40 protein-coding genes and 2 pseudogenes (1 of these 42 only partly in view) are annotated in these 57,671 nt (G+C 71.6%); 13 read left to right on the top strand and 29 right to left on the bottom strand.

The window, feature by feature from the left end; all coding sequences use genetic code 11:
* Window positions 1-79, bottom strand: partial view of an endo-1,4-beta-glucanase gene (locus tag ABZ471_RS02865; protein ID WP_359061678.1) — the 5' end (the start) only. It extends 731 nt beyond the left edge of the window; the window shows 79 of its 810 coding nt (coding positions 1-79); its start codon is at window positions 77-79; the stop codon falls past the left edge of the window.
* Window positions 80-291: 212 nt separating this feature from the next.
* On the opposite strand from ABZ471_RS02865, the gene ABZ471_RS02860 reads away from it, so the two are divergent.
* Complete coding sequence (locus ABZ471_RS02860) at window positions 292-1,305, top strand: LacI family DNA-binding transcriptional regulator (RefSeq protein ID WP_359061676.1); 1,014 nt, start codon at window positions 292-294, stop codon at window positions 1,303-1,305.
* 86 nt (window positions 1,306-1,391) lie between these two features.
* Complete coding sequence (locus ABZ471_RS02855; RefSeq protein WP_359061674.1) at window positions 1,392-3,434, top strand: TIM-barrel domain-containing protein; 2,043 nt, start codon at window positions 1,392-1,394, stop codon at window positions 3,432-3,434.
* A gap of 55 nt (window positions 3,435-3,489) precedes the next feature.
* Here the strand turns inward: ABZ471_RS02855 and ABZ471_RS02850 are convergent, their stop codons facing one another.
* The 7 genes from ABZ471_RS02850 to ABZ471_RS02820 all read right to left on the bottom strand — a co-directional run bounded on the left by ABZ471_RS02850 (window position 3,490) and on the right by ABZ471_RS02820 (window position 14,371).
* Window positions 3,490-4,203: a hypothetical protein gene (locus ABZ471_RS02850; RefSeq protein WP_359061672.1), complete on the bottom strand. Its 714-nt coding sequence runs from the start codon at window positions 4,201-4,203 to the stop codon at window positions 3,490-3,492.
* 35 nt (window positions 4,204-4,238) lie between these two features.
* A complete protein-coding gene (locus ABZ471_RS02845) occupies window positions 4,239-6,431 on the bottom strand; it encodes a glycoside hydrolase N-terminal domain-containing protein (RefSeq protein WP_359061671.1) in 2,193 nt (730 codons plus the stop codon).
* The gene (locus ABZ471_RS02840) at window positions 6,428-8,398 is read right to left on the bottom strand and encodes a beta-galactosidase (protein WP_359061669.1); all 1,971 of its coding nucleotides are present in this window, start codon (window positions 8,396-8,398) and stop codon (window positions 6,428-6,430) included. Before ABZ471_RS02840 ends, ABZ471_RS02845 begins: the two co-directional genes overlap by 4 nt.
* Window positions 8,395-10,566, bottom strand: coding sequence for a 1,4-beta-glucanase (locus tag ABZ471_RS02835; RefSeq protein WP_359061667.1), 2,172 nt, complete (start codon window positions 10,564-10,566; stop codon window positions 8,395-8,397). Before ABZ471_RS02835 ends, ABZ471_RS02840 begins: the two co-directional genes overlap by 4 nt.
* 186 nt (window positions 10,567-10,752) lie before the next feature.
* Window positions 10,753-11,715: a carbohydrate ABC transporter permease gene (locus tag ABZ471_RS02830; protein ID WP_359061665.1), complete on the bottom strand. Its 963-nt coding sequence runs from the start codon at window positions 11,713-11,715 to the stop codon at window positions 10,753-10,755.
* Window positions 11,712-12,668: an ABC transporter permease subunit gene (locus ABZ471_RS02825; RefSeq protein WP_359061663.1), complete on the bottom strand. Its 957-nt coding sequence runs from the start codon at window positions 12,666-12,668 to the stop codon at window positions 11,712-11,714. The genes ABZ471_RS02830 and ABZ471_RS02825 overlap by 4 nt, the downstream gene beginning before the upstream one ends.
* Complete coding sequence (locus ABZ471_RS02820) at window positions 12,665-14,371, bottom strand: extracellular solute-binding protein (RefSeq protein ID WP_359061661.1); 1,707 nt, start codon at window positions 14,369-14,371, stop codon at window positions 12,665-12,667. The genes ABZ471_RS02825 and ABZ471_RS02820 overlap by 4 nt, the downstream gene beginning before the upstream one ends.
* A gap of 341 nt (window positions 14,372-14,712) precedes the next feature.
* Here ABZ471_RS02820 and ABZ471_RS02815 point away from each other — a divergent pair, with 341 nt between their 5' ends.
* Window positions 14,713-17,544, top strand: coding sequence for a glycoside hydrolase family 3 C-terminal domain-containing protein (locus ABZ471_RS02815; RefSeq protein ID WP_359061659.1), 2,832 nt, complete (start codon window positions 14,713-14,715; stop codon window positions 17,542-17,544).
* Window positions 17,545-17,687: 143 nt separating this feature from the next.
* Here the strand turns inward: ABZ471_RS02815 and ABZ471_RS02810 are convergent, their stop codons facing one another.
* The 7 genes from ABZ471_RS02810 to ABZ471_RS02780 all read right to left on the bottom strand — a co-directional run bounded on the left by ABZ471_RS02810 (window position 17,688) and on the right by ABZ471_RS02780 (window position 29,541).
* The gene (locus ABZ471_RS02810) at window positions 17,688-17,978 is read right to left on the bottom strand and encodes a hypothetical protein (protein ID WP_359061657.1); all 291 of its coding nucleotides are present in this window, start codon (window positions 17,976-17,978) and stop codon (window positions 17,688-17,690) included.
* Window positions 17,979-18,052: 74 nt separating this feature from the next.
* Window positions 18,053-20,026: a phosphocholine-specific phospholipase C gene (locus ABZ471_RS02805; protein WP_359061655.1), complete on the bottom strand. Its 1,974-nt coding sequence runs from the start codon at window positions 20,024-20,026 to the stop codon at window positions 18,053-18,055.
* Window positions 20,027-20,055: 29 nt separating this feature from the next.
* Window positions 20,056-21,822, bottom strand: a complete 1,767-nt coding sequence (locus tag ABZ471_RS02800; RefSeq protein WP_359061653.1) for an endonuclease/exonuclease/phosphatase family protein — start codon at window positions 21,820-21,822, stop codon at window positions 20,056-20,058.
* A gap of 705 nt (window positions 21,823-22,527) precedes the next feature.
* Entirely contained in the window at window positions 22,528-23,901 is a 1,374-nt protein-coding gene (locus ABZ471_RS02795; RefSeq protein WP_359061651.1) for a S53 family peptidase, read from the bottom strand.
* 190 nt (window positions 23,902-24,091) lie between these two features.
* Window positions 24,092-25,537 (bottom strand): aldehyde dehydrogenase family protein, encoded by a 1,446-nt coding sequence (locus tag ABZ471_RS02790; RefSeq protein WP_359061649.1) that lies wholly within the window; start codon window positions 25,535-25,537, stop codon window positions 24,092-24,094.
* Between the two features lie 177 nt (window positions 25,538-25,714).
* Window positions 25,715-27,316, bottom strand: coding sequence for a PucR family transcriptional regulator (locus ABZ471_RS02785; protein WP_359061647.1), 1,602 nt, complete (start codon window positions 27,314-27,316; stop codon window positions 25,715-25,717).
* Window positions 27,317-27,417: 101 nt separating this feature from the next.
* Window positions 27,418-29,541, bottom strand: coding sequence for an ATP-binding protein (locus ABZ471_RS02780; protein ID WP_359061645.1), 2,124 nt, complete (start codon window positions 29,539-29,541; stop codon window positions 27,418-27,420).
* Between the two features lie 289 nt (window positions 29,542-29,830).
* Between ABZ471_RS02780 and gabT the strand changes: the two genes are divergently transcribed.
* Both gabT and ABZ471_RS02770 read left to right on the top strand, forming a co-directional pair.
* Window positions 29,831-31,165: a 4-aminobutyrate--2-oxoglutarate transaminase gene (gene gabT, locus ABZ471_RS02775; protein WP_359061643.1), complete on the top strand. Its 1,335-nt coding sequence runs from the start codon at window positions 29,831-29,833 to the stop codon at window positions 31,163-31,165.
* A gap of 63 nt (window positions 31,166-31,228) precedes the next feature.
* Window positions 31,229-32,089 (top strand): annotated as a pseudogene (locus tag ABZ471_RS02770) (phosphatase PAP2 family protein); the annotation flags it as partial.
* A 61-nt stretch (window positions 32,090-32,150) separates the two neighbouring features.
* Here the strand turns inward: ABZ471_RS02770 and ABZ471_RS02765 are convergent.
* From ABZ471_RS02765 to ABZ471_RS02730, 8 genes are all read right to left on the bottom strand, one after another.
* Window positions 32,151-33,965 (bottom strand): glycoside hydrolase family 18 protein, encoded by a 1,815-nt coding sequence (locus tag ABZ471_RS02765; protein ID WP_359061641.1) that lies wholly within the window; start codon window positions 33,963-33,965, stop codon window positions 32,151-32,153.
* An 85-nt stretch (window positions 33,966-34,050) separates the two neighbouring features.
* A complete protein-coding gene (locus ABZ471_RS02760; protein ID WP_359061639.1) occupies window positions 34,051-34,503 on the bottom strand; it encodes a hypothetical protein in 453 nt (150 codons plus the stop codon).
* Window positions 34,504-34,624: 121 nt separating this feature from the next.
* Window positions 34,625-36,055: an FAD-dependent oxidoreductase gene (locus ABZ471_RS02755; protein ID WP_359061637.1), complete on the bottom strand. Its 1,431-nt coding sequence runs from the start codon at window positions 36,053-36,055 to the stop codon at window positions 34,625-34,627.
* A gap of 22 nt (window positions 36,056-36,077) precedes the next feature.
* Window positions 36,078-36,878 carry an ABC transporter permease gene (locus ABZ471_RS02750; protein ID WP_359061635.1) on the bottom strand — a complete coding sequence of 267 codons (801 nt, stop codon included), beginning with the start codon at window positions 36,876-36,878 and terminating at the stop codon, window positions 36,078-36,080.
* Window positions 36,879-37,808 (bottom strand): ABC transporter permease, encoded by a 930-nt coding sequence (locus ABZ471_RS02745; protein WP_359061633.1) that lies wholly within the window; start codon window positions 37,806-37,808, stop codon window positions 36,879-36,881. It abuts the gene before it with no gap.
* Window positions 37,809-37,810: 2 nt separating this feature from the next.
* Window positions 37,811-38,977, bottom strand: coding sequence for an ABC transporter ATP-binding protein (locus tag ABZ471_RS02740; protein WP_359061631.1), 1,167 nt, complete (start codon window positions 38,975-38,977; stop codon window positions 37,811-37,813).
* Window positions 38,974-40,221, bottom strand: a complete 1,248-nt coding sequence (locus ABZ471_RS02735; protein WP_359061629.1) for a spermidine/putrescine ABC transporter substrate-binding protein — start codon at window positions 40,219-40,221, stop codon at window positions 38,974-38,976. The genes ABZ471_RS02740 and ABZ471_RS02735 overlap by 4 nt, the downstream gene beginning before the upstream one ends.
* Before the next feature lie 51 nt (window positions 40,222-40,272).
* Complete coding sequence (locus tag ABZ471_RS02730; protein ID WP_359061627.1) at window positions 40,273-41,808, bottom strand: gamma-aminobutyraldehyde dehydrogenase; 1,536 nt, start codon at window positions 41,806-41,808, stop codon at window positions 40,273-40,275.
* A 209-nt stretch (window positions 41,809-42,017) separates the two neighbouring features.
* Here ABZ471_RS02730 and ABZ471_RS02725 point away from each other — a divergent pair, with 209 nt between their 5' ends.
* Window positions 42,018-42,575, top strand: a complete 558-nt coding sequence (locus tag ABZ471_RS02725; protein WP_359061625.1) for an NADAR family protein — start codon at window positions 42,018-42,020, stop codon at window positions 42,573-42,575.
* A gap of 72 nt (window positions 42,576-42,647) precedes the next feature.
* Here the strand turns inward: ABZ471_RS02725 and ABZ471_RS02720 are convergent, their stop codons facing one another.
* Entirely contained in the window at window positions 42,648-43,856 is a 1,209-nt protein-coding gene (locus tag ABZ471_RS02720; protein WP_359061623.1) for a DUF4190 domain-containing protein, read from the bottom strand.
* An 18-nt stretch (window positions 43,857-43,874) separates the two neighbouring features.
* On the opposite strand from ABZ471_RS02720, the pseudogene ABZ471_RS02715 reads away from it, so the two are divergent.
* Window positions 43,875-45,084 (top strand): annotated as a pseudogene (locus tag ABZ471_RS02715) (adenosine deaminase).
* Window positions 45,085-45,112: 28 nt separating this feature from the next.
* Complete coding sequence (locus ABZ471_RS02710; protein WP_359061621.1) at window positions 45,113-45,799, top strand: glycerophosphodiester phosphodiesterase; 687 nt, start codon at window positions 45,113-45,115, stop codon at window positions 45,797-45,799.
* On the opposite strand, the gene ABZ471_RS02705 is transcribed toward ABZ471_RS02710, so the two are convergent.
* Window positions 45,796-46,392, bottom strand: a complete 597-nt coding sequence (locus tag ABZ471_RS02705; RefSeq protein WP_359061619.1) for an NAD(P)-binding domain-containing protein — start codon at window positions 46,390-46,392, stop codon at window positions 45,796-45,798. The genes ABZ471_RS02710 and ABZ471_RS02705 overlap by 4 nt on opposite strands.
* 77 nt (window positions 46,393-46,469) lie before the next feature.
* On the opposite strand from ABZ471_RS02705, the gene ABZ471_RS02700 reads away from it, so the two are divergent.
* Complete coding sequence (locus ABZ471_RS02700) at window positions 46,470-46,829, top strand: helix-turn-helix domain-containing protein (RefSeq protein WP_359061617.1); 360 nt, start codon at window positions 46,470-46,472, stop codon at window positions 46,827-46,829.
* Here the strand turns inward: ABZ471_RS02700 and ABZ471_RS02695 are convergent.
* A complete protein-coding gene (locus tag ABZ471_RS02695; protein ID WP_359061615.1) occupies window positions 46,811-48,487 on the bottom strand; it encodes a sigma-70 family RNA polymerase sigma factor in 1,677 nt (558 codons plus the stop codon). The two genes, ABZ471_RS02700 and ABZ471_RS02695, sit on opposite strands and share 19 nt — an antisense overlap.
* 560 nt (window positions 48,488-49,047) lie before the next feature.
* On the opposite strand from ABZ471_RS02695, the gene ABZ471_RS02690 reads away from it, so the two are divergent.
* On the top strand, window positions 49,048-49,479 hold the full coding sequence (locus tag ABZ471_RS02690; protein WP_359061613.1) for a hypothetical protein: 432 nt from the start codon (window positions 49,048-49,050) through the stop codon (window positions 49,477-49,479).
* A gap of 68 nt (window positions 49,480-49,547) precedes the next feature.
* Here the strand turns inward: ABZ471_RS02690 and ABZ471_RS02685 are convergent, their stop codons facing one another.
* Entirely contained in the window at window positions 49,548-50,075 is a 528-nt protein-coding gene (locus ABZ471_RS02685) for a hypothetical protein (protein WP_359061611.1), read from the bottom strand.
* Window positions 50,076-50,126: 51 nt separating this feature from the next.
* On the bottom strand, window positions 50,127-52,898 hold the full coding sequence (locus ABZ471_RS02680; RefSeq protein WP_359061609.1) for a LuxR C-terminal-related transcriptional regulator: 2,772 nt from the start codon (window positions 52,896-52,898) through the stop codon (window positions 50,127-50,129).
* 269 nt (window positions 52,899-53,167) lie between these two features.
* Here ABZ471_RS02680 and ABZ471_RS02675 point away from each other — a divergent pair, with 269 nt between their 5' ends.
* The 3 genes from ABZ471_RS02675 to ABZ471_RS02665 all read left to right on the top strand — a co-directional run bounded on the left by ABZ471_RS02675 (window position 53,168) and on the right by ABZ471_RS02665 (window position 56,786).
* Window positions 53,168-53,830, top strand: coding sequence for a response regulator transcription factor (locus tag ABZ471_RS02675; RefSeq protein ID WP_359061606.1), 663 nt, complete (start codon window positions 53,168-53,170; stop codon window positions 53,828-53,830).
* A 149-nt stretch (window positions 53,831-53,979) separates the two neighbouring features.
* Entirely contained in the window at window positions 53,980-54,780 is an 801-nt protein-coding gene (locus ABZ471_RS02670) for a DUF4255 domain-containing protein (protein WP_359061604.1), read from the top strand.
* Entirely contained in the window at window positions 54,777-56,786 is a 2,010-nt protein-coding gene (locus tag ABZ471_RS02665) for an AAA family ATPase (RefSeq protein ID WP_359061602.1), read from the top strand. The genes ABZ471_RS02670 and ABZ471_RS02665 overlap by 4 nt, the downstream gene beginning before the upstream one ends.
* Window positions 56,787-56,800: 14 nt before the next feature.
* On the opposite strand, the gene ABZ471_RS02660 is transcribed toward ABZ471_RS02665, so the two are convergent.
* A partial coding sequence (locus ABZ471_RS02660; RefSeq protein ID WP_359061600.1) for an RICIN domain-containing protein occupies window positions 56,801-57,671 on the bottom strand: 871 nt, incomplete at its 5' end.

Here is a 57,671-nt window from a genome sequence, read left to right as displayed (position 1 = left end):
CCGCGGCGGCCGCCAGGGCGACCGAGGCCGACAGGATCGTCTTCGTCTTCTTCGACAGGCGCGGTCTGCGATGTTGCATCGGGGGTCCTTCCGGGGGACGGTTCGTCTACCGCCTCCCTGTCGTCACCGCCCTGCCGAAAGGTTGCCCGCGCACTGGCTCCGGAAAAGGTGTCGAAGCGCTTCGACAACCTATGGACACCCACCTCCGCTGGGGCTACTGTCAATACACCCTCACTCGCCCCCGTCAGCAATGCGCAGTGTCGAAGCGCTTCACAAAGCTTGGAGAGCTGGATGGTCACCCTCGCCGAGGTCGCCCAGCACGCCGGAGTCTCGGCGAGCACGGTGAGCTATGTCCTCAGCGGCAAGCGGTCCATCTCCACGACCACCCGGCAGCGCGTCGAGCAGAGCATCCGGGAGCTCGGCTACCACCCCAACGCGGGCGCACGCGCCCTGGCGAGCAACCGGTCGAACATCATCGCGCTGATGATCCCGCTGCGCACCGACATGTACGTGCCGGTGATGATGGAGATCGCCATCGCGGTGGCCACCACGGCCCGCACGCACGGGTACGACGTCCTGCTGCTCACCGGCGAGGAGGGCCCCGACGCGGTGCGCCGGGTCACCGGCAGCGGGCTGGCCGACGCGATGATCCTGATGGACGTCGAACTGGAGGACGAGCGGCTGCCGCTGCTGCGCAGCACCGACCAGCCGTCCGTGCTGATCGGCCTGCCCGCCGACACCACCGGCCTGACCTGCGTCGACCTGGACTGGACCGCGACCGGCGCGCTGTGCGTGGAACACCTCTCGGGACTCGGTCACCGTGACATCGCTGTCATCGGTGAGGCCCCGGCCGTCTACGAGCGGCACACCGGCTTCGCCGAGCGCACCCTGGACGGACTCCGCTCCCGCGCCCGCGAGGCGGGCGTGCGGGTGCTGCACCGCCCGTGCGGGGGCGGGTACGACGCGATGGCCGTGACCCTGGCCCGGATCCTCGACGAGCGCCCGGGGACCACCGGGTTCGTCGTGCAGAACGAGTCCGCGGTGGAGCCGCTGCTCGCGCTGCTGCGCCAGCAGGGCCGGGCCGTGCCCGAGGACGTGTCCGTGGTCGCGATCTGCCCGGACCAGGTCGCCGTCCAGACCTCGGTACGGCTGACCTCGGTGGCCGTCCCCGCACAGGAGATGGGCCGGCACGCCGTGGAGCACCTGGTGGCCAAGCTGGACGGGCAAGGCAGCGACGAGGTCGTGCTGATCACGCCCGAGCTGACGGTACGGGCGAGTTCGGGACCGGCGCCCGCCGCGTCCTGACGTACCCCCTTCTCACCGCCTCGCGCCTGCGGGGCACACCTCTGCCTGCTGTCCCTGTCTGCACTCCTTACCTCAGGAGCATGCCCGTGAACCAGCCTGCCGGAATCCAGCCCAAGGCCAGCCTCGCGCAGTCCTCCCCCACCGTCGGCACCTTCCGTGAGCGGGACGGCGCGCTGGAGTGGAGCGGCCGTCAGGAGACGGTGCGGATCGAGCCGTGGGGTCCGGACGCGGTCCGGGTGCGCGCCCGCCTCGGCGGCCCGGTGCTGGAGGATCTGCCGGGCGCGCTCCTGGACTCCCCGCCGGCCCCCGCGAGCACCGTCAAGATCGCTGAAGATCAAGGCCGGTTGACGGTCGGCGCACTCACCGTCGAGGTGACCGGAGAGGGCCTGATCCGCTTCCTGCGCACCGACGACGGCTCGGAACTGCTCGCCGAGGAGCGCGCCCACTTCTGGTGGCCGGGCTCGCGTCTGTACACGGCCGTCGGCAACGGCCACCACCGACTGGAGCAGCGGTTCTCCGCCTACGAGGGCGAGAGGCTGTACGGCCTGGGCCAGCACCAGCACGGCCGGCTGGACCAGAAGGGCCTGGTGCTGGACCTGGTGCAGCGCAACGCCGAGGTGAGCGTGCCGGTGCTGGTCTCCAGCCGGGGCTACACCCTGCTGTGGAACAACCCGGCGATCGGCCGGGTGGAGCTGGCCGCCAACGGCACCCGCTGGGTGGCCGACTCGGCCCGGCAGCTGGACTACTGGATCACCGCGGGCGCGCCGGCCGACGGCCAGCGCGCCTACACCGCCGTGACCGGGCGTTCGCCGATGCTCCCGGAGTGGGCCGCGGGCTTCTGGCAGTGCAAGCTGCGCTACCGCACCCAGGACGAACTCCTTGCCGTGGCACGGGAGTACAAGCGCCGGGGCCTGCCGATCTCCGCGATCGTGTGCGACTTCTTCCACTGGACCCACCTCGGCGAGTGGAGGTTCGATCCGAAGGAGTGGCCCGACCCCGCGGCGATGGTCCGTGAGCTGGACGAGCTGGGCATCAAGCTGGTCGTGTCCGTGTGGCCGTCGGTGTCGCCGCTGTCCGAGAACCACGCGCTCATGGAGCAGCGCGGCCACTTCATCGGCACCCAGTACGGCCCGATGGCGCACGCCGACTGGCCGGACAAGGGGGTCGACTCCACCGTCCAGGTGGCCTTCTACGACGCCACGAACCCCGAGGCACGGGAGTTCGTGTGGTCCCGCGTCCGGGACAACTACCTCGCGCCGTACGGCATCACGGCCTTCTGGCTGGACGCCTGCGAGCCGGAGCTGAAGCCGGGCTTCCCGGAGAACCTGCGCTACTGGGCGGGCCCGGGTCTGGAGGTCGGCAACCTCTACCCGCGCGAGAACGCCCGCACCTTCCACGAGGGTCTGCTGGCGGCGGGCGAGACGGACGTGGTCACGCTGAACCGCTCGGCGTGGGCGGGCAGCCAGCGGTACGGCGCGGCCCTGTGGTCCGGTGACATCGGCACCGACTTCGCGACGCTGCGCCGCCAGATCGCGGCCGGCCTCAACACCGCGCTGTCCGGGATCCCCTGGTGGAACACCGACATCGGCGGCTTCCACGGCGGCGACCCGAGCGACCCGGCGTACCGCGAGGTGATGATCCGCTGGTTCCAGTTCGGCGCGCTGTCCCCGCTGATGCGCCTGCACGGCTTCCGCGACCCGGGCCTGCCGCTCGGCCCCGACATGACCGGCGGCCCGAACGAGGTGTGGGCGTACGGCGAGGAGGCCGCCGGCGTCCTGGAGCGGTACCTGCGGCTGCGCGAGCGCCTCAGGCCGTACGTCCTGCGGGTCATGCGGGAGGCCCACGAGGAGGGCCTGCCGGTGATGCGCCCACTGTTCCTGGAGTTCCCCGACGACCAGGCGGCCTGGTCGGTCGACGATGCCTACCTCTTCGGCCCGGACCTGCTGGTCGCCCCGGTGCTGACCGCGGGCGCCACGGCCCGTACGACGTACCTGCCTGCGGGCGCGCGCTGGACGGACGCCTGGACGGGTGAGACGTACGAGGGCGGTACGGCCGTGACGGTGGACGCTCCGCTGGACCGCATCCCGCTGTTCCTGCGGGACGGCGTGGAACTTCCGGTCACCGGGTGAGCGCGGGAGAGGGGCCGGCCCGCACGGGACCGGCCCCTCTCCGCTGCTGCGCGGCTCAGCTGCTGCTGACGCCGTAGCTGTTGGTGGCGAAGTCGAGCCCGCCGGACGACGAGGTGATCTCGAAGCCGAACTGCAGGTCACCGATGGTCACGTCGCCGAACCAGCCCTTGGTGTCCTTGATCCACTTCAGGATGGGCAGGACGTTCACGGTGCCGGAGCTGGAGTTGGAGCTGCGCACGAAGGAGAACACGTCGTTGGAGCCGTTGTTGCCCTTGTAGACGGTCCAGGTGGAGCCGCCGAGGGTCAGGGAGCCCTGCGAGGTGCCGAGCGGCCCGACGGCCCCGGTCTTGTTGACCCAGAGCATGACCTCGTACTTGTGGGCGGTGTCCCAGATGTCGTACGACGTGTTGTACGCGCCGGACGACGGCACGGTGACGTTGTAGCTGCTGGTGAGCGAGGACAGGGAGGTGATCGACTTGTTGATCACCTTCTTGGCGTTGGGGTACGACTTGATACCGCCGGTGCCGGGGTGGTTCGCCCAGACGCCCCAGCTGGTGCCGGAGTTGGCCCAGATGCACTGGCTGCCGGCGCCGGAGCCCCAGATGTTGTTGTAGAGCGTGTAGCCGTTCAGCGTGGTGTTGCCCCACTGGTCGCAGGAGCTCCAGACCGCGGCGGACGCGGGCGCCGAGGCGAGGCCGACGGTGGCGCCGAGGGCGAGTGCGGGGGCGATCAGGGCCTTCGCGACCCTGCTCGGCGTGCTTGTTGCCATGGTGTCCCTTCCATGGGTGGGGGGAGTTCCCCGGGTCACCGCGGCCCCAGGGTGAGGACGCGGTCTTCTCCGGCGACGAGGTCCAGGGGTTCGGCGCCGGCGGAAGTACGCAGTTCGATGCGGTGGGTGCGGCCGGGCCTGACGACGGCTCGGGCACCGTCCGGGGACCAGCTGAGGTCGATCTCCGCCCCGAACCGGGTGCGTACGCCCCTGAGTTCGCCCTGTCGGCAGGCGTCCGGAACGGCCGGCAGCAGGACGAGCCGGTCCGGCGTGGACTGCACGAGCATCTCGATCAGCACGGCCGGGAGGGTGTGCGCGGCGTCCGCGTTGTAGACGTCCCGGTGCGGGTAGTGGGCGCTCATCAGGGAGGCGTGGAAGAAGTCGCCCGCCAGGACCTCGCGCAGGGCATGCCCGACCCGGTCGGCGTCCCCGAGCCGGGCGGCGATCAGGGCGTGGTGCAGATGGCCGTGGGCCGAGTGGTTCTCCGCGCCGCGCAGTTCGAGGGCGCGGTGGGCGGCTGCGGCCAGCTCCGGGGTGTCGTAGGGGTTGATCTGGTCGAGGGGCCAGACGCCGTAGAGATGGCTGAGGTGGCGGTGGTCGTAGGTGTCGTCCAGGCCGGGCCAGGCCCATTCGGCGAGGGCGCCGTCGGCATTGGTCCGGTGCGGGGGCAGGCGGTCGGCCAACGCCCGCCATGCCGGGGCCCGTTCGGGGTGGTAGCGGGCGGCGGTGTGCAGGGCGTGCCGCGCGGCGGAGAGGTCCATGGCCGCGTTGAGTGCGCCCCGGCTCGCGTTCGCGGGACGGTTCTCGGGCGAGTAGGACGGGACGACGACGAGGTGGCCGTCGGCGTCGGTGCGGGTGAGGAAGTCCTCGTAGAACGTGGCGATCTCGGCGAGGACGGCGGCCGTGCGCGGATCCTGTGCGCCACGGGTCTCGTCGTGGTCGGCCAGCGGCTTGAGCAGCCAGTCGGCGCCGGCCGTCCACAGGTGCAGCGGGTATTCGCGGCTGAAGTGGTACGACAGTCCGGACTCGCCGTCGGTGTGGGCGGGCGCGACGACGCCCCTCGCACCGAAGACCGAACGGGCGTTGTCCTGCCAGTCCGGGAGCTGACGGTGGATCAACGAGGCGTGTGCTTCGGTCACTTCGGGCAGGGCGGCGGTCACCGCCGAGGCGGTCTGGAGGTTGAGGTTGGCGTCCGTGGTGAACGCCCCGGACCAGGCGGTGTTCCAGTCGCCGGTCCACAGGCCGGTCAGGCGGGGCGGGAACAGGCCGCTGCTGGAGAGCAGGTGGTAGCGGCCGGCGGCGAAGAGCCGTTCCGGCAGGGCCGTGCTGTGCGGACGGTCGAGGAGTGCCGAGCCGGGCAGGGCACGGTCGGCGGGGTCGGCGCCGAGGTCGAGGGTGACCCGCTGGTAGGCGGTGCGGTGGCGGGCCAGATGGCGGCCGAGGAGCCCGCCGTACGGCCGCTCGCCGCTCCCGAGGAGATCGCGCAGCTCCCGGCCCTCGGCATCGACGTCCAGCTCGCCGGTGTGGCGGCGTACCCGGGTCAGCAGCAGCACCGGGCCGGCGCCGGTGACGCGGACACCGGGCGGGACAAGTTCGGCGTTGCCGCCGAAGGCCGCGACCAGGGTCACGCCGGTGTAGGCGTGGTCGCTGTCCGGGTAGCGGGCGCGCAGGCTCAGCAGGGCGCCCTCGGGGGTCAGGAGCGCGCCGTGGCCGACGCCCAGGCCGGGCGGGGCGCCCGGGAGCCGGTGGTCCAGGGTGACGACCAGATCCGCCGCCGCGACCTCCTGCACGATCACGTCGTCCGCGCGGGAGACGAAGACGCGGCTGCTCCAGTCGGCGCAGGCGGCGGTGGCCTCGCCGGTGGCGAAGTCGACGGCCCGGCGGTAGCCGCGCACGGGGGCGGCCGGCCTGCGCAGCCGTATCTGGAAGGCAGGATGGAAGGGCTGTACCCACTGGAGGGGGCGGTCGTCGGTGAAGCCCTCGGCCGCGGTGAGGTCTCCGGCGAGCATCCGGTCCTGGAGGGCGCGGAGTTCGGCGGCGAGCCGGGGCGGCCGAGCGTGTTCGCTGCCGTTGGGGCGGACCAGGGTGTGCTGGGTGACGATGACACGGTCGTCGTTCGGATCACCGAACACAAGGGCGCCGTGGTGGCCGTTGCCGCTCAGGAAGGCGTCCTCCCAGCGGGCGGCGGGGACCGGCTCCCAGGTGCCGTGGACGGGGAGGTGGCTCATGACCGCAGCACCGCCACGCCGTAACGGCCGAGGGTGACCGGGCCGGCGGCGGTCGTGTCCCCGAGCAACTCGTGGTGCGTGCCCGGGACGTCGACGGCGACCGGCTCGCGCCCGTGGTTGAGGAGGAACAGCAGCTCGCCCCGGCGTACGGCCTCGACGCCCGCCGGAAGCCCGTCGAGCACCGGGCGGGCGCCCGCCTCGGTGGTGATCCGGGCGAGCAGGGTGCGCAGCGCCTCCGGTTCGGGGAGCGTGGAGACGTACCAGGCGCGCCCCCTGCGCAGCACGGCGGGCAGCCCGTCCAGCTCTCCGCCTTTGTACGGCACGGTCTCGGCGGCGCCGGGTCCCGGTTCGATCTCCTCCGACCACAGGGTGCCGCGGAAGCCGTCGCAGGCCACGGTCTCCCCCGCCTCCAGCGGCCACCATTCGTGCAGGGTGCGGATGCCGAACAGCTCGCGCAGCCGGGCGTCCATGCCGCCGGGCCTGACCCGGTCGTCCTGGTCGGCGATGCCCGTGAGGAAGCCGCAGACCAGGGTCCCGCCGTCGCGGACGTAGGCGAGGAGGTTGTCGACCGCGGTGTCCGTGAGGAGGTAGAGCTGCGGTACGAGCACGCACGTGTAGCCGGACAGGTCGTGCTCCGGGTGGGCGAAGTCGGTGGCCAGGTGGGACTCCCACAGGGCCCGGTGCCAGGCGTTCAGGACGTCCGGCAGATCGACCTCGGTGGACAGCCGGCCCTCGTGGGCGCCGGCCCACCAGGAGTGCCAGTCGTGCAGGATCGCGATCTCGGCGCGGCTGTGCTGCCCGGCCACCTGGGGTCCGATCCGGGCGAGTTCGTTGCCGAGCTGCCTGACCTCCTGGTACGTACGGCCCTGCTCCCCCGCGTGGCCCACCATCCCGGAGTGGAACTTCTCGGCGCCCTGCCGGGACTGGCGCCACTGGAAGTAGCAGACGGCGTCGGCGCCCCGGGCGACGGCCTGGAAGGACCAGAGCCGGTTGAGACCGCGCGGCTTGGGATGGTTCACCCCGCGCCAGTTGACGGGTCCGGCGGCTTGTTCCATGAGCATCCAGGGGCCGCGCGCCTGCGAACGGGTGAGGTCCTGCACCAGGGCCCCGCGCTGGGCGCCGAGCGGATCGCGCGGATCGGGATAGAGGTCGACGGAGACGACATCCTCCTCCTCCGCCCAGCGCCAGGCGTCCTGTCCGAACCACAGCGGCATGAAGTTGGTGGTCACCGGGAGACGGGGGGTGTGCCGGCGGACGATGTCCCGCTCGGCGGTGCAGCACTCCAGGAGCATGTCGGAGGTGAAGCGGCGGAAGTCCAGCACCTGGCCCGGGTTGTTCAGGTAGTGCGCGTGGCGCGGGGGCAGGATCCCGTCCCAGGTGTCGTAGCCCTGGCTCCAGAAGGCGGTGCCCCAGGCGGAGTTGAGGGCGTCCAGGGTGCCGTGCCGCTCCCGCAGCCACCGCCGGAAGGCCGCGGCCGCCTCGTCGCCGTAGTCGAAGGTGCAGTACTCGTTGTTGATGTGCCACATCGTGAGGGCCGGGTGGGCGGCGTACCGGGCGGCCAGGTCCTCGGTGATGGCGGCGGCGTGACGGCGGTAGGTGGCACTGGAGTGCGAGAAGTGCTGCCGGCCGCCCCACCACTCGATCCGACCGTCCGCGTCCCTGGGCAGGGTGTCGGGGTGCAGCCGGCCCAGCCAGGGCGGCGGGGAGGAGGTCGGGGTGGCGAGGACGACGCCGATGCCGTTCTCGTGCAGCAGATCCATCAGCCGGTCCAGCCAGCCGAACTCCCTTCTCCCCGGCTCGGGTTCGAGCCGCGACCAGGAGAAGACCCCGAGGGTCACGGAGTTGACCCCGGCGTCCCGCATCAGCCGGACGTCCTCGTGCCAGGTCTCCTCGGGCCACTGCTCGGGGTTGTAGTCACCCCCGAAGAGGATGCGGCCGCGGGTGGCGTCGGCGAGGGTCGGTTTCATATGGGCTCCCCGTACTGGATGCCGCGCCCGTTGGTGGCGAGGTAGACGCGGCCGTACACGCGCGGATCACCGGTGACGGCGTCGCCGATGTAGCCCCACTGGTGGGAGTCGTCGTTGATCCGCACCCAGCTCTTGGCCTCGTCGTCGGAGCGGAGGACGGCGGTGATGTTCTCCGCGGACCCGACCTGGTAGATCGCCGGGTAGTCGGAGCCGTCGGCAGCCTTGCCGAAGCCGAGGGTGTACGAGGCCCGGCAGCCGGCGACCTTCGAGAAGCTCGCCCCGGCGTCGGTGGACCGGTACAGCCCGTTCCACTTGGCACTCAGCCACAGGTCACCCGAGCGTCCGGGCGCGGCGACCAGCTTGAACTGGTTGTCTCCGGCGGGCAGACCACCGGCCCGCTCGCCGAACGTGAGCCCACTGTCAGTGCTGGCGTATACGTTTCCCGTGTCGGTGTCGTACGCGTAGAAGAGTCTCGGGTCGGCCGGGTCGGCGACCGGTGTGGCGCCCTTCGGGAAGGAGGGGACCTCGGACCAGGTGGCCCCGTTGTCCGCCGACCGGTGGGCCGGGTACTTGGTGCCGTCCCAGTGCACGAAGGACCACAGCAACACGCTTCCGTCGGCGTTGGCGGCGACGGGTCCCGGCGCGTCCTTGGCGAGGCCCGGCTGGGCCGCGAAGGGCGCCCAGGTGCGCCCGCCGTCCTGCGAGCAGGCGCCGTTCCCGTGGTCTCCCCAGCCGGTCCGGACGACGTACGACGGTCTCGCCGCGGCCTGCGCGAGCCCCGTGGCCGTGCCGAACACGGGGTTCGTGGCCATCCCGCGCGACGGGGACGCGGTGAGCCGCTCGTGGTACATCACGCCGATGTCCCCGCTCCCGCTGATCAGGTGCGCCTCCCCGGCCGGGGGCGAGATCAGCCGGCGCACGGACGTCTCCTCCAGGCCCCTGATCTGGGGTGCCCAGTGGGTCAGGTCACGGGTGCCGTAGAGGGTGGCACCGGTGCCGTAGAGGACGTGCCGGGAGTCGTACGGGTCGACGGCGACGGCCTGGATCCACCAGCCGAACTTGGGCTCGTCACCGCCCCACTCGAGGAAGGGGGTCTCGGACACGTCGAACACGGCCGTGTCCTTCAGCGAGGCCCAGCTGCGGCCGCCGTCGGTGGTGCGGTACAGGGTGTCCACGGCCGACCAGCGGTTGTTGGTGGAGACGACGGCGGTGCCGGGGCGGCGGGCGTCGACGGCGACACCGCCGTAGCCGAAGGTGTCGGTGCCGCCCGGTGTGGCCGGGGTGACGTCGGTCCAGGTGCCGGTCGTGGTGGCCAGCTTGTGCACACTGCCGTCGGACTGGCCGTTGGGCCCCGGGGCGTCGGCGTACGTGACGTACAGCTCGCGGGTGTGCCGGTCGTGGGCGGCGCGGATCGGGACCTTGGCGGCGGTGCCGGTGGGCTGTCCGGGAACGGGCTCCCATGTGGTGCCGTCGGTGGTACGGAACAGGTTGGCGGAGCTGCCGTCGGCGTCGCCCCAGCCGGCGTAGAGGGCGCGTCCGGCGGCGACGAGGAGGGTGACGCCCTGGCCGGAGGCGGTGGGTGCGGGTGGAAAGCCGCCGGCCGGGGCCCACGTCGCGCCCCTGTCCGTCGACTTGAGAAGGCCGTCGTGGCGGGTGCCGAGCCACAGGGTGTCGCTGTCGCACGGATCGACGAGCAGCCGCTCGCCCGCGCCCCGGCCGTCCTCGTTGGCGCCGAGCTTCACGGTGAGGTCGGTGCGCTGCCAGGTGGTGCCGCGGTCCTCGGAGCGCAGGATCGCGCCGTTGCCGGCCCAGGACTGGGAGTAGGTGCCGAGGGCGAGGTAGAGGCGGTGCGGGTGGACGGGGTCCACGGCCATGGCCTCCACACCGAGGAGGTTCCAGTCGTCCCAGCCGAGGTGGTCGGTGAGGGGGGTCCAGCGGGCGGCTGGGGAGTCCCACCTGTACGCGCCGCCGATGTCCGTGCGGGCGTAGGCGAGGCCGGGGGTGGTGGGGTGGAAGAGGATGCCGGTGAGGAAACCGGTGCCGCCGATCACTGCGTTGCGCCAGCGGTACGCGGGCTGCTCGGCTTGGGCGGCTTGGGCGGGCAACGCCGCGAGGGCCGCTGCGGCTGCCGTTCCGGCGAGGACGGTTCTGCGGCTCAGGGTGGACATGGGGTACCTCGCTGGACGTGGGTTGGTTGGTGGACCGGTACTGCTGCCGGCCTGCCCGCAGCCAGGGCGGGTGCCCTTGCTGCGGGCAGCGCCGCGAGTACCTGAGGGGCGCGGGGAACTGCGCGACCAGCCCCCACTCACCTGCAGCCGTCGACGGACCGCACCGCCCCCTTCAGAAGGCGCCCGTCAGCCCTTGATCGCCCCCGTCAGCATTCCCTTCCTGAAATGCTTCTGGACGAACGGCGACAGGACGGCCACCGGAAGCAGGGCCATCACCATCACCGCCATCTGGATGGCCAGGGGTGACAGCTGACCGGTGTTGATCTGTGTGGCCAGCCCCACCGGCCGTTCCTGTTTCTGCACGAGCTGGATCATCACGTTCTGCAGCGGCATCATCTTCTGGTCGGTCAGGTAGATCGACGCGTTGAACCACGCACTCCAGTAACCCACCGCGTAGAACAGCGTGATCACGGCCAGCACCGCCCGCGACAGCGGCAGCACGATCTGCCACAGGATCCGCCAGTCCCCCGCCCCGTCGATCCGCGCGCTGTCGATGAGTTCGGATGAAATGCCCATGAAGAAGCCGCGCAGCACGAGGATGTTGAAGACACTCACGGCACTGGGCAGGATCAGCGCCAAGTAGGTGTCGGTCAACCCCAGCGCCTGCACCAGCAGGTACGTCGGGATCAGACCCGCGCCGAAGAACATGGTCGCCAGCAGGGTCATCAGGATCCAGCGGTGCCCCAGTGAGCCCCGGCGCGAGAGGCCGTAGGCGCACAGCACCGACACCGCCATGCTGAACAGCGTGCCCACCAGGGTCACCCCGAGGCTGACCAGGGCGGCCCGCTGCACCTGGCCGCCGCCGAGCAGCTCGCGGTAGGCGACGAGGGTGATGCCCTTCGGGACCACCACCAGGCCGCCCGTCTCGTCGATGACCTTCTTCGGGGACAGACTGGTGACGATCACGATCCACAGCGGGAAGAGGATCGCGAAGCAGGCGACGCCGAGGACCAGCCCCTTCGCGGCGGGCCCGGCCTTCGCCGGTTCCTCCTCCCATGGGGGCCGGGGCGGTGCGGCCCATCTGCCCGGCTTCTTCTCCGCAGGCGGAGGTTTCTCCGCGAGGGGCGGCCGGTCGACCACGGCGGTCACTTCTCGTACACCCCCTGCTCGCCCATGAGGTGGGCCACCTTGTTCGCCACGAGGACGAGGCTCAGTCCGACGACGCCCTTGATCAGGCCGGCCGCCGCCGCATAGCTGAAGTCCTGGTTGCGGATGCCGTTCCACCACACGTAGGTGTCCAGCACTTCGGAGGCGTCCGGCCCCACCGCCTGCCGCTGGAGCAGGAGTTGCTCGAAGCCGACGGTGAGGGCGTCACCGACGCGCAGCACCAGCAGCAGCGCGATCACGGGGCGCAGGGCGGGCAGGGTGATGTGCCACATGCGGCGCCAGCGTCCGGCGCCGTCCATGGCTGCGGCCTCGTACAGGTCGGTGGAGACGGCGGCGAGGGCCGCGAGGAAGACGATGATGCCCCAGCCGGCGTCCTTCCAGACCATCTGCGCCGTCACCAGGTACTTGAAGACCGACGGGTCGGTCATGACGTCGAACCCGGAGTGCCCGTGCTGCCGCAGGGTCTGCGCGATGACGCCGGCGCCGCCGAAGATCTGCTGGAAGACGGTGACGACCAGCACCCACGAGAAGAAGTGCGGCAGATACATGACCGCCTGGGCGACCGCGCGGACCCGGGGCCGGACCACGCTGTTGATGAGCAGCGCCAGCGCGATCGGGATCGGGAAGTACAGCACCAGCTGGAGGAAGAAGAGGACGAACGTGTTCTGCACCGCGTGCCAGAACTCCGAGTCCGCGAACACCCGCTGGAACTGGTCGAAGCCCACCCAGGGGCTCTGGAACATGGCGACGAAGCCGTTGTCGCTCAGGTAGGGGTCGTAGTCCTGGAAGGCGACCACATTGCCGAGGATCGGGATGTAGTTGAAGACCAGGAGCAGGGCGAGTACGGGCAGCGTCATCAGGATCAGGGTGCGGTCGCGTCCGATCCGGATGCGCAGGCTCACTTTGCCGTCCAGGCTCTTCTTGCCCCGGGTCACTTCGCCGAGCCGGTGTCGTCGAGCAGCTTCTGGTACCAGCCGCGCAGGTCGTCGCCGCCCTTCTTCTTCCAGTCGGACACGGCCTGCTGCATGTCGCTGACCTTCTTGCGGCCGCGCACGATGTCGTCCTCCAGCTGCTCGAAGTCGTCGGCCAGGTTGGACCAGCGGCTGGGCTCGGTGATCGTGAGGCCGTAGAAGGAGGACTTCTTGGTGAAGGCGCCCATGCGCTGCTGCCACTCGACCATGCCCCGGGTGACCTCGGGGAAGTCAGGGTGGGCGACGTACGCGGCGGGCTTGCCGGTGTAGTCGAAGGCGCCGAGGACCTCGTTGACGCCCTTGGTGGTCTTGGTGGGCACGCCCTTGTCCAGGGTGAAGTCGGTGCCCTCGACACCGTACTCGGCGAGCAGGCGCTCCTTGGTGCCGAAGGGCGACGCGCAGAACTCGGCGATCGCGAGGAAGTCCTTGATCTGCTGCTCGGAGGCCTTCTTGCTGACGAAGGTGAAGATGTTCGAGGGCTGGACCGCCCACAGCAGCGGGTCGCCGCCGTCGTGGGTGAAGACGTCCATCGCGGCGATCTCGAAATCCGGGTTCTGGGTGCGCTGTTCGGAGGTCTTGCCGAACCAGTCGGACAGGTCCTGGTTGTAGACGAGGAGCTTGCCGGCGGTGAACCGGACACCGGCCGGGGTGGCGGTCTTGCCGGCCTTGTCGTCGGGGTGGACGACGCCCGCTGCGAACAGCTTGCGCGCCCACTCCAGGGCGTCCAGGTACTCCTCGGTCTCGACCCGGTTGATCAGCTTGCCGTCCTTCAGGTTCCACCACAGTGCCTTGTCGCTGCCGTTGAGGACACCGAAGGCGTTGAAGGCCGTCCACTTCATGTCGGCGCAGGCCCACACCCCGCCCTTGGCGTCGGTGGCCTCCTTCGCCCAGGCGAGGAACTCGTCGGTGCTCTTGGGGAGTTGCCAGCCCTTCTTGTCGAAGACGTCCTTGCGGTAGAAGGGCGCGATATTGGTGACGTAGGAGCCCGGCAGCGGGATCGCCCGCAGCCGGCCGCCGAAGATGGAGCGCTGCCAGGCGTCCGTGGGGACGGCCGCGAGGTTCGGGTAGGCCTTGACCTTGTCGCCGGACAGGTAGGGGCCGAGGTCGGCGAACTTGGCGTTGACGGCGCTGGGTATCTTGCCCATCAGGTTCCAGCCGGGGACGACCACCACGTCCGGGATGTCGCTGGAGGCGAGGACGGCGCCCAGCTTCTCGTCGTAGGTGTTGCCGTCCTGGTTCTGCCAGGTGACGTCGACGCCGATGGCCTCGTTCATGGCCCGGTAGTACGGGTTGCCGTTGTCCGGCGGGGTGCCCCACAGCGGGGCCATGATCTTCAGCTTGCCGCCGCTGCCGAGCTTCTTCGGGACCGAGGTCTTCAGCCGGTCCATGGCGACGGCCCTGGTGAAGCCGGCCGCCGAGCCGTTCTTCGCCGGGATGTCCGGGGCCACGACGCCGGAGGCCACGTACGCCGGGAGGATCTTCTGTGCCGCCTTGCCCGAGGTGGTGCCTTCCTTGCGGCCCTCCTGCCCGCCGCCGCAGGCGGCGAGCAGCGGCATCCCGCCGGCCACCGCCGCGGCGGCGACCGCGGTGGAGGTGAGGAAGCTTCGCCGGCTGGGGGAGCTTCTCCGGCTGGGCGCGGAGGATGCGGAGGCGGCGTTCGGCGTCATTGCGTCAACCCTTCATGGCGCACCAGGACACCCGGCGGTGGCCGTCGGCTGCGGTGTCTCGAGTGGATCTGGCCGAGCTGAAGCGTTCTCGGCACCAGGAGCCGGATAGTCGAAGCGCTTCGATGTTGCTGCGAGGTTAAGTGAACACCTGGGGGCGCACAAGGGTCGCTCCCAAGATTCCTCCGATGTGCCACAGGACCCGCAGAGCGTCTCTCCTCCTTGCCCTGTCGGTGAGAAGTCCGGCCCGTTTCGGCACAGCGCCTTGACACTTCGCGGGTACTCGAATGAGCATCGAAGCGCTTCGAAAGCGTCTCGCCGCTCCACCGCAAGGGGAACCGCCCGTGACCGATCACCCGCCGCCCACGCCGCCATTCCGCGACCCGCACCTGCCGTTCGCGAAGCGCGTCGACGACCTGCTGGCGCGGCTCACCCTGGACGAGAAGATCTCCTTCCTGCACCAGTACGCGCCCGCCGTGGAGCGCCTGGGCGTCGCCGCCTTCCGTACCGGCCAGGAGGCCCTGCACGGCGTGGCCTGGATGGGCCCGGCGACGGTGTTCCCGCAGGCCTTGGGGATCGGCGCGACCTGGAACCCGGATCTCGTGCGGCGGATCGGCGAGGCGGTGTCCAGGGAGGCCCGGGCGATGCGCGCCCGCGACGAGCGGGTCGGCCTCAACGTCTGGTCCCCGACGGTCAATCTGCTGCGCCACCCCCTGTGGGGCCGCAACGAGGAGGGTTACTCGGAGGACCCGAAGCTGACCTCGGCGATCGCCACGGCGTACACGCACGGCCTGCGCGGCGACCATCCGACCTACTGGCGCACCGCCCCCGTCCTCAAGCACTGGCTGGCGCACAACAACGAGACGGACCGCGCGACGTCGTCCGCCTCCGTGCGCCCGCGCGTGCTGCACGAATACGACCTGCGCGCTTTCAAGGAGACGGTCGAGGCGGGCGCGGTGGCGGGCGTGATGCCCGCCTACAACCTGGTCAACGGGCGCCCCAACCACGTCTCCCCGTACCTGCGCGCCCACCTGCGCACCTGGACCGGCGAGGACCTGCTGGTCTGCTCGGACGCGGGCGCGCCGACCAACCTGGTGGACTCCGAGCACTACTTCGGCACGCACGAGGAGGCGACCGCGGCCGCTCTCCTGGCCGGCGTCGACAGCTTCACCGACCACGGCACGGACGGCACGCAGATCACCGCGCGGGTCCGAGGGGCCCTCGACCAGGGCCTGTTGACGGAGGCGGACATCGACACCGCGGTCCGCCGCCAGCTGTCGGTGCGCTTCCGCCTCGGCGAGTTCGACCCGCACTACGACCCCCACGTGAGCACCGGCGAGTTCGACACCCCGGCGCACCGCGCCCTCGCCCAGGAGGCCGCCGAACAGGCGATCGTCCTGCTGAAGAACGACGATCTGCTGCCCCTCGCGCCCGACACCCGCATCGCCGTGGTCGGCCTGCTCGCCGACGAGTGCAAGCTCGACTGGTACAGCGGCAGCCTCCTGCACCGGTCCACGCCTCTGGAGGGCCTGTACGAGCGGTTCGGGGCGGAACGGGTGGAGTTCGCGGAGGGCGTGGACCGGATCCGCCTGCGGACCGCCGCCGGCGCCTTCCTCCACGTACCGCCCACGGACGCCCCCGACGAGGCGCGCGGCACGCAGGGCGCCCTCGACCCGGCCCTGCTGTCCGGCCGCACCGACCTGCCCCCGCTCACCACGGACGCCACCGGCACCGAGTTCGCACTGGTCGACTGGGGCGAGGGCGTCCTGACCCTGCGCGCTCCCGACGGCCGCTACCTCTCCGTGGCCGAGGACGGCCTCCTCCGCGCCTCCGCGGACCAGCCGGGCGGCTGGGTCGTCCAGGAGACGTTCCGCCTGGAACCCCGCCACAACGGTCACCTCCTGAAGCACCTCGGCACGGATCGCCACGTCCGTGTCGCCGCCGACGGCGTGAAGGTTGCCGACACCGGTGACGTCTTCGAGGTGATCACGGTCGAACGCGGCGAGGAGGCCGTGGCCCGCGCGGCCGGGGAGGCGGACGTCGTCCTGGTGGTGGCGGGCAACGACCCGCACATCAACGGCCGCGAGACCGAGGACCGTACGACCCTGGAACTCCCCGCCCACCAGCAGCGTCTCCTGCGCGCCGCCCGCGCGGCCAACCCGCACACCGCACTGGTCCTGGTGTCGGCGTACCCCTACGCGGTCGACGTGTCCCGCCTGCAGGCCGCGCTGTGGACCGCACACGGCGGCCAGGCGGCGGGCACGGCCCTGGCCCGGGTGCTGGCCGGCGACGTCTCCCCCGCGGGCCGCCTCCCGCAGACCTGGTACGCGTCCGACGCCGACCTGCCCGACCTGCTCGACTACGACGTGATCGGCGGGCGCCAGACCTATCTCTACTTCGAGGGCATCCCGCTCTTCCCCTTCGGTCACGGCCTGTCGTACGCGTCGTTCGCCTACGCGGACCTCTCGACCCGGGTGGCGGACGGCATGGTGCAGGTGTCCTGCACCCTCACCAACACGGGCGACCGCACGGCCGACGAGGTGGCCCAGCTCTACACCCGGGCGGTGGACCCGTCGGCGCCCCGGCCGCGCCGCGAGCTGCTCACCCACCGCCGGGTGGCGCTCGGGCCCGGCGAGCGGACGGAACTCCGCTTCGAAGTCCCACTGTCCGCCTTCGAGTTCTGGGATGTGGCGCAGGGCGGCCGGCGCCTGGAACAGGGCCCGTACGACCTGCTGCTCGGCGCGTCCAGCGAGGACATCCGTCTCCGCACGACCCTCACCCTCGACGGCGAGCCCCCCGCGCCTCGCGCGGCGGCCCGGCGGGGCCTCGATGCAGCGGACTTCGACGAGCAGTCGGGCATCGCGATCGTCGACCGTACGAAGACGGCGGGTGACGCGGTGACCCCTGCGGAGGGCGTCTCGGGCGAACTGGTCTACCGCTCCTGCGACTTCGGCGACGGCGTGACCGAGGTGAGCGCTCAACTGGCGGGCGAGGGCGTACTCGAACTGTCCCTGGACGGCGGTCCGGTACTGGCCGCCCTGACCCTCGCCGCACCCACCACGGACCCGTACACCTACACCACCCTGGGCGCCGGAATCGTCGCCGAGGGCGTGCACGACGTCCGCCTCAGGCTGCGCGGCCCCCTGCGGCTCGCGCACGTCGGCTTCTCCGGTTGAGGGTCCGGAGAAGCCCGGCACCGGTAAGGGGCCCGGCACCGGAAGGCAGCGGTGCCGGGCCTCTTCGGTGCGGCGGGGGTGCGTCACGACCAAGCTATATGAAAATGGTTCCCATTAGTCAGTGGTGGTGTCTCCGCATGCCGCTAGCCGACGATGATCACGACGACTCCGTTGTTGAACCGGTGGTCGAAGCGGTGGTCGAAGCGGTGATCGAAGCGGAACCCGCCGTGGTCGAAGCGGTGATCGAAACGGAACCCGCCGTGGTCGAAGCAGCGCCAGCCGTGGTGACCGAAGCACGGGTCGGTGGTCACCTGGGGGTGTACGGCAGGGGCTGCCGCTGCTGCTGTGCCTGCTGCGCCGATCGTGGCGCCGCCGGCCATCAGCATGCCGACCGCGGCGGCCGCGGCGAGGCGCCTCGCGCGTGGTGCTCGCATGATGGCCCTCCTCTTTCCCTCGCAGGGATCGCCCCTACTCCCTTGGTACGTCCACGGTGCCCTTTTGGATTGCCTCACACGGTGTGGACGGTTCCGGCGTACCGCTGGGCGAACCGGGTGCCGGTGCCCGCGGTGACCGTCATGTCGTACCGCCCCTCGTCGGTGCGCCACGTCAGGCGGGTGCGGTCGCCCGCCCCGACCCACACGGTCCGCTCCTCGCCGGCGAAGTCGTTCGGCGTGATGGTGAACGCCACCTCGGTGCCGCCGGCGTTGCGCAGCTCCAGCTCCACCGAGGCGTGCTCCGGCCGCCCGGCGTCCCGCAGGGCCGCCGTCACCGACGGCACCGCCACATCGTCCTGGCCCGCACGGACGACGGTGCCGGAAAAGCGGCGGACGAACCCGTCGGCCCCGTGGACGGAGAAGTCGTAGCGGCCGTCGGTGTCGGCGGCGTCCCACACATAGGTGCGGGACGAGCGCGGCGGGACGGTGAACGGCGTGCCGGTGAAGGGCAGAGCGACGTTCGGCAGGACGGTGAAGTGGTAGCCGACGCTGCCGTCGTTGGTGAGGGTGCAGGTGACCTTGCCGGTGGTGCGGTCGACCGTCACATCGGCCCATGGCAGGTACGGCAGCGCGCGGTGCGGTCGCCGGCCCTCCTCCTGCGCGGGCATGGACTGCTGGTCCGGCACCTTGACCGCGGGCAGCGAGTCACCGGCGTCCGCCTTGGCCATCAGGGCGACCGTGTCGGGCAGTGCGGGGATGCTGTAGTCGGGCTTGGTGAAGTCGAAGCAGCTGGTGAGGTCGCCGCAGACGGTGCGCCGCCAGTCGGAGATGTTGGGCTCCTGCACGCCGGTGACGCGCTCCAGGAAGCGCAGCACCGAGGTGTGGTCGAAGACCTGGGAGTTGACCCAGCCGCCGCGCGACCACGGCGAGAGGACCCACAGCGGCACCCGGCTGCCCAGGCCGATGGGCTTGCCGTTCGCGAACTCGTCCTTGGTGCCCGGCTCCGGGGACGGCGGGATGACGTGGTCGAAGTACCCGTCGTTCTCGTCGTACATGAGCAGGAAGACGGTGTGCTTCCACACGTCCGGATTGGAGAACAGCGACTGCAGTGCGGTGTCGACCCAGTGGGCGCCGTAGTCGGGGCTGGCGTTCGGGTGCTCGCAGAACAGGTAGGGGGCCACCAGCCAGGAGACGGTGGGCAGGGTGCCGTCCTTGCAGTGCTGGTCGAACGCCGTGAGGTCGAACTTCGTCATGGCGTTGACGTAGCGCGGGTCGTCCTTGGGGAAGGCGTGGAACTGCTTGAAGTACGACAGCGCGTTGTCGTCGTAGTCGCCGTAACGGTCGTCGGAGCCGTCGGGGTTGTGGTAGACGCGCCAGCTGATTCCGGCCTGCTCCAGACGCTCGGCGTAGGTCGTCCAGTCGGCCACCGGGTTGCCGGTGACCGGTGTGTTGTCGGTCCACGGGCCGGTGGTGCCGTCGACTCCGGGGCCGGCGGTGCCGGTCCACAGGTAGAGGCGGTTGGGGTCGGTGGGGCCGTTCAGCGAGCAGAAGTAGCCGTCGCAGAGGGTGAAGGCGTCGGCCAGCGCGTACTGGTAGGGGATGTCCTGCCGGGTGAAGTAGCCCATGGTCCGCTCGCCCTTGGCGGAGACCCACTTGTTCATGGCGCCGCCGTTGACGGCGCTGTGGCCGGTGTCCCAGTCGTGCGGGAGGCCGCCCGCGTTCTGCGCGTTGTACTTCGTGGTGTCCATGCGGAAGGGCAGGAGGTAGCCCTCCTTGCGGCCTCTGGCGGGCTGGCGGAACACCGATTCGCCGCCCGGGAGGACGGCGGCCTGGCGGTCGCTGAAGCCGCGTACCCCGCTCAGGGTGCCGAAGTAGTGGTCGAAGCTGCGGTTCTCCTGCATCAGGATGACGACGTGCTTGACGTCGGCGATGCTGCCGTGCCGGGCGCCTGCGGCCTCCGCGGTGCCGGGTATTCCGGCGGCGAGGGCGGCTCCGGCCGCGGCGGTGCCGATGAAGGAGCGGCGGCTGATCTCGGCCATAGGGGTCATGGGAGGAAGGTCCTTCGGATCGTTCGCGGTCAGCCGCGGGCGGACAGGGAGAAGGTGACGACGGCGGCGGCGTGGTCGGAGGGCCAGCCGTTGTCGGCTGTGTCCGGCACCGGTCGGGGCCAGCCGGTGAACAGGGTGTGCGCCTCAAGGACCTTGAGTCGCCCGGCGAACTGGATCTGGTCGATCCGGTCCTGCGGTTCGGCGCCACCGCCCTCGTGCTGCGGTCTGACGGGGGACCAGGTGATGCCGGGCTCCTTCACCGGGCTCGGGTGGGCCTCGCGGAACGCGTCGACGAGACCCGCCTTCTCCAGCGCCTCGGTGACGGGCCAGCGGACCCGGCCCGCTCCCCCGTGCGCGGACGCGGTCCGGCTCGTCCAGTCGTGGTGGGACGGCGAGGCGAGTCCGGCCGCCAGCACGACAGGGGTGCGGGAGTCGAGTTCCGGCCGCAGCGCGGCCACCAGAGCCTGCACCTGCCGGTAGCGGACCGTCCCCTTCTCCGCCGCCTCGACCTGCGCGGGCGTCCCGCCCGCCGACAGCACGTACGGCCCGTAGTCGGCTTCGTCCAGCTGGGCGGTCCACAGGCGTACCGTGCGGTCGCCGGGCAGGTGCAACGTCGCCGCTGCGGCAGGCAGCGCCGCGGTCGGGGCGACGGCATCGGTGAGCGGGTAGCGGCTCACGATGCCGAGGCCGGCGGCCTGGTGCGCATGCCAGCCGAGCGCCCCGGCGAGGTTCTCGGCCCCCTTGTCACCGCATTCCTGGAGCGCTACGACGTCCAGGCCCTGGGTGAGGACCACCCGCAGCTGCTTCTCCAGGAACCCGTCGACGTGGGTGCCGGCGTCCCAGAGGTTCAGCGTGGCCACCTTCAGCCGGAGCCGCTCCCGGGAAGTGCGCACCGGCACCTGGACGGTGACGGTGTCACTTCCGACGGCGCTGTCGGTGACGGCGGCCACCACCCGGCCGGGCTTCCGGGGCGCGAAGAGCGGGGCCGTGCCGCTGACCGTGCCGTCCGCGGCCACCGACAGCCAGGGGTCGCCCCCGACCCGCTGGAACGTCGCGCTGCCCGCGGCGTTGCCCTCGGGCCTGATCCACAGCCCGCCCAGCTTCACCGAGAAGTCCGTGCCCGCGGTCTGCGGTCCGGTGGTGACGGCGTCCACGATCGCGTGCGGGCGCGGGATCACGGGGCGCACCACGAAGCCGAACGGTTCCGTTCTGGCGAGGATGCCGTAGCCGTCCTTGGCCAACAGGTAGGCGGTGTACGGCCCGCCGCTGAGTCCGGAGGTGTCGAGGGTGATGTCGCCGGAGGCAGCGGGGGTGTACTCCCAGGCGAGGGAGGAGCCGTGCCCAGGCTGCCGGTCGCCGTCGTACACACCGATCCAGTTCTTCGCGTCGGGTGTGTCCGTCGTCCAGTGGAAGGAGACCTTGTCGCCCTCGTGCGGGGCGGGTGTCGTCAGCTTCACCGAGTCGCCGACGGGGGCGTCGCTCGCGAAGGTGAACGGCTCGGTCCTGGCGAGGACGTCGTAACCGTTCTTGGCCAGCAGATACACGACGTACGGCCCGCCGCTCAGGCCGGAGGTGTCGAGGGTGGTCTGCCCGGAGGCGCCGGGCACGTACGCCCACACCAGGGAGTTGCTGCCGCTGCCGGGCAGCCGGTCGGCGGGGTAGACGCCGATCCAGTTCTTGGGGTCGGGCGCGTCCGTCGCCCAGGTGAAGGCCAGTTCGTCGCCGCGCTGCGGAGGCGTCGTGGAGCCGATCGCGATGCTGCTCCCGGACACGGCGGCCTGTGAGAGGGATGTCACGGTGTTGGGTCCTCTCCGCCCCGGGTACCGCCGTGGCGCCACCCGGGTGAGCAAAGTTGTCTAGATAACTTCGCTCCCCAGCAAGCCGTCCCCCGGCGACGAGGCCGTGAACGAGAGGTTGCCGCCGCCCGGGAAGAAGACGGAAATCTGAAGACTCCCCCACGGGCGGAATGACCGACGCCGGGCCAGAGGATGCCCCCCTACCTGCAGATTTCCAACTCCGTCAGCCTCTGCTGTGACCCACAGAGACCCTCAGGACCGCATACCGCCTCGTCACCGCCCGGACGGATACCGCACCTTGCATCCTTCACGGACTCACACCTGCGCTGTGCACAGAGATTGCTGCCGGTAGCCTGTTGCCCTGTGCCGGCAGATCAGGCGTCGGCGGGCGCTCTTCAGCTGAAGTGGGAGCTGGTGGGGCATGGTTGGGTGAAGTGCCAGCTGATCAGCTACTGCACCGACGCGTTGGCGGATCTCGTGGCAGCCACAGGCAAGTTGCACTCAGCGACAGACCCTGCATGAACGCAGGTGACCTCCTCCGCACGCAGTCCACGACCTCACCAACAGACTTGGAAAGCGTGCGCCTCGGTCCTGTCAGTGCTGGGGGCACAACGGGCGAACCAGACGCGGACGGCCCGGGCGTAGAACCCGGGCCGTCACCAGGGTGGCTGTCAGGGAGGAAACCCCCGTCGCAGCAGCGCCCCGTCAGCCCCGGTGGCTCGCCTTCACGAGGGCCGGCACGAAGCGGAGGGCGTCCACCGTGCCCACGCCGGTCGCCATGTCGTAGCCCTTGACGGCCTTGTAGCCGGTGACGTGTTCGTAGCTGTTGTCGGTGCCGTCGTTGACGTCGACGATGCCGGTGTTCCGGTGCTTGGACAGGCTGTACAGCGCCTCGTTGATGTTGCCCAGACGGTGGCCCGCCGCCTGGTCGGCGAGAGCGACGATGCCCGAGAAGAGCGGGCTCGCCTCGCTGGTGCCGCCGGTGACGTCCCAGCCGGTGGCGGTCGGGTCGTAGCTGGAGTAGATCCAGGCGCCGCCGTTGACCGCGGCGGCCATCGACACGTCCGGGGTGCCACGGCGGGCGCCGACGACGTTCTTCACACCGTTCTGGAAGGCCGGGCGGGAGAAGACGTGGGACTGGCCGCCGCCACCCGCGCCGTAGTCGTTGTAGACGCTGTCCGGCTTGACGCGGTCACCCTTGTCGTTCAGGTGGAGCTGGGTGCCGCCGATGGAGGTGACCAGCGGGTCCGAGGAGGGCCAGGAGTTGACGCGCTTGTCGTAGTAGTGCTTGCCGTCCGACTTGAGGTCGGTGGCGCCGCCGTCACCGGAGGAGGCGAGGACGGTGACGTGCTTACGGTTCGCGGCCTGGAAGGCGTACCGCAGCTTCTTGATGCTGGAGAAGTCGCCCCGGCCGAAACCCGGGAACGTGTTCTCGGTGGCGCCGAAGCTCTGGGTGATGACGTCGCCGACACCCTGGTCGATCAGGTGCTTCTCGGCGGACATCATCTCCGGCAGACCGGTGGTGCCCTCGGTCTCGGAGACGGCCGTCTCCACCAGGACGATCTTGGCGCCGGGCGCCACGGCGTGAGCCATCTCGACGTCCAGGGTGGTCTCGCCGGCCCACCCGGTCATGTCGGAGTTCTTGGGGTCGAAGGCGGGGACGTGGCCCCACTTGACCACCTTGACCTTGGTACTCGGCAGGCCGAACTGCTTGCTGTAGACGTCCAGGTCGTGCTGGACGGTCGGGGATCCGAACGAATCGACGATGACGATCGTGCGCCCCTTGCCCGTGATGCCCTTGCGGTACAGCGGGTTGAGGTTGTACGCGGTGCGGTACTGGAGCGGGTTGTAGCAGTTGATGTGCCACTTGGCCTGGCACTGCTCGCTGGAGAGCGGGCCGGCCACGCCATGGACCAGGGTGTGCCCCGCGACGGCCGGAACAGCCTTGGTGTGCGGTACGGCGGCGGGCGCGGCGAGGGTGGCGCCGGCCTGCGAGGTGGTCGCCAGCGCGGCGGCGACGAGAGCGGCGGTGGCGGCCGCGGACGCCGCGACGCCGCGCCCGGTACGGGCTATGTGCATGGATTCCCCTGAGTGATGCAGAGACGACGTCCCGAGTGGGACGAAGTGGTCTACGCGCATCCCATCGGGGAGTCATGCACAGGACAAGGCTATTGAACGGTCGATGCCGAATCCTTTACCCGGCAATAGGAACGGCCGCAGCCCCCGCACAGTGGGCTGCGGCCGTTCCGGCTGACCTGTCCGTGGCAGGTCAGAGCGCGAGTCCGGTCAGGACCAGCACGCGCTCGTATGTGTAGTCGTCCATCGCGAACCTGACGCCCTCGCGGCCCACACCGGACTGCTTGGCGCCGCCGTACGGCATCTGGTCGGCGCGGTAGGAGGGGACGTCGCCGATGACGACGCCGCCGACCTCAAGGGCGCGGTGGGCGCGGAAGGCGACCTGGAGGTCGTGGGTGAACACGCCCGCCTGGAGGCCGTACTTGGAGGAGTTGACGGCGGCGAAGGCCTCCGCCTCCCCGTCCACCTTCGCCACGGTGAGGACCGGTCCGAAGACCTCCTCGCAGGCGATCGTCGTGTCGGCCGGTACGTCCGTGAGGACGGTCGGCGCGTACGAGGCGCCGTCGCGGTCGCCGCCCGTGAGCAGCGTGGCGCCGGCCTCCACCGCCTCCTTCACCCACGACTCGACGCGCCGGGCGGCGTCCTCGCTGACCAGCGGGCCGACATCGGTCTTGTCGTCCGAGGGGTCGCCGGTGACCTGGGCCTCCACGGCGGCGACGATGCGCGGCAGCAGGCGGTCGTAGACGGAGGCATCCGCGATCACACGCTGCACGGAGATGCAGGACTGGCCGCCCTGGTAGTTGGAGAAGGTCGCGATGCGGGTCGCGGCCCAGTCCAGGTCGGCGTCGCTCGCGAAGTCGCCGAGGACGACGGCCGCGCCGTTGCCGCCCAGCTCCAGGGTGCAGTGCTTGCGCGGCACCGAGTCCATGATCGCGTAGCCGACCGTCTCGGAACCGGTGAAGGAGATGACCGGCAGGCGCTCGTCCTGGACGAGGGCGGGCATGCGGTCGTTGGCGACCGGGAGGATGGACCAGGAGCCGGCCGGCAGGTCGGTCTCGGCCAGCAGGTCGCCGATGATCAGGCCGGAGAGCGGGGTGGCGGGCGCCGGCTTCAGGATGATCGGGGCGCCGGCCGCGATCGCCGGGGCGACCTTGTGGGCGCACAGGTTCAGCGGGAAGTTGAACGGCGCGATACCGAGGACGACGCCCTTCGGGAAGCGGCGGGTCAGCGCCAGTCGGCCCTGGCCGCCGGCGTCGGTGTCGAGGCGCTGGGCCTCGCCGCCGTTGAAGCGGCGGGCCTCCTCGGCCGCGAACCGGAAGACGGAGACGGCACGGCCGACCTCGCCACGGGCCCACTTGATCGGCTTGCCGTTCTCGGCGGAGATCAGCTGGGCGATCTCCTCGGTGCGCTCGACCAGACGCTTGCTGACGTGGTCGAGGGCCGCGGCGCGCACGTGCGCCGGGGTGGCGGCGAACTCGTCCCGCACGGCGTACGCGGCGGCCACGGCCTCCTCGACCTGGGCGTCCGTCGGCACGCTGACCTTGCCGACCGGTCGCCCGTCCCACGGGGAGGTGACGTCGAAGGTGTCCTCGCCGGTGACCTGGCGGCCGGCGAGCCAGAAGGCGTGGGTGGAAGTCATGTGAGTCCCGGCCCTTCCGCGTTGTGGGTGTGCGTGTTCTTTCGTGGTCCACGGTAGGGCGGGGGCAAGCAGGGGTCGCTTGTCCGAGTCGTACGGGTGGGGGTGGGCGATGCTCCGGTTTGGCGGGGTGAGGCACCGGCGGGCCCACTGTCCAGGGGGCAGAGCCCCCTGGTACGGCTACTCCGGTGACGTCGCCTTCAAGGCCAGCCACAGCTCCATCCGGACATCGGGGTCGTCCAGAGAGCGCCCCAGAATCTCCTCGACCCTCCGCATCCGGTACCGCAGCGTGTGCCGATGCACCCCGAGGTCCGCCGCGGCCGCGTCCCACTGTCCGTGCCGGGAGAGCCAGGCCCGCAGGGAGGCGACCAGGTCACCCCGGCCCGTCGCGTCGTGCTCGTGCAGCGCCCGCAGCAACCCGTCGGCGAACGCCTTCACCGCATCGTCGGCCAGCAACGGCAGCACGGACCCCGCAGCCAACTGCTCGTGCTCCACCAGCACCCGCCCCCGCCGCCGCGCCACCGACAGCGCCTGCTCGGCCTGCTTGTAGGCCGCCGCGGCGGCGATCGGTCCGACCGGGGCCGACAGCCCGACGACCAGGTCGTCCTCGTCCCCGGCCGTCTGCTCGGACACGGCGCGCCCCGCCTCCCGCTCCGCCGCGTACTGGTCGCACGCGGCCACCGCCGCGCCCCCGTCCGCGGCCAGCACCACCAGCCGCTCCCCCTCGGGCACGACCAGCACGGCCTCCCCGGCACGGGCGGCCGCCGACTCCACGGCCTCCGCGATCCCGCCCAGCGGGTCGCCGTCCGCCTGTGTGAGCGCCCGCGCGGCCGGACCCGACGCCGACTCGGCGACGATCATCCGGAAGGGCGCGTCGAGCAGCCCGCCGTACAGGTCCCCGGCGACGGCCCGGGCGTGGTCCGGCTCCCCGGCCAGCAGCATGCGCAGCACGGCCGCGCCGACCCGCTGCTCGGCCGCGTGCAGCGAACGGGAGCGTTCGGTGGTGAGGGTGAGCAGAGCGATCGCGGAGTGGACGGCGTACCGCTCGGCGGTGCCCAGGGCGGCGGCCGTACCGACGGCGAGGGCGGCGCGCGGACGCCGGCCCGTGCCCAGGGAGTGCAGCTCCACCCGGTCCTCGTTGTCCGGTCCGCCGACGACCGAGGAGGCGGGTGCGGGCCGCTCCCGCAGCCGTTCGACGTCCGCGGTGAGCCGGGCGGCCCGGCGGCCGGCCCATTCGGGTGCGGTGGCGACGACGGCGCCCGAGGCGTCGTACAGCGCCGCCCACCCGTCGACCTGCGCGGCGAGCGCGCCGAGCAGCCCCTCGGGGCCGGCGCTCAGGGTCTGCTTGGTCAGCTCGCGCTGGGCGGCAAAGCCCGCCGTGACGGCCCGGTACTGGTCGGCGGCGATCGCGGCGGAGACGGCCTTGCTGATGGCCAGGAACGGGGTGCGGCGGGGCACCTCCAGCAGCGGCAGCCTCTCCTCCTCCGCGGCGTCGAGAAGGGCCTTGGGGATCTCCTCGTAGTTGACCCCGACGGCGAAGCCGAGCCCGACGACGCCCGCCCCGACCAGCCGCTTCACATACCGCCGCATGGCCTCCGGATCCTCCGCGTCCAGCTTGAGCGCGGTGATCAGCAGCAGCTCGCCGCCCTCCATGTAGGGCACGGGGTCGGCCAGCTCGCTCACGTGCGCCCAGCGGACGGGCACGTCGAGGCGGTCCTCGCCCGCGCGCACGGTCAGCTTGAGCGCCGAATGGTGGACGAGCGAGGCGAGTGTCGGGGGCATGAGGCCTTCAGATCGAGGAGAACCAGGTGACCAATTGGCCGCTACGTATGAACAGCCTATGCCGATTCTGCCTCACCGTACGGTCCCCGGATGCCTCTTGCTCAGCCCCGCAGATCCACCAGCAACGGCGGAGCGTGCTCACCCTGCACGGTGGTCAGCGACAGCACCGCATGCCCCGGCGGCACCCCGTGCGCCAGCTCGGAGGCCGACCAGCGCTCGCGCTCCACCTGGCGGACGGTGACGGCCCGGGCGGTGGGCGCCTGACCGGTGATGACCCGGCGCAGCATGTGCACGGCCTTGCCCGCCGGGGTCTCGGCGATGATCTGCCGGTCGGTGACGTCCCGGGTCTCGGTCCACTCCTTGCCCCACACCTCGGCGAAGTCCTGCCCGTCCCAGGGGGTGAGCCCGGACAGCGCCATCCGGCAGCCGGTGGCGCCGAGCAGCGGCCCGCGCAGCGGCCGGGGCACGTCGTCCAGGGTGCGCAGGGTCAGCACGGTGCCCGCATGGGCGGACCGCAGCCGCTGGATGCCGCGCACGGACTCCGGGGTGACCACTCCGGAGGCGTCGTCCAGCAGCAGGCAGGCGAACAGCGACCGGTCCTCCCGTACCGTCACGCTGGCCGTGAACTGGGCGAGCACCAGCCGGGCGAGGATCCGGGAGGCGTCGGCGTGCCCGCGCTGGGGCAGGTCGATACGGACCCGGACCGGGTGGTCGAGGGCCTTGAGCGAGAACGGCCGGGACTGTCCGGAGGTGTCGAAGAAGGCGGCGAAGGCGGGCCGGTCGAGCAGCGCGATCCGGTCGGCGAGCACCGCGCCGACATCGCCCGGGTGCGCCATCTGACGCTCCCGCGCGTCCAGTTCCCTCAGCAGCGGCTCCTGGCCGGTGTCCGTCAGCGCCTTGCGGAGAGCGGCCAGCGGGCCGGGCGTGCCGTCGAGCAGCTGGCGCAGCTCGGGCACGGAGGGGAAGCGGTCGTGGACGGCACGGAAGGGGCCGAGCAACTGGGCGAGGACGGTGGTGGAGCGGCGGCTGTCCCCGCCGGGGTGCGGGTCGGCGAGGTCGCCGACGAGGGCCTCGGCGAGTATGGCGGCCGCCTCGTCCGGGTCGGTCGTGCCGCCGTACAGGTCGAGGTCGTAGACGGAGTCGGGGTGCCCGATCCGTACGACGACGTCGTACGACTCGGCCGGGCCGAGCCCCGCGCCCGCCGCGCCGACCACCACGACGGCGGCGCGTCCGGCGAGGGCGTGCAGGCACAGCGACTCGGCGAGCGGCCGGATGACCGCTCCGGTCTTGCCGGAGCCGGCGGGGCCGACGGCGAGCAGCGAGGTGCCGAGCAGTTCGGGGCCGAGGGCGAGTCCGGAGCCGCGGTAGTGGTACGGGTTGCGCGGGTCGTCGGCGGTGGTGCCGAGCCTGACCTGCCCGGTGAGCAGGTCGTGCCGGGCCTGCCGGGCGGGCACGTCGCGCTCGCCGGAGGGGTGCAGGCAGGCGGCCGAGCCGTCCTTCAGCACGGCGCCCGTGAAGGAGGCGAGCGTGTGCGTGCCGGACCGTACGCCCTGCCAGGCCCGGTCGAGCCGGGCGTGGTCGACGTCCCGCATGAGCCCGGCCCTCGCCTCGGCGGCCAGCCGCTCGGCGGCCTCATGGGCGCCGGCCCGCCGCAGCTGGGGCCACTCGGCGGGATCCTGCTCGGGAGCGGGCGCCGGCTCGGCGGCGGGTACGGCGGAACGCCAGGCGGGGGGACCGTAGCGGCGCCAGACCTCGCCCCAGCGGCCGAGACGGCCGACGACGAGCATGATGGCTACAGCGATGAGCGTGTAGTACGAGTACCAGAGGACGGCGTTGCCGACATGGTCGTTCTGGCGCCAGGAATCGGGCGTGAACAGCTCCAGGGGCAGCACCCACCAGCCGCCCAGGTAGCCGTTCCACAGCAGGGACCAGACCAGCCAGCCCACGAGGAACGCGATCACGGCGCCGCTCAGCAACTGCCGGGCGGGGATCCGCTCGGGCTCCTGCTCGGGCCGGGGCCGGTGCCCGAAGCGCCACACGCCCGGGGCCGTCTCCGGCCGGGACGTCCGCAGCCAGGTGAGGAAGGCCGAGCCGTCCGGCCTCGGCGGAGCCCCGGGCGGCACCGGGGGCATGGGCGGCACGGCGGAAGCCTCCCGGGGCTCCGCCGGGCGTGGCACAGGATTCGCATGCGTACCGCGCGCGTCCCGCGTCCCGTCGCTGTCCATCGCCCTTGCCCCCTGACCAGCCGTTCCGTCCACCATCAGCGAGCCAATCTAACGCCCCGACAAAGGGAGTTCACCGTTTACGCGGCGGTGAGTGCGCCCCGGCCGGGCACACCTCTCCCCTACTGCTATGTCCACGACGGACAACCAATCTTCTCGACAACGCCCACATGGAGCATGCCCACCCTCCGTTTGCGGCCCTAGCCTGCGAAGAAAGAGACAAGCGTCCGAAAAACGCACCGTCCGGAACCGCCCGGGAACACCCGGTACGCAAGATCATCAGGGAGCACCCATGACCGCACTTCCGCAGGAGCGCAGCGTCGTCACCGCCATCCCCGGCCCGAAGTCGCAGGAGCTGCAGGCCCGCCGCCTCGCCGCGGTCGCGCAGGGCGTGGGCTCGGTGCTGCCCGTTTTCACCGCGCGCGCGGGCGGCGGCATCATCGAGGACGTCGACGGCAACCGGCTCATCGACTTCGGCTCCGGCATCGCCGTGACCTCCGTCGGTGCCTCCGCCGAGGCCGTCGTACGCCGCGCGAGCGCCCAGCTGGCCGACTTCACCCACACCTGTTTCATGGTCACCCCGTACGAGGGCTATGTGGAGGTCGCGGAGGCCCTCGCGGAGCTGACCCCGGGTGACCACGCCAAGAAGTCCGCGCTGTTCAACTCCGGCGCCGAGGCCGTCGAGAACGCCGTGAAGATCGCGCGTGCGTACACCAAGCGCCAGGCGGTCGTCGTGTTCGACCACGGCTACCACGGCCGGACCAACCTGACGATGGCGCTGACCGCCAAGAACATGCCGTACAAGAACGGCTTCGGGCCGTTCGCGCCCGAGGTGTACCGCGTGCCGGTGGCGTACGGCTACCGCTGGCTGACCGGCCCGGAGAACGCCGGTGCCGAGGCGTCCGCGCAGGCCATCGACATGATCAACAAGCAGATCGGTGCCGACAACGTGGCCGCGATCATCATCGAGCCGGTGCTCGGTGAAGGTGGCTTCATCGAGCCGGCCAAGGGCTTCCTGCCCGCGATCAGCCAGTTCGCCAAGGACAACGGCATCGTCTTCGTCGCCGACGAGATCCAGTCCGGCTTCTGCCGCACCGGTCAGTGGTTCGCCTGCGAGGACGAGGGCATCGTCCCCGACCTGATCACCACCGCCAAGGGCATCGCGGGCGGTCTCCCGCTCGCCGCCGTGACCGGCCGCGCCGAGATCATGGACGCCGCGCACGCGGGCGGCCTGGGCGGCACCTACGGCGGCAACCCGGTCGCCTGCGCCGGTGCGCTCGGCGCCATCGAGACGATGAAGGAGCTGGACCTCAACGCCAAGGCGAAGAACATCGAGGCGGTCATGAAGGCGCGCCTCACCGCCATGGCCGAGAAGTTCGACATCATCGGCGACGTCCGCGGCCGCGGCGCCATGATCGCCATCGAGCTGGTCAAGGACCGCGCCACCAAGGAGCCGAACCCGGAGGCCACCGCCGCCCTCGCCAAGGCCTGCCACCAGGAGGGCCTGCTGGTCCTGACCTGCGGCACCTACGGCAACGTGCTGCGCTTCCTGCCTCCGCTGGTCATCGGCGAGGACCTCCTGAACGAGGGCCTGGACATCATCGAGCAGGCTTTCTCGCGCATCTGAGCGAGTGGACTGCACCTCTGAAGGGTGCCTGCGGCAGCCGTGTGAAGAAGGTGTGCGAGGTGGATGGCGGGACGCGATTCCGTCTGCCCAAGCGCCTCGGGCTGCCGTAGGTTCTACCCAGATGAGAGATACACCCCGCCCACAGGGGACTGTGGGCGATCTCGGGCCGAGGCCTCCCCAGCTTCGACCTGGTCGTGCCCTCGCGCACACAACCGGGGCCTGACGGCTCCGGGATCTCCTCACCGATCGGACGGTCGCCGCCCCAAACCCCCCGGGGCGCGCGACGTCCCGATCCGGACGGCCGCCTCGGAACCACCCCCCCTGTTCCGGGGCGGCCGACCTCCTTCCTCCCCCGCCGGGTCTGAGAAGCTGGGCCGCGTGTCGACGTCACCGGATCCGCGCCCGAAGTACGCGCTCCTGGCCCTGCCCACGCTCCTGCTCACCCTGATCACCTGGCAGGTCGTCACCCACGGCCCGCTCCTGCGCCTCGACGCGCGGTTGAGCCGGCAACTCGTCCGCCCGGACCGGTTCTCCGAACTCCTCTCCGACCTCGGCAACATCCAGGTCGCCGTCCCGGTGCTCGTCCTGGCCCTCACGTACTCCGCCTGGCGCGGCCGCACGACGGGGACGGACCACTGGTGGCTGCCGCCCGCCGCCGCGGCCGTACTGATGGCGCTGGTCCCGGCGTTCGTCGTCCCGCTGAAGGACTGGACCGCCCGGCCGGGGACCCCGCTGATGCCCCCGGGGGTCGGCTACTTCCCCTCCGGTCATACGGCGACCGCGGCGATCGCGTACGGTTCCGCGACCCTGCTCCTGCTCCCCTGGCTGCGCTCGCCCGCCGCCCGCCGGGCTCTCGTCGGCATCTGCTCGGCCCTCGTGCTCGGCGTCTCCTACGGCCTGGTCCGCCGGGGCTGGCACTGGCCGCTGGACGTGGTGGCCGGCTGGTGCCTGGGCACGGTGCTGCTGACCGCCCTGTCCTTCGTGCTCAGCCGAAGTACGCGTCGAAGTTCTTCTGGAACTCCCAGTCGGAGTAGCGGTCCCAGTTCACCGACCACGTCATCAGACCCCGAAGAGCGGGCCAGGTCCCGTGGGTCGGGTACGAGCCGCAGTTCGTCTTCTTCGTCAGGCAGTCCAGGGTCTTGGTGACCTCGGACGGGGCCACGTACCCGTTGCCCGCGTTCGTCGACGCCGGCATGCCGATGGCGACCTGGTCGGGGCGCAGCGGCGGGAAGACGTTGTTCGCGTCGCCCGCGACCGGGAAACCGGTGAGCAGCATGTCGGTCATGGCGATGTGGAAGTCGGCGCCGCCCATGGAGTGGTACTGGTTGTCCAGGCCCATGATCGGGCCCGAGTTGTAGTCCTGGACGTGGAGCAGGGTCAGGTCGTCGCGCAGGGCGTGGATGACCGGCAGGTACGCGCCGCAGCGCGGGTCCTGGCCGCCCCACTTGCCGGTGCCGTAGAACTGGTAGCCGTTCTGCACGAAGAAGGTCTCCGGCGCCATCGTCAGCACGAACTTCGAGCCGTACTTGGCCTTGAGGGTCTTCAGGGCCGAGATGAGGTTCACGATCACGGGCGTGGTGGGGTTCTTGAAGTCCGTGTCGTTCGCGTTCAGGGACAGCGAGTGGCCCTCGAAGTCGATGTCCAGGCCGTCGAGGCCGTAGGTGTCGATGATGTTCGAGACCGAGGAGACGAAGGCGTCGCGGGCCGCCGTGGTCGTCAGCTGGACCTGGCCGTTCTGGCCTCCGATCGAGATCAGGACCTTCTTCCCGGCGGCCTGCTTGGCCTTGATCGCCGCCTTGAAGTCGGCGTCGCTCTCGACGTTCGGGCACTCGGTGACCGGGCAGCGGTTGAAGCGGATGTCGCCGGAGGTGGCCGAGGTGGGCTCGCCGAAGGCGAGGTCGATGACGTCCCAGCTGTCGGGTACGTCGGCCAGGCGGGTGTAGCCGGAGCCGTTGGCGAAGGTGGCGTGGAGGTAGCCGACCAGGGCGTGGGCGGGCAGGCCGGGCGTTCCGCCGCCGGTGCCGGCCGCGGTCGTCGCGGTCACCGCGGCCGACCTGGCGGACTCGCCGGCGTCGTTGCTCGCGGTGACCTGGAAGCTGTACGCCGTCGACGGCGCGAGTCCGGTGACGGTGGCCGACGTGCCGCTCGCCGTCTGGACCCTGACCCCGTCGCGGTAGACCGCGTAACTGGTGGCGCCGGTCGCCGCCGACCAGGACAGGGCGACGGAGGAGGACGTGACCGTGCCGGTCCTGAGGCCGGTGGGCGGGGCGGGCGGCTGCCCGGTGCTCGCGCCCGGGCCGACCAGGGAGACGTCGTCGGCGTAGTAGGCGCCGGTGCCGTACCAGCCGTGCGTGTAGAGGGTCACCTTCGTCGTGGCGGCGCCGGTGGTGAAGGTGGTGGTCAGCTTCTGCCAGTCGGGGGCGGACTGGGTCCAGGTGGAGACGTCGGGGGTGCCGGTGCCGTTCGCGCCGAGGTAGACGTAGGAGCCGCGGACGTAACCGGACAGCGTGTAGTGCGCGTTCGGCTGGACGGTCACCGTCTGCGCGCACTGGGCGTTGTCGCTGCCGGCCGGGGTGGCCTGCAGTGCGGAACTTCCGCTGTGCACAGGCGAGTTGACCGTCGTACCGGCCGTGCAGGTCCAGCCGTCGAGGCCGGACTCGAAGCCGCCGTTGCGGGTGAGGTCCGCGTCGGCCGCACGGGCGGCCGACGACAGCGCGGTGATGCCGGGCACGGCCAGCAGGGCGGCCGTGAGCAGGGCGAGGACGGATCTGGGGCGTCCGGCGCGTCGGGTGCGGTCCACAAGGGCCTCCGGCGATGGGGGAGTTGGAGGGGCGGAGTGCACTCAACTTGGTCCAGACCAATCCTGTTGTCAAGGTGTGCGGTCGCTACCCGCCCCCGTCCCCGGTCGGCCCCGCCGCCGCCTCGTGCATCGCCAGTTCCAGCAGCGCCGGATCGGTCAGCGTGCCGGAGCCGTCCGGCGCCACCAGCCAGCGGACGCCCTGCGTGGCCCGGCCCGGGTACGGCACGACGATCCAGGTGCCGGGCCCGGCGGTACGGATGCCGGTGCCGAGCCAGCGGGCCGCGGTGCCCGGCGGCACGAAGAAGCCGACCCGGTTGTCACCGAAGTCGGCCAGTACCGGGCCGGGGTGATCGAGCACCCGGGTGAGCACGTCGAGCGTGGGATAGCCCAGGTCGCCCGGCAGGATCAGCACGTCCCAGGCCTTGCCCGCCGGGAGCAGCGCGACCCCGAGGGGGTTGCGCTCCCATTCCCAGCGGCAGGCCCCGGGATCCGGTGCGACGGATGCCAGCCATTCGACCGCCGTCTTCGCCCCAGTCATGAGAAGGCCTCCCTTTCCCTCGTGGACGCACTCGCGTCACCAGGGAGAGGGAGGCCCTGCGGTCCGCATTACGCGGCTTCCGGATCCTCTTTGGAGTGAGCTGGATCACACCCCTCGGGGTTCAGCTGTCGAAGCCAAGACCCAGCCGGTCCATCGCCCGCAGCCACAGATTGCGCCGGCCGCCGTGGGCGTCCGCGCGGGCCAGCGACCACTTGGTCAGGGCGATACCGGTCCAGGCGAAGGGCTCCGGCGGGAACGGCAGCGGTTTCTTGCGCACCATCTCCAGCTCGGTCCGCTCGGTGCGCTCCCCGTCCAGCAGGTCCAGCATCACGTCGGCGCCGAACCGCGTGGCGCCGACGCCGAGCCCGGTGTAGCCGGCCGCGTACGCCACCTTCCCTTGGTGGGCCGTGCCGAAGAACGCCGAGAAGCGGGAGCAGGTGTCGATCGCGCCGCCCCAGGCGTGGGTGAAGCGGACGCCCTCCAGCTGCGGGAAGCAGGTGAAGAAGTGCCCCGCGAGCTTGGCGTACGTCTCCGGCCGGTCGTCGTACTCGGCGCGCACCCGGCCGCCGTAGTGGTGGATCGCGTCGTAGCCGCCCCACAGGATCCGGTTGTCGGCGGACAGCCGGAAGTAGTGGAACTGGTTCGCCGAGTCGCCGAGGCCCTGGCGGTTCTTCCAGCCGATCTCGGCCAGTTGGTCGGCGCTCAGCGGCTCGGTCATCAGCGCGTAGTCGTAGACCGGGACGGTGTACGAGCGCACGCGCCGCAGCAGGCTCGGGAAGATGTTCGTGCCGAGCGCGACCCTGCGGGCGCGGACGGAACCGTACGGGGTGCGGACGGCCAGTCCGGCACCGTACTGCTGCAGGGTGAGGGCGGGCGTGTGCTCGTACACGCGCACGCCCAGCCGGATGCACGCCTGCTTCAGACCCCAGACCAGCTTGGCCGGGTTCAGCATGGCCACGCCCCGGCGGTCCCACAGGCCCGCCTCGAAGGTGGGCGAGGCGACCTGCTCGCGCACGGCGTCGGCGTCGAGGAACTCGATGCCGTCCGCGAGGCCCCTCTGATCCAGCTCCCGGTGCCAGTCGCGCAGCTCCCAGGCCTGGTAGGTCTCGGTGGCGACGTCGATCTCGCCGGTGCGCTCGAAGTCGCAGTCGATGCCGTGCCGGGCGACGGCGGCCTCGATCTCGTCGAGGTTGCGCCGGCCCATCTCCTCCAGCTTGTGGATCTCGTCCGGCCAGCGGGCCAGCCCGTTGGGCAGGCCGTGCGTGAGGGAGGCAGCACAGAAGCCGCCGTTGCGTCCGGAGGCGGCCCAGCCCACCTCGCGGCCTTCCAGCAGCACCACATCGCGCTGCGGGTCGCGCTCCTTGGCATTGAGTGCGGTCCACAGTCCGCTGTAGCCGCCGCCGACGACCAGCAGGTCGCAGGTCTCGGCGGTGGTGAGGGCGGGCTCGGCGTGCGGCTTGCCGGGGTCTTCCAGCCAGTACGAGACCGGCTGGGCTTCGGAAAGAGAGGCCATCCAGTTGTCTTTGCCACGACTCATGGCGCTTGGGGCCATGATTTCAACTCCCTACAGAGCTTTACGCCTTTTGACTGTTACGGCGGTTGGTGATGAGCATCGAGACCAGGACGAACAGCACGGCGACGAGGAACATGGCCGTACCGATGACATTGATCTGAACGGGCGTTCCGCGCTGCGCCGAACCCCACACGAACATGGGGAAGGTGACGGTCGAGCCCGCGTTGAAATTGGTGATGATGAAATCGTCGAAGGAGAGCGCGAAGGAGAGCAGCGCGCCCGCGGCGATTCCGGGTGCCGCGATGGGCAGGGTGACCCTCAGGAAGGTCTGCACCGGGCCGGCGTACAGGTCCCGGGCGGCCTCCTCCAGACGCGGGTCCATCGACATCACACGTGCCTTGACCGCGGTGACGACGAAGCTCATGCAGAACATGATGTGCGCGATCAGGATCGTGTAGAAGCCCAGCTGGGCACCCATGTTGAGGAACAGGGTGAGCAGCGAGGCCGCCATGACGACCTCGGGCATCGCCATCGGCAGGAAGATCAGCGAGTTGACGGCGCCGCGGGCGCGGAAGCGGTAGCGGACCAGCGCGAAGGCGATCATCGTGCCGAGGATCGAGGCGCCGATCGTCGCCCATACGGCGATCTGGAGGCTGATGGACAGCGAGCCGCACATGTCGGCGACGCCGCACGGGTCCTTCCAGGCGTCCGTGGAGAACTGCTGCCACTCGTAGTTGAAGCGCCCCTTCGGTTTGTTGAAGGAGAACACCGTCACGATGATGTTCGGCAGTAGCAGATAGGAGAGCGTCAGCAGTCCCGCGATGACGACGAGATGGCGCTTGAGCCAGGTGACGAAGGGCATTTAGACCAGATCCTCCGTCCCGGACCGGCGGATGTAGACCGTGACCATCAACAGGATCGCGGCCATGAGGATGAAGGAAAGGGCGGCTGCCGTCGGATAGTCCAGAATCCGCAGGAACTGCGTCTGGATGACGTTGCCGATCATGCGGGTGTCGGTCGAGCCGAGGAGTTCGGCGTTGACGTAGTCACCGGCCGCAGGGATGAAGGTGAGCAGCGTGCCGGAGACCACGCCCGGCATCGACAGCGGGAAGGTCACCTTGCGGAAGGTGGTCCACGGCTTGGCGTACAGGTCGCCGGCCGCCTCGTGGAGCCGTCCGTCGATCCGCTCCAGCGAGGTGTACAGCGGAAGGATCATGAACGGCAGGAAGTTGTAGGTCAGACCGCACACCACCGCGAGTGGCGTGGCGAGGACGCGGTCGCCCGATGTCCAGCCGAGCCAGCTGGTGACGTCCAGGATGTGCAGCGTGTTGAGGGTGCCGACGACCGGACCGCCGTCCGCGAGGATCGTCTTCCAGGCCAGGGTGCGGATCAGGAAGCTGGTGAAGAACGGCGCGATCACCAGGATCATGATCAGGTTGCGCCAGCGGCCCGCGCGGAAGGCGATCAGATAGGCCAGCGGGTAGCCCAGCACCAGGCACAGCACGGTCGCGGCGGCGGCGTAGAAGACCGAGCGCAGGAACTGCGGCCAGTACTCGGCCAGGGCGTCCCAGTAGGTCGCGAAGTGCCAGGTGACCTTGTAGCCCTCCTCCAGGGAGCCCGTCTGCACGGACGTGGAGGCCTGGTAGATCATCGGCAGTGCGAAGAAGACGACCAGCCACAGGAGGCCGGGCAGCAGCAGCCAGTACGGCGTGAACCGGCCGCGCCTCCGCGCGGGCTGCTTCGCCGGCTCGGTGGGGGCGAGAGGCGGGGGCGCCTCGGTGAGGGTCGACATGTCTATGCGGCCTCTTCCTCGACGGTCTCCACACCGGCGTCGATGTCCTGGGCCGCGTCCAGACCGAAGGTGTGGGCCGGGCTCCAGTGCAGGACCACGTCGGCGCCGGGCACCAGACGGGAGTCCCGGTCGATGTTCTGGGCGTAGACCTCGAACTCGGGGCAGACGGAACTGTCGATCACGTACTGCGTGGAGACGCCGATGAAGCTGGAGTCCGCGATCTTCCCGGTGATGCGGTTGCGACCCTCGGGGATCTCGCCCGCGTCGTCGGCGTGCGTGAGCGCGATCTTCTCGGGCCGGATGCCGACCAGCACCTTGCCGCCGGTCGTCGTCGGGGCGGAACAACGCGACTCGGGCAGCACCAGCTTGCCGCCGCCCGCCTTCAGCACGATGTCGTCGCCGCTCTTGGCGTCGACCTCGGCCTCGATCAGGTTGGACGTGCCGAGGAAGTTCGCGACGAAGGTGGTCTGCGGGTTCTCGTACAGGTCGGTGGGCGAGCCGAGCTGCTCGACGCGGCCCGCGTTCATCACGGCGACCGTGTCGGCCATGGTCATGGCCTCCTCCTGGTCGTGCGTGACGTGGACGAAGGTGATGCCGACCTCGGTCTGGATGCGCTTGAGCTCCAGCTGCATCTGGCGGCGCAGCTTCAGGTCGAGGGCGCCGAGCGGCTCGTCCAGCAGGAGCACCTTCGGGTGGTTGATCAGCGCCCGCGCCACCGCGACCCGCTGCTGCTGGCCACCGGAGAGCTGGTGCGGTTTCTTGCGCGCCTGCTCGCCGAGCTGGACAAGATCCAGCATCTCCTCGACCTGCTTCTTCACGCTCTTGATGCCGCGCCGGCGCAGGCCGAAGGCGACGTTCTCGAAGATGTCGAGGTGCGGGAAGAGGGCGTAGGACTGGAAGACCGTGTTGACCGGCCGTTTGTACGGCGGCAGGTGGGTGACCTCCTGGTCGCCGAGGTGCACGGTGCCGCTGGTCGGCTCCTCCAGGCCCGCGATCATGCGCAGGGTGGTCGTCTTGCCGCAGCCCGAGGCGCCGAGCAGGGCGAAGAAGGAGCCCTGTGGCACGGTCAGGTCCAGCGGATGTACGGCGGTGAAGGAGCCGTAGGTCTTGCCGATCCCGGTGAGGCGGACGTCGCCGCTGCTGTCTGTCGTCGTCTTCATCGTCGTCACGCCCCTGTGAGCTTCGCGAACTTCTCTTCGTAGGCCGTCTCTTCCTTCTGGCTCAGGGAGCGGAAGGCATGGGACTTCGCCTGCATGGCCTTGTCGGGAACGATCAGTGGGTTGTTCGCCGCATCCTTGTCGATCTTCGCAAGGTAGGGCTTCACCCCGTCGACCGGACTCACGTAGTTGATGTAGGCGGCGAGCGCGGCGGCCTGTTCCGGCTCGTAGTAGAAGTCGATCAACCGCTCGGCGTTCGTCTTGTGGCGCGCCTTGTTCGGGATCAGCATGTTGTCCGACGAGGTCATGTAGCCGCTGTCGGGGATGACGAAGTCCACGTCCGGGCTGTCCGCCTTGAGCTGGACCACATCTCCGGCCCAGGCGATGCAGGCCGCGAAGTCGCCCTTGGTGAGGTCGGACGTGTAGTCGTTGCCGGTGAAGCGGCGGATCTGGCCCTTGTCGACGGCCTTCTGGAGCCGGGCGATCACCGCGTCGTAGTCGTCGTCGGTGAAGTTCGCCGGGTCCTTGCCCATGTCGAGCAGGGTCATGCCGATGCTGTCGCGCATCTCCGACAGGAAGCCGACGCGGCCCTTGAGCTTGGGGTTGTCGAGCAGGTCGGAGACCGACTTCACCTCGATGCCGTCGAGCGCCTTCTTGTTGTAGGCGATGACCGTCGAGATGCCCTGCCAGGGGTACGAGTACGCCCGTCCCGGGTCCCAGTCCGGGTCGCGGAACTGAGCCGACAGGTTGGTGTAGGCATGCGGCAGGTTGGACGGGTCCAGTTTCTGGACCCAGCCGAGGCGGATCAGCCGGGCCGCCAGCCAGTCGGTGAGGACGATGATGTCCCGGCCGGTGTCCTGGCCCGCGGAGAGCTGCGGCTTGATCTTGCCGAAGAACTCGTTGTTGTCGTTGATGTCCTCGGTGTACTTGACCGAGATGCCGGTCCGCCTGTGAAAGGTGTCGAGCGTCGGGTGGTGCTTCCCGCTGTCGTCGACGTCGATGTACTCGGTCCAGTTGGAGAAGTTCACCGTCTTCTCCGCGGCCGAGTGGTCCTCGGCGGAGGTGCCGCCCTGCGTCTTGCCCGCCGCGGGAATGCCGCAGGCGCTCAGCGCCCCGAGGCCGCCGACGGTGAGCGCGCCGCCCGCGGAGGCACGCAGCAGTGACCTGCGGGTCATCGCCGCCCGGCCGTTGCGCAGGCTGCGCCGCATGGCGGCCGCTTGGGCCGGGGTCAGGCGGTCGGGCTCGTACTGCTCCATGCGCTTGGTGCCCTTTCGGGAGGGTTCGGCCTTGTCACGGCCTGGTCGTCGCTAGCGGTCCCCGAAGATGGTGCGGTGCCAGTCCTTCCTGGCCACCGCGGTGTTGTCGAACATTACGTGCTTGACCTGCGTGTACTCCTCGAACGAGTACGCAGACATGTCCTTGCCGAAGCCGGACGCCTTGTAGCCGCCGTGCGGCATCTCACTGATGATCGGGATGTGGTCGTTGATCCACACGCAGCCCGCCTTGATCTCGCGGGTGGCGCGGTTGGCCCGGTAGACATTGCTGCTCCAGGCGGAGGCGGCGAGGCCGTACGGGGTGTCGTTGGCCAGCCGGATGCCCTCATCCTCACTGTCGAACGGCAATACGACCAGTACCGGACCGAAGATCTCGGACTGGACTATCTCGCTGTCCTGCGCGGCGTCGGCGACCAGGGTCGGCCGGTAGTAGGCGCCGTCCTCGAGGTCGCCCCGGGGAGCCTCGCCGCCGGTCACCACGCGCGCGTAGGCACGCGCCCGGTCCACGAAGCCGGCGACCCGGTCGCGCTGGACGTGCGAGATGAGCGGCCCGAGGTCGGTGCCCGCGGCGAACGGGTCCCCGAGCCGTACGGTCTCCATCAGCGCCGCCGTCCGCTCCAGGAAGGCCTCGTAGAGCGGTCGCTGCACGTACGCGCGCGTGGCGGCCGTGCAGTCCTGCCCGGTGTTGATGAGCGCACCCGCGACCGCGCCGTTCGCGGCGGCCTCCAGGTCGGCGTCGTCGAAGACGACGAAGGGCGCCTTGCCGCCCAGCTCCAGGTGGAGGCGCTTGACGGTGGCGGTGGCGATCTCGGCGACCCGCCTGCCGACGGCGGTGGACCCGGTGAAGGAGGTCATGGCCACGTCGGGGTGACCGACCAGATGCTCACCGACGTCCTTCCCGGCCCCGGTGACGATGTTGATGACACCGTCCGGGATGCCCGCGTCCGTGGCGGCCTGGGCGAACAGCAGGGAGGTCAGCGGGGTCAGCTCGGCGGGCTTGAGCACGATGGTGTTGCCCGCGGCGATGGCCGGGAGGATCTTCCAGGCAGCCATCTGGAGGGGGTAGTTCCAGGGGGCGATGGATCCGACGACCCCGATGGGCTCGCGCCGGACGTACGACGTGTGGTCGCCCGAGTACTCACCGGCCGACTGCCCCTGCAGATGCCGGGCCGCGCCCGCGAAGAAGGCGGTGTTGTCGATCGTCCCCGGCACGTCGAACTCGCGGGTCAGCTTGAGCGGCTTGCCGCACTGGAGGGACTCGGCGCGTGCGAGGTCCTCGGCACGGTCGGCGAGCACGGCGGCGAAGCGGTGCAGGGCGTCGGAGCGCTCGCCCGGGGTGGTGGTGGACCAGCCCGGGAAGGCCTCGCGCGCGGCGGCCACGGCCGCGTCGACGTCGTCGGTGCCGGCCAGTTCGTAGGTGTACACCTCCTCGCCGGTGGCCGGGTCGACCACGGCGTGCGTACGACCGGAGGTGCCCTTCGTCAGGCGGCCCGCGATGAACTGCGCGCCATCCGCGAAGCGCTCCTGCGCGGGGAATCGTTCCGGGGTGGCGGTGCCCGGCTTGTGCATGTCGCTCTCCTCCGCCGTTCGCCCCGTCCCGGGGGGTGGGTGGCGTAGCTCCAGCTCGATTTGAGTGCCGATCCTGACAGAGCAATAGGACTCCAACAAGTGATTCCGTTGTTGCCTTTTGGTTACGCGACGGAATCTGTCGACCAGGTGTCGAGTCGGCACGGAAAAGGGCGGACGGAGTGTCAGTGGTGCGTGCCAGACTCGCGTGCATGGGGAAGATCGACGGGCTGGAAGCCCTGATCAGGGAAGTCCGGGCCGGGTCCCGTATCAAGTATCTGCACTTCTGGGGGCACCGACCGCGGCCGGACGGCAGGATCGGCGCGAGCTGTCTGAGTCAGTGGTGGCCGTCACCCTTCGTGGTGGAGGGTGTCGCATACGCGACGGCCGAGCACTGGATGATGGCCGGAAAGGCGCGCCTGTTCGAAGACGCGGAGGCGGAGCGCCGGGTGCTGGCGGCGGAGCATCCCGCCGAGGCGAAGAAGGCGGGGCGGCTGGTCCGCGACTTCGACGAGGCGGCCTGGGAGCGGGAGCGCTTCCGGATCGTGGTCGAGGGCAGCGTGCACAAGTTCGCGGCCGACGACGGCCTCCGGGAGTTCCTGCTGGGTACCGGCGACCGCGTTCTGGTGGAGGCGAGCCCCGTGGACCGCGTCTGGGGCATAGGCCTCGCCGCAACCGACGAGGCGGCCTCGGACCCCGAGCGGTGGAAAGGCCCCAACCTGCTGGGCTTCGCGCTGATGGAGGCACGGGAGAGGCTCGCGGGGGCATGACCCGTCAGCCCGGCCGGCACCGGCGTCGGCCCCGCTCCTGAGCGAGGGGCGGGGCCGGTCGTGAAGCGTGGGTCAGCCCTTGTAGGCCGCGATGGCGAAGGCGAACAGTCCCAGCACCAGCACGATGCCCGCGGCGCCGCAGATGATCCCCGCGAGGGCCACACCCGGGTTGGTGGCCTCGCCCCGGCGGGCCTTGCCGCGGCCCAGGGCACCGAGGACCACGGCCACGACGCCCATCACCAGAGCGAGCGGCCACAAGCAGAAACCGACCGTCGCCAGGATGCCCAGCACCAGCGAGGCCGTGCCCATGCCGTTGTTCGGCTGCGGCTGCAGACCCGGCCAGCCGTAACCGCCGGCCGCGGGGTAGACGGGGATGCCGGGTCCGCCGTGGGCCGGCTGCGGGGCCGGGTAGCCGTACGCCGACGGCCCGCCCGGGTAGCCGTACGGCACCTGCCCGGGTCCCTCGGGGGATACGGGCGGCGGGGGCACGGGGACCGTCTCCTGAGGCTGGGCGACGGCTGCCGTGGGCGGCGCGTAGGGGCTGCCGGGGGCGGCGGGGGGACCGTACGGGCTGCCGGAAGCGGCGGGAGGAGCATAGGGAGACGCCGGGGTTCCGGCCGGGGATCCGGCACCGGGCGGGGCGAACGGGTTCGCCGGGGGCACGGGGGCCGGGGGCGCGAACGGGTTCGCCGGGGCGGCAGCCGCCGGCGCGGAAGCGGGGGGCGCGGAAGCAGGGGGCGCGGAAGCCGGGGGTGCGAAGGGGTTCGCCGGAGTGTTTGCCGCGGGCGGGTAGGCCGGGGGTGCGAACGGGTTCGCCGGAGTGTTTGCCGCGGGCGCGGAAGCCGGGGGTGCGAAGGGGTTCGCCGGAGTGTTTGCCGCGGGCGCGGAGGCCGGGGGTGTGATGGGGGCGGCCGGTTTGACCCACGCCGGGGGTATCGCGTCGGCGGGCTCGTCCGTCGCGGGCAGGGACGTGACCGTCTGCTGGTCGTGGAGGGAGGGGTGCGGTGCCAGCGCCGGGGACGGACCGGAGAGGACCGTGTCACCTGGTCCCTGCAGGCTCACGGGAGCCGCCCACGGGTCGGCGCTCTCGGGCTGCGCGGCCCCCTGCCCCGGCCCGACCTGCGTCGCCTGCTCCACGGGTCGGTCCTCGACAGCCCCCTCGCCCGGCTGCTCGGACGCGGCTCGCTCCCCGGTCCCCTTGTTCAGGGAGAGCCGAGGTGACGTGGGCCGGCCCCCGGTGTCGTGCTCCGGTGGCAGTGGCTGTGGCACCTCGTCGGACATGGCTCGGAACCCCCTGTGATCGATGTCCCGTCATGCTACGGCGAGGGCCGGGCCCCCAGGGCGGGGGCCTACGATGATCCCGAGTCACCGATCAGCCGATCACCCGCGCCCGGACCAGGGACCTCGTTCCCCGGGCGCCGTTCCCGGGGAGGAACCCTTGACCGAGCGCAGCTCCGTACCCGCCGGCGGCACGCCCGACCGCGATCTGCACGCCTTCATCGCCGGACTGCCCAAGGCCGAACTGCACGTGCACCACGTCGGCTCCGCCTCCCCGCGCATCGTCTCCACCCTGGCCGCCCGTCACCCCGACTCCAAGGTCCCCACGGACCCCGAGGCGCTGGCCGACTACTTCACGTTCACGGACTTCGCGCACTTCATCGACGTGTACCTGTCCGTCGTGGACCTGATCCGCACCCCGGAGGACGTCCGGCTGCTGACCTACGAGGTGGCCCGCGACCTGGCCCGGCAGCAGGTGCGGTACGCCGAGCTGACGATCACCCCGTTCTCCTCCACCCGGCGCGGCATCGACGAGCTGGGCTTCATGGCCGCGATCGAGGACGCGCGCAAGGCGGCCGAGTCCGAGTTCGGGACCGTACTGCGCTGGTGCTTCGACATTCCCGGCGAGGCCGGGCTCGAGTCCGCCGAGGAGACCGTTCGCCTCGCCACCGACGACCGGATCCGCCCGGAGGGCCTGGTGTCGTTCGGGCTCGGCGGGCCCGAGATCGGCGTGCCCCGGCCGCAGTTCAAGCCGTACTTCGACCGGGCCATCGCCGCAGGGCTGCACTCCGTCCCGCACGCCGGGGAGACGACGGGCCCGGAGACGGTGTGGGACGCGCTGACCGAGCTGCGCGCCGAGCGGATCGGGCACGGCACCAGCGCGGCTCAGGATCCCGAGCTGCTCGCCCACCTCGCCGAGCACCGCATCCCGCTGGAGGTCTGCCCGACCTCCAACATCGCCACCCGCGCGGTCCGCACCCTGGACGAGCACCCGATCAAGGAGTTCGCCCGGGCCGGCGTGGTGGTGACGATCAACTCCGACGACCCGCCGATGTTCGGCACCGACCTCAACACCGAGTACGCGGTGGCCGCCCGCCTCCTCGACCTGGACGAGCAGGGCCTGGCCGACCTGGCCAAGAACGCCGTCGAGGCGTCCTTCCTGGACAACGCCGGCAAGGCACGGATCGCGGCGGAGATCGACACGTACACCGCGACCTGGCTCGCCCCCTGATTCCTGCGCCATGGTCACAATGGGGGCCATGCAGACCGTGACCGCCGTGGCCCACCGCGGCGCCCCCTATCGCTTCCGCGAGAACACCCTCGACTCCCTGCGTTCCGCGCTCGACCTGGGCGCGGACGGGGTCGAGGTCGACGTACGCCTCACCCGCGACGGCGTCCCCGTGCTGCTGCACGACGTGACGCTGAAGCGGCTGTGGGAGCACGACCGGCCGCTGCACTCCCTGTCGGCCGACGAGGTGCGCGGGCTCACGGCGGGCGGGGTGCCGACGCTGGCGGAGGCGCTGGCCGCGACCGACGGCAGCCGGGTGATGCTGGACCTGTGCGGCCGGGTGGACCGCAGGAGCGTGCAGCAGGTCATGGACGTGGTGCGGCAGAGCGGAGCCCGCGACCGCGTGTACTACTGCGCGCATGCCGAGGCCATGCTCGCCGTGCGCGCCGCCGATCCGTCCGCCGAGATCGCCCTGACCTGGACGACGCTTGCCCCGCCCCGGCCGGCGCTGCTGGCTGCGGTGCGCCCCCGCTGGCTCAACTACCGCTTCTCCCTGGTCGACCGTGACCTGGCGGTCCGTGTCCACCGGGACGGGTACCTGCTGTCCGTCTGGACCCCGGACACCCGCCGCTCCCTGCGCCGCCTCCTCGACCTGGGCGTCGACTCGATCACCACCAACCGGGTCGACGTCCTGCACTCCCTGCGCAACGGCGGCTAACCTCCGGCGAACTCCAGCGGCGGCGCGATCGCCTGGGCGTCGGCTCCCTCCCCCACCCACAGCCGGATCAGCAGGGCGGCCGTGGCCTCCAGCAGCCCGGCGCGGTCCAGTCCGCCGGCGTGCAGCGGTGCACAGCCGAGGTCGTGCACGAGGCGCCGTACGACCGCGAGCGCGTCCTCGTCGTCCCCGCAGAGCGGGACGGCGAGGGGACGGCCGGCGAAGACCGGCGGGGTCAGCCGCCAGACGCTCTCATGGCAGAGGTTGAAGGCCTTGACCACGTGGGCGTCGGGGGCCGCGGCGGCGATCCGCTCGGCGGCCGCGGGGCCGCCGGCCGTGCGGAGGCCGAAGTCCGGGCCCACCGGGTTGGTGCAGTCGATCAACACCCGCCCGCGCAGGACGTCCGCGCGTGCGGCGACCACCTCCACGACCGCCGGGTACGGCAGCGCGAGCAGCACCGCGTCGCTCCCGTGCTCCGCCGCCGCCCGTACGTCTCCCCGTGACCGGCTGCCCGCGAGCACGTCGTGCCCGGCGCGCTTCCACCGGGTTCCGAGCGCGTCCGCCATGCCGCCCGTGCCGAGTATTCCGATACGCACAACTGCCACCCCGTCCGAGCCGGTTGGATTCGCATACGGCCACGACAGTAGGAAGCGGCTCGGGCACCATTCGGTACGTGACCGACGACCAGGCGTTCCTCGCCGACTGCCGCGCCCGGCTCGCCTTCGACCTGCTCGCCAACACCTGGAACTCCGTGGTGCTGTGGGCCCTCAAGAACGGCCCCCGGCGGCCGGGCGCGCTGCGCGAGACCATCGGCGGGATCAGTCAGAAGGTGCTGACCGAGACGCTGCGGCGGCTGGAGTTCAACGGGTTGGTGGAGCGGCGGGCGTACACCGGTGCGCCGCCCCGGGTGGAGTACGGGCTCACGGACCTCGGGCGCACGCTGCTCGCCCCCATCGACGCCTTCGGTGCGTGGGCCTTCGCGCACGGGGACGAGGTCATGGCCGCGCAGGAGCGCTACACGCGCGAGCGCTGAGCCACCGTCGCCGGGTCGGCGGGGGTGGTGCGGGTGAGGTACTGCGGGACGGGCGCCGAGTCCTTGCCGTCGTCGCGGACCAGGCCGTAGCGGATGGCGCCCTGCGCAGGGCCGGTGGCAACGTCCTGGTGCACCGCCTGCCAGGTGGACGGGAACACGATGACGCCGTAGTCGCAGCCGCGTTCGTTCACGGTGAGGGTGACGTTGCCGTCCAGGTAGAAGTACTCGTTCTGCCACATCTGCTGGGTCCCGGCGGGCAGCACCGCGTAGCCGATGGCGGGACCGCCCATGCCGGTGGCGTAGCCGTCGGGGCTGCCGGCCAGCGGATCGTCCATGCGGCGGCCGCCGCCCGAGGCGACGTGGAACAACTTGCCCCGCAGCCCGGTCCAGGCCGGCATGACCAGCGCGCCGGGCCGCGACTTCGGCAGGATCTGCCAGCGGACCTGGACGTAGCCCCGGCCGCTGAGCGTGACGCCGTCCCCGCGGTGCTGCATCACGGCCTTGGCGCCGCCGGTGCTGGTGATGCCGGTCTCGGGGCGGCGGGGCAGGGCGGCCGGGGGCGTGTCCGGGTCGGGGGCCCGGTCGACGGCGTCGACGACCGTGCCGTAGACGGCCTTCTGCCGGGTCGCTGAGGGTGTGGGCGCGGGGGTGGGCGAGGCGGAGGGGGGCGGGGAAGCGGGGGCGGCGGGAGGCCGGACGGTCGTGCGGGCCGCCGTGGGCGCCGGTGCCGTCCGTGCGGGCGGTGCGTCGGGGGTGCGTACGACGACGTAGGCGCCGCCCGCGACGAGCGTCGCCCCCGCCGTCACGGCCACGGCGGGCTTGGCCAGGGCGCTCAGCGCCTTCGCGGACCAGCCTGCGGTGGTGGCCGCGGCGGCCGTCTTGCCGCCGAACGCCAGCGACAGGGTGAACCCGGCGGGTACGGGCACGAGGGCGATCCCGGCGATGAGCCGGTCGGCCGGTACGACGGGCTCGCGTGCGTCGCCGCAGCAGCCGCAGCCCCGGAGGTGCCGCGCCAGCCGTTTGCGCCACACCGAGTCGGGTCGGCCGTGCCAGCGGGCGGTCAGGGCGGGCAGCTCGGGGCAGGCCCCGGCCAGGGCCCGCACGATGCCGCGGGAGGTCTCCAGGCGTGCCTTCATGCGCTGGACGCGGACGGCGGCGTGCTGCCTGCTGATGCCGACGGCCGCGGCCAGCTCGCGCCGGGTCAGCTCGCCGGCCACCTCCAGCCACCACAGCGACAGCAGCTGCCGGTCCTCGGCGTCCAGCCAGCGCACGGCTTCCGCGACCTCACGCCGCTGCCCCTCCAACTGGAGCCGCAGGACGGACAGTTCGACGAAGTCGCCGGCCTCCTGCGGCGGGCCCTCGGTCGGCCGCCGGTCCTTCCCGCGGCGCGCCCGGTCGCGTATCTGCCGCATGGCGATGGCCATCAGCCAGGACCGGAAGCTGTCCGGGTCGCGGAGCGTGCCGAGGTTGTCGACGGCGCGGAGCATGGTCTCCTGGACGACGTCGTCGACGTCGGCGTGGCCGTTCAGGGCGCGGCCCACGACGTTGTAGACCAGCGGCAGCCAGCCCTGGAGCAGTTCCTCCAGCGCCCGCCGGTCGCCGGCCTGTGCGGCGGCGACGACGACGGACCACTCCCTGCCGCCCACGTCCGTCCTCATGCCCGCACCTTCTCAGCCCGGGCCGTCCTGCATGCAATGCCGTGGATCACACTGAGGAGACGCGCCCGGCGGTGGCCGGATAACAGTTTTTCCGGGTTGTAGGGGGAGGTCGGCCCACCATCGTTCTCACGGGGTCCGCTTCAGGACCGCGGTCGCGGCGAGCGGTTGCGATCGAGGGCGCTTCAGAGCTCCCACGGCCGGTGACGGCCGGGATGCGAGTGACCGGGAAGCGAAAGCGTCACCATTCGGCCGAGTTCCGACGGCTCCGCGCATCCCTGTCTCACCTTTCCGGCCGGTGAAAGAGTCCGATCGGCCTACTAAAAGGGGTGACAAAGCACAGGGGGTGCTCGAGACGTGGAATTTCGAGAACACCCACCCAGGGGCAGATGTCCCGCACTCGAACTCCCGACGGAAATAGGCGAGAGTCCGCGCGAGCGAGATCAGGTGCCCGATATCCGGGACCCGGACAACCAGGAGGAAAGCCCGACATGCGAGTGCCCACCCGATCGAACACGCAGCCGCGACGCCCGAGATGGGGAGCGCGGATCGCCGGTGCCGGCGTGACCGCGGCAGTGGTTGTCGGCATCGCCGCCAGCCCCGCGTCGGCCGCGGCCGTACCGCCCATCTTCGTGTCGGGCAATCCGGACGCGGTCTGCCCCGACGGCTCGAAAGCGCTCAGGGTGGACCCTTCGGACACCCCTCAGGTGTTCCCCATCCAGCTTCCCGGCGACGGAAGCGGCACCCTCACCGTCACGTTCACCAACGCGCAGAAGACGGTGAACTTCACCATCGCGCAGCCCAACTCCATCGCCGTCCGCCAGGTCACGGTCAAGGGCGGCGACAACGCCAACCGCTACCTCGACATCGCCAATACCGGGTTCCCCAACGGCATCGACGCCGACACGGGACTCATCTCCCCGCTCAACAACGGCGGCCAGCTCCCCGACGTCAGCCACGCCGACTTCTGCTTCATCCCCGACAACTACGGCTGACAGAAGCACGGATGAAGTGGGGCCCGGGAAACCGGGCCCCGTCGACGAGTGCATCGTCATGGCCGCCCTCAAGCAGCAGCGGTAGCCGCGGCGGCGGCCGGCGCGCCGAGCGCCTCCAGGCGCTTGATCTTCCTGCGTACGAGGTACAGCGGGACGACCCCGAACACGCCGAACGACATGTCGACAAGGCTCCACCAGAAGGGGATTCCCCGGACCGGTCCGCACACGAGCGCAAGCGGGATGATCCCGGCGCAGGCGATCATCCCGAACTCGACCACCCAGATGTTGCGGACCGGGTCCCGGTACGGCCCGTAGAAGGCGACCGCGATGACGAGGTGCGCGAAGGCCAGCCAGTCGGTGCCGTACAGCACGAACGGGTACGTGGCGTCGACGGTGTCGAGTCCGTCCCGCACCCGCGCGATCCACGCCATGAGGCCGGGCAGGTAGTCGGGCACGGACAGCGCCCGCAACGCGCTCTCGGTCCAGCGGAGTTCGTGGACCAGCGGAAAGGCGGTGGCCCCGCTGAGCACGAGGCACACGACGAAGAAGACCAGCCAGACGCGGATGCCCTTGAGCAGGGCGGCTCTGTCGCTCATGGCCAGAGCGTACGCCTGCATTTGAACGTGTTCAAAATTTGGCGGGTGCTCCTACTCCCGGCTCAGGACCTGGCGCAGCTCGCTGCGGCGGCGGATGCCCAGCTTCTTGTAGGTGCTGGTGAGATGGGTCTCCACGGTGCGCCGGGCGAGGTGCAGCAGGCCTGCGATCTCCGTGTTCGTGCGTCCGTCGGCGGCCAGCTGGGCGATGCGCAGTTCGCTGCCCGTGAGGGCACCCGAGCCGGTGCGGGCGGCCGCGGTACGCCGGGCGCCGCCGGCCCGCAGGGCTTCTTCGGCGAGCGTCCGCAGCCGTAGCGCGCCCAGGCGTTCGGCCAGCTCGGCCGCCTCCCGCAGACAGTGCCGGGCCCGGGCGCGTTCCCCGGCCGCGGTCAGTTGCCTGCCCTGGGCGAGCAGCGCCGCCGAAAGCTCCGGCCCGGCGCCGGCGGGCGCGTCCCGCAGCAGTCGTACGGCTTCCTCGGCCAGTTCCAGACCCCGGCGGCCGCCGGTGACCGTGCCGAGCGCGCGCAGCGCCCGGCCCACCGTGCGGGGTGTGCCCCACACCCGGGCGAGGCGCAGTTCCTCCTCGGCGAGGGCGATCGCCTCCTCGGGTGCGCCGAGGGCGAGCCGGGACAGGGCGGCGGCCGAGCGCCACGGGGTCACGACCGGGCTGAGGACCTCGCGGGCCGACTGGCGGCGGCCGCACTCCAGGAAGTCGTGCAGCGCCCCGGCATGGTCCCCGGCGGCGGCCCGCTGCACGCCCCGGGCGTACAGGAACCGGTTGAGTTCCCAGGAGTCGGGCGCCGCCCGCAGGTCGAAGCCGTCCGCGAGCCGCTGTGCTTCGACCGCCCGGTCCTGCGCGACGAGCGCGAGCAGGATGTGGGCCTGCGCGTTGACGGGCCCCGCGTCCGGGACGACCGGCGGCTCGGCGGGCAGCCACCCGTACGTTCCGCGTGCCGCCATGATGTCGGCGCGGGTGTTGAGCAGCGCCTCGTACATCGGGTGCAGCAGGTCGAGGCGCTGACCGGCCAGGCCGCGGTCCACGAGCCGGTCCGCCTCGTCGAGTTCGTCGGCCCACTGGGCCACCGCGGCTGCCGTTCCCAGCAGGAAGGGCTCGGTGAGCGGATCGGCCGGTTCGGCCAGCAGCTCGCGCACGCGCCGCATCGCGTCCCCGGCCGAGGTGAGCCCCGCGGTCGCCGCGTACCGGACGAGCAGGGCCCCGGTGGCCGGGCCGATCAGTTCCGGGGAGCGTTCCGCGGTGTCGGACAGCCACCCGTACACCTCGCGGCGCACCACCTGGTCCCGGTCGGCCAGCAGGGCCGAGGCGGTGAGCAGTGCGCTCGCCAGCTCCGGCCGGTCGCCGGCCAGTTGGCCGTCGACCGTGGACAGGACCTCGACGGCGGCGCGCGCCCTGCCGTGCGCGGCCAGCGCGGTGCCGAGGGCGACGGCCGCGCGCACCCGGTCCTGCGGTGCGGCCGGCAGCCCGAGCGCCTCCGTGAGCCGGGGGATACCGGACGCGGCACCCCGGCCGGCCGCCTCCAGGGAGCCCAGTTCGGTCAGCAGCCGTTGCCGGCGGGCGTCGGGCAGCGGTTCGTCGAGCGCTCGGCGCAACAGCGGTACGGCGTCGCCGACGCGGCCCTCCCGTACCGCGCGGGAGGCGGCCTCCTGGAGCACGCCCGGTGCCCAGGAGGCGCCCACCGGGCCGGAGAGCAGCAGTTCCCTGGCCATCTCGTCGGGGCATGCGCCGCGGTGCAGCAGGGCCTCGGCGGCGGCCCGGTGCGCCGCGCGCCGCCGCTCCTCCGGTACGCCCGCGAGCACCGCGTCCCGCAGCAGGGGATGGGCGTAGCGGGGGCGGCGGTCCGGGCCGGGGCGCAGCAGGCCGAGGCCCGTCATGGCGGTCAGCCAGCCGGCCACCCGGGCCGGATCGGCTCCGGCCAGCCCGGCGAGCAGCGCGCCCAGTTCCTCGGGCGGGCTGCCGGGGCCGGCGTCCGGCAGCCCGCGGTCCCATCCGTCGTCCAGGACGGCGAGTGCCCGGGCCACTTCGGCCGTGCCGGGCCCGGCGTTGTCCAGCCACCAGGCCACGGCCGCCGGGTAACTCCCGGGGTAGAGCGCCGCGACGGTCGGCGGGACGGTCGGGTGCCGGACAGGATCGCCGAGGTCGTCGAGGAGAGCACGCAGCAGCAACGGGCTGCCCGCGGCCGCCCGGACGCAGTCGTCGACCCAGTGTCCGGGTGCGCCGGGGAGGCCGGCGCGCACGAGTGCGGCCGCCGAGGCCGGGGGGAGCGGGGCGAGGGTGTGGGTGCGCACGAGCGCGGGCGAGAGGGTGTGGGCGAAGCCCGGGGCGGGCGGATCCACGTCGTACTGGCTGCGTTCGGTGACGGCGAGCAGGATCGGCAGCCGTAATCGGTCCACGTGCCGGGCGGACTCCACCAGCCAGCGGTGGGAGGGGCGGTCGGCGAGGTGGACGTCGTCCACGGCGACCAGCAGCGGGGACCGCTCGGCGTGCCCGCGCAGCGTCCGCCGCAGCAGGCCGGCCCGTTCACGTTCGGTGCCCGCCTGCTCGAACCCCGTGACGGGGCCCAGGACCTGGAGCGCGGCGGAGAAGGGCACGGCGGCCTCGCCCGGTGCGCAGCGGGCGCGCAGCACCCGCATGCCGTGGGCTGCGGCGTCCTCGGCGGCGGCCTCCAGGACACTGGTGCGGCCGGTGCCGGTGGCCCCGCGCAGCAGCACCAGGCCGCCGGCGCCGGACCGGGCGCGCGCGGCCCCGGCGGCCAGCAGCGCGGCTGCCTCCCGGTGCTCGTGCGGCCCCGCACACTGCGATCCGGACATCCCTGCCTCCTTGGTCTGACGTGGCGTCTCCCGCAAGCGAGGACGTGCGCTGCGGGAACGTGGTGGCGTGACAAGACCCACGCCGGCCGAGCGCGGGCCCGGGGGAACCGGGCGCACGGGAACCGTCGTGGTTGTCGTACAGCTGTTCTCGTGGTGGTGCTCGTGGTGCTCCACGATTGCGCCCGCGTCGTCCGCCACAGGAGTGTGAGGTAGACCCGTCTGCCACCGACCTCACAGGCGTGGCAGGCCAGCGGACTTGGGGGAATCGGTTGCTCAGCTCATCGCGGACCACTCGCACCGGTACGGCCGGCCCCGTCGCGCGGACACCGGTGGCGGTGCACGCCTCGGACCCGATCCTGCGCGAGGGAGTGCTCGGCCAGCTGCGCCGGTACCCGGAGGTCGAGCTGCGCGAGGAGTCGGGCCCCGGCACGGTGGCGCTGCTCGTCGACGACATGCTCGACGAGGGCGCGCTGACCCGGCTGCGGCGGCTCGTGCGCACCGAGGGCGCCCGGGCGGTGCTGGTGGTGCGCTCCCTGCGGGAGGCGGAGCTGCTGGACGTGATCGAGTGCGGGGTCGGCGCCATCGTGTGGCGCCACGAGGCCACCGCCGACCGCCTGGTGCAGGCCGTCCTCGCGGCCGCCCGCGGTGACGGCGACCTGCCCGCCGACCTGCTCGGCCGGCTCATCAGCCAGGTGGGCACGCTGCACCGGAGTGCGGCCGGGCGGCTCGGTGCCCCCTCCACCGGTCTGACACCGCGGGAGGTGGACGTACTGCGGCTGATCGCCGAGGGGTTCGACACCGGAGAGATAGCGAGCAAGCTGTCCTACTCCGAACGCACCGTCAAGAACGTCATGCACGGGCTGACCACGCGGCTGCACCTGCGCAACCGGGCACACGCGGTGGCCCATGCCCTGCGGGAAGGCTACATCTGACCGAACGGGCAGCCTGGGGCGGCCCCTTGGGCAGCGCTTTCTGCCCGGCCGCCGTCCCCGGCGCGCCTGCGGGGACGAACCGGGCACCGGCAGGATCGGGCAGGAACGGACAGGAACGGGACCGGGCACGGCGGGGCGGGAGCACGACGGTGATCCACGAGGTGGACGAGGTTCTCAAGACCCTGCTCGGCGGCGGCGCTCTGGCCGGTTCCGGCATCGACGTCGCCCTGGACGCGCCCACCCGCGACTGGGCCGCCCGCCGCAACGCGCCCACGATCAACGCCTATCTGTACGACATCCGGGAGGACGTGAACCGCCGCCAGCGCGGTCATGTGCCCGTGGTCGACGAGCGGGACGTGGTCGTCAGGCGCCGCCAGCCGCCGCGCTGGTTCCGGCTGTCGTACCTCGTGACCGCGTGGACGAAGCAGCCGCAGGACGAACACCGGCTGCTGTCCGCCGTGCTGGCCACACTGATCCCGCGGGAGCTGCTGCCACCGTCCGAACTGCCCGGTGCGCTGGGCGCGTTGGGCATGACGGTGGCGCTGTCGGTGGCTGGAATCCAGACCGAGTCCCGTTCCCTCGCGGAGATCTGGTCCGCGCTCGGCGGTGAACTCAAGCCGTCCCTCGACCTGGTGGTCACCGCCCCCTTCCCGGCCTACCCCGAGTACGACGCCGGCCCGCCCGTCACCGAGGGCGCGGCGATCCGGATGCGTGACCTGGACGGCACCGCCCGGCAGGACGGCGAACGTGCGCACCGGCCGCGGCAGGTGGCGGCGGCCCGGGACGCCCGCAGAGCCGCCCGACGGCGCCACGGCACGGGCGGTACGGGCGATACGGGCGGTACGGGCGGTACGGGCAGTACAGGCGGTACGGGCGGTACGGGCAGTACAGGCGGCACGGGCAGTACAGGCGGCACGGGCGGTACGGGCGATACGGGTGGTACGACGTGACCCCGTGGACCCCGACGTCGTACGACAGGTCCGCGGCCCACGCCGCGGACGCGCTCCTCACCCGCCTGGCCACCCTGCGCGACCGGGTCGCCCTGCTGGTCGACCACCGCAGTGCCGACGACCCCACAGCCGCCGACCCGCTGCGCGGCCTGTACCTCTCGGAGGAGGCCGTACGGCGTCTGCTGCATCCGGCGGACCCGCTGCCACCGCCTCTGACGGAGCCTTCGGTTCGGCCTCCGGACCGGCTGACCGCACTGGCCGCGCGCCTCGGCCTGACCGACTTCGACGTCACCCTGCTGCTCATCGCCCTCGCGCCCGACCTGGACCGCACGTTCGAGCCGCTGTACGGCTACCTCAACGACGACGTCAGCCGGCGCCGGGCCACCGCCGGCCTCGCGCTCGACCTGTGCGGCGTCCCCGCGCACGCGGCACCGGCCCGGGCCCGCATGCACCCCACCGCACCGCTGCGCGCGCTGGGGCTGCTCGTCGTGGAGGAGACCGAACGCCCCTTCCTCAGCCGCTCGTTGCTCGTGCCCGACCGGCTGGTGGCCCATCTGCTCGGCGACGACACCCCCGACGCGGCGCTCGCCGGGCACCTCCACCCACTGCCCGCGCCTCCTGAACTCCACAACGGCGACGAGGAGTTCGCCCGCTTCGCACACCGACTGGCCACCCGGCTCACGGCCGGCCCCGCGCTCACCGCCTACCTGCGCGAGGGCCGCGAGGGCGACGGGCCGGCCTGTGTCGCCGCCGCCCTGGACGCGGCCGGTCTGGGGGCCCTGTGCTTCTCCGGCCCGCGGGAGCGGGTGCCCGCGCTGCTGCGGGAGGCCCGGCTGACCGGCCGCGCCGTGGTCGTCTCCGCCCTGCCGGACGAACCCGGCCCGCTGGTGAAGGAGCTGGCCGGCGCCGTCGACGTGCCCGTGCTGATCAGCGGCCGGCGGCCGTACGACCCCCACTGGTGCGACGACGACCCGCTGGTCCTGGACGTACCCCGGCACGGCGCGGGAGCGGCCGGCCTCTGGTCGGCCGCCCTGGGCGAGGAGCCCGGCTTCGATCTGGCCGCCACGGTCGCCCCCTACCACCTGCCCGGCGACCGGGTCGCCCGGGCTGCGCGGGCCGCGCAGGGCCTGGCCGGCTTCGACGGCACCCCCCTCTCCCCCGCCCATCTGCGCCTCGCCGCCCGCCAGCAGTCCGCCTCGGGCCTGGAGCAGCACGCCCGCCGGATCCGGCCCGCGGTCGACTGGCGGGACCTCGTCCTGCCCGAACGGCCCCTGACCCAGCTGCGCGAACTCGCCCTGCGCGCCCGGCACCGCGACCGGGTCCTCGGCGACTGGCGGCTCAGCGCGGGCGGCGGCCGGGGCCGGGGTGTGCTCGGCCTGTTCGCCGGCGAGTCCGGCACCGGCAAGACCCTCTCGGCCGAGGTGGTCGCCGCCGAACTGGGTCTCGACCTCTACGTGGTCCAGCTGTCGTCCGTGGTGGACAAGTACGTCGGCGAGACCGAGAAGAACCTCGAACGCATCTTCGGCGAAGCCGACCGCACCGACGCCGTGCTCCTGTTCGACGAGGCCGACGCCGTGTTCGGCAAGCGGTCCGAGGTGAAGGACGCGCACGACCGGTACGCCAACATGGAGAGCGCCTATCTGCTCCAGCGTCTGGAGTCCTTCGACGGGATCGCCCTGCTCACCACCAACCTGCGCGCCAACATCGACGAGGCGTTCACCCGGCGCCTGGACCTGGTCGTCGACTTCCCGTTCCCGGACGGGGAGCAGCGCAGGGCACTGTGGCGGCACAGCCTGTCCCACGTGCCCTGCGCCGACGGCATCGACCCCGGCCCGGTGGCCGACGGCTACGAACTGGCGGGCGGTTCCATCCGCAGCGCCGTGGTGACCGCCGCCTACCTCGCCGCCGACCGCGACGACGTGGTCACCGCGGCCGACCTGCTGGAGGGCGCCCGGCGCGAGTACCGCAAGGCGGGCCGGCTGCTGCCGGGCGAGGGCTCCTGGTAACTCGGGGTGGCGGGCTAGTCCTGCACCCGCCACTTCTGGTTGGGCGTGCCCGAGCAGGTCCACAGCTGGAGCTTGGTGCCGTTGCCGGTTCCGTTGTCCATGGCGTCCACGCACTTGTTGGCCTGCGGGTTCACCAGGTCGCCGGCCTGGCTCAGCACGAACTGCTGCGCCGGGTTGCCGCTGCACCGGGCCAGCTGGATGTGCGCCCCGTCGTCCTTGGAGCCCCACGCCACGTCCATGCACATGCCGACCGAGCGCAGGGTGCCGTCGCCGCGGAAGTCCCACTTCTGGTTGGCCGTTCCGGCACAGTCCCGGAGCTGGAGCTGCGTGCCGTCCTTGCCCTTGCCGTTCTGGGCGTCGGGGACGTCGATGCACCGGTTCGACGCCTGCCCGATGATGAGCTGCCCCACGGCCTGCGGGGGCTGCCGAGGCTTGGGGTCGGGCTTCGTACCGGTGGACGTCCCGCCGTCACCGCCAGAACCGGACGGGTCCGAGCCTCCGCCCGATCCTCCCGAAGTCCCGGCGGGCTTCTCGCTCTCTCCCCCGCCCTGTACCGGTGCGGAGTGTTCCGGAGCCGGTGCGCTCACCACAGGGCTCGGCGTCGGTGAGGGTGCGAGGGTCTGTCCGGCCGCGGCGACCTTCTCGGTCGCGCGGGAGCTGACGTTCGGCTTGTAGGCGATCCAGAGCATCACGAACGTCACCGCGAGCGCCATGACGACACCGAGGAACGTCGCCAGCCAGCGCGGCAGGAAACCACGCTGAACATACGTCCCCTCCACGGCCAGAGGGCTCGAGCCCGAGCGGAGCACGGACAGCGTGTACGGCCGCTGCTCCTTCGAACCGAACCAGATGATCTTCCGCGGCTTCAGCGTCGCCTTCACGAAC

Origin of the sequence: Streptomyces sp. NPDC005728 (genome assembly GCF_040630895.1) — a bacterium.
Lineage (GTDB): Bacteria > Actinomycetota > Actinomycetes > Streptomycetales > Streptomycetaceae > Streptomyces.
This window is presented reverse-complemented; position numbering and strand designations above follow the sequence as displayed.

What these genes read in the sequence shown, in the direction of transcription:
- ABZ471_RS02845 (WP_359061671.1), bottom strand. Translation starts at nt 6,431, where the DNA reads ATGAGCCACCTCCCCGTCCACGGCACCTGGGAGCCGGTCCCCGCCGCC.
- ABZ471_RS02750 (WP_359061635.1), bottom strand. Translation starts at nt 36,878, where the DNA reads ATGCCCTTCGTCACCTGGCTCAAGCGCCATCTCGTCGTCATCGCGGGA.
- ABZ471_RS02735 (WP_359061629.1), bottom strand. Translation starts at nt 40,221, where the DNA reads ATGGAGCAGTACGAGCCCGACCGCCTGACCCCGGCCCAAGCGGCCGCC.
- ABZ471_RS02810 (WP_359061657.1), bottom strand. Translation starts at nt 17,978, where the DNA reads ATGCGAGCACCACGCGCGAGGCGCCTCGCCGCGGCCGCCGCGGTCGGC.
- ABZ471_RS02680 (WP_359061609.1), bottom strand. Translation starts at nt 52,898, where the DNA reads ATGTCCGGATCGCAGTGTGCGGGGCCGCACGAGCACCGGGAGGCAGCC.
- ABZ471_RS02725 (WP_359061625.1), top strand. Translation starts at nt 42,018, where the DNA reads ATGGGGAAGATCGACGGGCTGGAAGCCCTGATCAGGGAAGTCCGGGCC.
- ABZ471_RS02850 (WP_359061672.1), bottom strand. Translation starts at nt 4,203, where the DNA reads ATGGCAACAAGCACGCCGAGCAGGGTCGCGAAGGCCCTGATCGCCCCC.
- ABZ471_RS02805 (WP_359061655.1), bottom strand. Translation starts at nt 20,026, where the DNA reads ATGACCCCTATGGCCGAGATCAGCCGCCGCTCCTTCATCGGCACCGCC.
- gabT (WP_359061643.1), top strand. Translation starts at nt 29,831, where the DNA reads ATGACCGCACTTCCGCAGGAGCGCAGCGTCGTCACCGCCATCCCCGGC.
- ABZ471_RS02785 (WP_359061647.1), bottom strand. Translation starts at nt 27,316, where the DNA reads ATGCCCCCGACACTCGCCTCGCTCGTCCACCATTCGGCGCTCAAGCTG.
- ABZ471_RS02695 (WP_359061615.1), bottom strand. Translation starts at nt 48,487, where the DNA reads ATGAGGACGGACGTGGGCGGCAGGGAGTGGTCCGTCGTCGTCGCCGCC.
- ABZ471_RS02840 (WP_359061669.1), bottom strand. Translation starts at nt 8,398, where the DNA reads ATGAAACCGACCCTCGCCGACGCCACCCGCGGCCGCATCCTCTTCGGG.
- ABZ471_RS02685 (WP_359061611.1), bottom strand. Translation starts at nt 50,075, where the DNA reads ATGAGCGACAGAGCCGCCCTGCTCAAGGGCATCCGCGTCTGGCTGGTC.
- ABZ471_RS02790 (WP_359061649.1), bottom strand. Translation starts at nt 25,537, where the DNA reads ATGACTTCCACCCACGCCTTCTGGCTCGCCGGCCGCCAGGTCACCGGC.
- ABZ471_RS02860 (WP_359061676.1), top strand. Translation starts at nt 292, where the DNA reads ATGGTCACCCTCGCCGAGGTCGCCCAGCACGCCGGAGTCTCGGCGAGC.
- ABZ471_RS02760 (WP_359061639.1), bottom strand. Translation starts at nt 34,503, where the DNA reads ATGACTGGGGCGAAGACGGCGGTCGAATGGCTGGCATCCGTCGCACCG.
- ABZ471_RS02720 (WP_359061623.1), bottom strand. Translation starts at nt 43,856, where the DNA reads ATGTCCGACGAGGTGCCACAGCCACTGCCACCGGAGCACGACACCGGG.
- ABZ471_RS02795 (WP_359061651.1), bottom strand. Translation starts at nt 23,901, where the DNA reads ATGCACATAGCCCGTACCGGGCGCGGCGTCGCGGCGTCCGCGGCCGCC.
- ABZ471_RS02780 (WP_359061645.1), bottom strand. Translation starts at nt 29,541, where the DNA reads ATGGACAGCGACGGGACGCGGGACGCGCGCGGTACGCATGCGAATCCT.
- ABZ471_RS02745 (WP_359061633.1), bottom strand. Translation starts at nt 37,808, where the DNA reads ATGTCGACCCTCACCGAGGCGCCCCCGCCTCTCGCCCCCACCGAGCCG.
- ABZ471_RS02730 (WP_359061627.1), bottom strand. Translation starts at nt 41,808, where the DNA reads ATGCACAAGCCGGGCACCGCCACCCCGGAACGATTCCCCGCGCAGGAG.
- ABZ471_RS02710 (WP_359061621.1), top strand. Translation starts at nt 45,113, where the DNA reads ATGCAGACCGTGACCGCCGTGGCCCACCGCGGCGCCCCCTATCGCTTC.
- ABZ471_RS02755 (WP_359061637.1), bottom strand. Translation starts at nt 36,055, where the DNA reads ATGGCCCCAAGCGCCATGAGTCGTGGCAAAGACAACTGGATGGCCTCT.
- ABZ471_RS02820 (WP_359061661.1), bottom strand. Translation starts at nt 14,371, where the DNA reads ATGACGCCGAACGCCGCCTCCGCATCCTCCGCGCCCAGCCGGAGAAGC.
- ABZ471_RS02835 (WP_359061667.1), bottom strand. Translation starts at nt 10,566, where the DNA reads ATGTCCACCCTGAGCCGCAGAACCGTCCTCGCCGGAACGGCAGCCGCA.